Source organism: Alcaligenes sp. 13f (assembly GCF_020496585.1).
Lineage (GTDB): Bacteria > Pseudomonadota > Gammaproteobacteria > Burkholderiales > Burkholderiaceae_B > Alcaligenes > Alcaligenes phenolicus.
On the sequence record NZ_JAHKKC010000026.1, the window covers coordinates 1 to 52,192 of the forward strand.

Genomic DNA, 52,192 nt, shown 5'->3' on the forward strand with positions numbered 1-52,192 from the left:
TTCACGCGCCTGCGAGCTTGCCCCCGGCCCGCAAACGGCCTGATGGTGTGATCTGAGGCCTGATCGACCGAAAACCGTAGAATCGTGAGCGACACCTCATCGCCTGGGCGGGAGAACAAAAAAATAAACCCCAGGGCGCAAAACCAGGGGTTTATCAGCAGTCTGACCGCGCCATTTACGGCGCGGTTTTCAATTCAACAGGCTTGTTTAGCGAATTTCCAGCTTCTTGGCCCCTGTTCCACTCTTTTTCTTGGGCAGGATCAGCTCCAGTACGCCGTTCTCACATTTGGCGCTGGCCCGGGACTCGTCAATATCCTGCGCCAGGCTGAAGCGACGGGTCTGCACCCCGTAATAGCGCTCGCTGCGCAAGACCGTATCCCCGTCTTTCTCTTCCTGAGTACGACGGCTTTCCACGCGGATAGAAACGATATTGCCCTCCACGCTGACGTGGACGTCTTCTTTGTTGATGCCAGGCACTTCTGCGCTGACTTGATAGGCCTCTTCGTTCTCGTTGACATCCAGGCGGATGCTGGGCGGTGTATTTCCGGCCAGAGAGCCAACAACGGGGACGCGACGGAAGATGTCTTCAATATCTCGCCACGTGTCCAGACCTGCCAGATCCCCAAACGGATTAAAACGTGTCAAATTGCTTGCCATGCTTGATCTCCATTTTTCCTTTGCTGAGCCCTGCTGCAATGGAAGGCGTGGGCTCGGTCGCCTACGTAAGAGGAGATGAGGTTAGTCCCTGAGATTTCAAGTGCTTAGATTAAAAAAACCGCCTTGCTCTCTGGAGAGACAAGGCGGCTAAAGGTACGACCTTATGTTCTTTTAGCAGCGTCTTTATGGTTTCAGGTGCTGCTTAAACCCGGTTTTGTGTGCAGCACAGCAGGCTGCTCGGGTGCCGGGTGTTCATCCGCAATAATCGGGATTTCCTTGCCGTCCTTGTCCATGATCTTGCCGTTTTCAACGTAGTCACCCTCGTTCAGGTTTGCCACGTCCGAGACCCGCAGATAGCGACCCCCACCGGCAGCAAAGACAGAGGGCTGATCGGGATTGCCCAAGGTGAAGTGGTTGAACAAGAGGTTCAGCACAATCGCCACCAGGGCGGCCGAGCTGATGCCGGAGTGGAAAATCGTCGCAAACCAGACTGGGAAGTGCTCGTAAAACTTGGGAGCCACGATCGGAATCATGCCGGCACCGATAGCCGTGGCCACGATGATCAGATTCATATTGTTTTCGTAGTTCACCTTGGCCAGCGTACGGATGCCGCTGGCAGCGACGGTGCCAAACAGAACCATGCCCGCGCCACCCAATACGGCAGGGGGAACAGCGGCAACCAGCCGGCCCATGATGGGCAGCAGGCCCAGCGCGATCAGAATCAAGCCACCAAAGGCCACGACGTAGCGGCTTTTCACGCCGGTTACCGCCACCAGACCGACGTTCTGGGCAAAGGCGCTTTGTGTGAAGGAGCCAAATACAGGGGCAATCAGGCTGGAGAGCATATCGGCGCGCAGCCCATCGCCCAGACGACGAGCATCGACTTTGGTGTCGATAATGTCACCCACGGCCAGAATATCAGCCGAGGTTTCCACCAGCGTAACGATGATCACAATGAACATGGAGATGATCGCGGCAGTCTGGAAGGTAGGCATGCCAAAGTGGAACAGGCTGGGCAAGGCAAAGACTTCACCTTCGCTAACGGCGGAGAAATCCGCATGGCCCATGGCAACCGCAATAACAGTACCGATGATAATGGCCAGCAAGATGGACAGGCGGGAGATGGTGGCGCTGCCCAGCTTGCTTAACAGCAGCACGATCACCAAAGTCATGGCGGCCAGGGAGATATTGCCTACGCTGCCAAAATCCGGTGCCGAAGGGTTGCCACCCATGGCCCAGAATGCAGCCACCGGCATCAAGGTCAGGCCGATGGTTGTAATCACGCAGCCTGTCACCAGGGGCGGAAAGAATCGGATCACCCTGGAAAATACGGGCGTAATCAGCAGCCCTATCAGGGAGGCGACAATGACCGCGCCAAATACGGCTGGCAAACCGCCGCCCGTACCCAAAATGGCGATCATGGTGGCGACGCCAGAAAACGACACCCCTTGAACCAGCGGCAAGCGGCAACCAAAAAACGGCACGCCCAATGTTTGCAGCAAGGTGGCCAGACCACCCATGAACAAGCAGGCGGTAATCAGCAAACCTGTTTCACTGGCAGGCAGACCAGCAGCCTCGCCAATAATCAGGGGCACGGCAATAATGCCGCCGTACATGGTCAATACGTGTTGAAAGCCATAGGCCAGATTCGCGCCCAGGCCAAGATTCTCGTCTTCGGGGCGTTGCGCAGTCGCTGCACCCGTCGCCCTTGTCGGTGTTGTCATTGTTTGTCTCCGAAAATAAATAGGCAGGGCTCTAGAGGCCCTGTCACTACTGAACTCATGCTGTCGCTACGGTATCCAGTACCTTGTCACGCAAACGACGCGCAGCGGCTTGATGGCGTTGCATCAGGTCTTGCAAATCAATGCCGCAGGGTTGGCCGTCAATTACGCGCCATTGACCAGCGACCATTACGCGGTCGGCTCGGTCCGCGCCGCAAAGCAGCAAGGCGGCCACGGGATTTTCTGCGCCGGAAAAGCGCAACTCATCCAGGTTGAACAAGGCCAGGTCGGCTTGCTGCCCGACGTTCAGGCCGCCAATGTCCTCGCGCCCCAAACAGCGGGCCGAGCCTTGAGTCGCCCAACGGATAACGGCTTGATGGGTGACTTGGCCCGGCTCGTAGCGCAGGCGGCCCAGCAAGAGTGCCTGTCGCATCTCTTGAGCCAGATTGGAGTGATCATTGGAAGCCGAGCCGTCCACGGCCAGACCGACGGGGGCACCGGCGGCTTCCAGCTCGATGGTGCGGCATAGGCCGCTGCCCAGCACCATATTGGACGAGGGGCAATGGGCAATGCCCGTGCCTGCGCGGCCCAGGCGCTGGATTTCTTCGTCGTTAAAGTGAATGCCGTGCGCCAGCCAGGTGCGATTGCTTAGCCAGCCCTGCTGATCCAGATAGTCAAGTGGACGCATGCCAAAGAGGCGTTCGCAGTAGGCGGTTTCATCGTCGGTTTCAGCCAGGTGCGTGTGCAGGCGTACGTCTTCGCGTTCAGCCAGCTTGGCGCTTTCGCTCATCAGCTCGCGGCTGACGGAGAAAGGCGAACACGGGGCCAGGGCCAGCGTAATCATCGCCCCATCCTCGCGCTGGTGATATTGGCGAATCAGGCGCAGGCTGTCGTCCAGAATGGTTTGTTCGTCCTGTACGACGTTTTGCGGGGGCAAGCCACCCTGATCACGGCCTACGCTCATGGAACCACGCGTCAATGCGGCACGTACGCCCAGACGTTGAGCCGTCTCTGCCTGACAATCAATGGCATGTTGCAAGGCGCCCGAAAACACATAGTGGTGATCGGCCACCGTTGTACAGCCCGATTGCAGCAGTTCCACCATGGCCAGCTCGCTGGCCACCTGCATTTGCTCGTCATCCAGACCGGCCCAGACGTTATACAAGGTGGTGAGCCAGGGGAACAAGGGTTTGTTCAGCGCTGGGGTATAGGCCCGTGTCAGGGTTTGGTAAAAGTGATGATGCGTATTCACCAAACCGGGCAGCAAAACGTGCCGGGAAGCATCCCAGCTCTGGTCGTAAGCCTGCTTGGGCTGCTGACTGGCGGCTACTTTTTCGATGATGCGACTGTCTTGCACCAGGACGCCACCGGCAGCTTGCGCATCTGAACAGGCCAGTGGATCGCGAATCCACAGGATCGGGGAACGACTAGTCATTATTGAGTCTCCTGCGTTTTATTTGCTTTTTATTGTTGTCAGTTCGACTTGCCGACTTATATACCCGCTGTGATAAGGGTTATTTGGGGCCGAACCATAGCCATGCCCTTTTCCGCTCCAAGCCTTGAGTCTTGCTGGGCCATTCAGGAACTCTTATGTCTTCTATAAGGATTCTTATATAGAGAGCTGCCGTTTTTTTTACGGCATGTCGCGACATAAAAAACTTGCTCAAAATCAGGATTTATCCTCTGGACAAAAACCGGGGATTATTGTCCTTTAATCACTTAAAGCCTAAATCATTGACTCGCTTAAGAATTTATTTATTGGCATAAAAAAACATATAAACCCGCATATCCACACATTTTGACCGTGCCTGTTCAGTCATGTTAATGATGTCGCCAAGCGCACTAAAAGCGCTGTTGTGCGGACCTCGCACACATTATTCGGAGAACACATGCAGCATATAAAAATCAAACCCGGCGCCCCCCTGGCCGAGCAAGCTGAAATCGGGCACAACCGATGGCACCCGGACATTCCAGACCTGACCAGCGTGAAGCCTGGCGAAGAAATGATTCTGGAATGCATGGACTTTCTGGACGCCCAGATCAAAAACACGGACAGCGCCAACGACGTACGTGATGTTGATCTGACCCGCGCTCACCCTCTGACCGGCCCTATCCATGTAGAAGGCGCTGAGCCAGGCGACATTCTGGTGGTGGATCTGCTGGATATTCGCGCCATTACTCCTGTAGGTTTCTCGGGCATTTTTGCCAAGGAAAATGGCGGTGGCTTTTTGGCCGAGCATTTCCCCGAAGCCGACAAGGCCATTTGGGACCTGCATGGTGTTTACGCCACTTCGCGTCACATCCCTGGCGTACGCATTGCGGCCATGATGCACCCCGGCCTGATCGGCACCCTGCCTTCGCACGAACTGCTGCGCGAATGGAATCGCCGTGAAGCCCTGCTGGTGCCAAAGGGTCACGCCAACCCGCCCGATGCCAAAACAGCCGTATTACGCGGTGTGAAAGGCGCGGAATTTGACCGCATGGCGGCAGAAGCTGCCCGTACCGTGCCGCCACGTGAGCACGGCGGCAACCTGGACATCAAGAACCTGACCATTGGCTCGCGGATTTACTTCCCCGTCTATGTGAAGGGTGCAGGCCTGTCCATGGGTGACTTGCACTTCTCCCAGGGCGATGGCGAAATCTCCTTCTGTGGCGCCATTGAAATGGACGGTGCAGCCCACCTTGGCTTTGATCTGATCAAAGGCGGTATGGCCAAATACAATCTGACCGCGCCTATCTATGTTCCAGGCCGTCACGATCCCAAGTACGATCAGTGGATGCACTTCACCGGCATCAGTGTGGAAGAAGGCGTCAACTACTACCTGGATTCCACGGTTGCTTACCGTCAAGCCTGTCTGGCTGCGATCGATTACATCAGCCGCACGACTGACCTGTCGCGCGCACAGGCGTACATGCTGCTGACAGCGGCTCCAGTTGAAGGCCGTTACGGTGGCGTGGTGGATCTGCCCAACAGCTCTGCTTCCCTGGCATTGCCTACCGGTATTTTTGATACCGATATCCTGCCTAAAGGTGCCTTGAATGATGCGGCCCGTTTCGGCCGACCTGGTACACGCTGTAACCTGACCTGATCGGTCTCCGGCCCTGGCTTCTTTTAGAGGCCAGGGCTCGCTTTACTCGGATTCGCCATGCCTTTGTACGACTACCTTTGTAATCATTGCCTGCAACGCAGCAGCCATTTGCGCAGCATTGCCACCCGCAATGATCCCCAGACCTGCCCTGCTTGTGAAAAAGGCAGCCTCTTGCTGCAATTGAGCGCACCACGACGCTTGTTCAGTAAAGCCAGCCCCACACGTGGCCTGACGCCCCAGCAAGCCCTGGCAGGCAATAATGTGACCGGGCCCGGCACACGTTCCAGCACCCGAAATTCCGTGATTCACACCTGTATGGGCCCTGGCTGCAGCGTTTGCGCCTAAATACAAGCTGCTTTCTTCTTGCGCAAGCTGTCAGCCTTGACAGGCCGCTGCTTTGACTGCGGCGGACCTGGCCAAGCATGAATTTGTGCAGTTAGATGTGTTGGTTTTACGAGATTAACGCCTTGTAACATGGCTTGCCCTGCTTATAATCGGGAATCAATCTCATTATCACTGGGTGTTCATTATGTCGGTGTCCTCGTCTTTCGCCGCTAAGCGCCACGTGCCTAGCGGCGTATCTTTTATGCCTTTAAGCAGTCTGGCCGTAGCTTTATTGTTGGCATTTCCCTATCAGACGCAAGCGCAAGAGGTCGAGGAGCTGGACCGCATTGTGGTCAAGGCCGAGCAGGAGCTCAAGCAAACCTTGGGTTCGTCCATCATCACTGCTGAGGACATCCAGAAATCCCCTCCCGCCAACGATATTTCCGAAGTTTTGCGCACCATGCCGGGTGTGAACCTGACCGGCAACTCGGCCAGCGGCCAGCGCGGCAATAATCGCCAGATCGATATCCGTGGCATGGGCCCGGAAAACACCATGATCCTGATTGACGGCAAACCCGTCAGTTCACGCTCGGCCGTGCGGTTTGGCTGGCGTGGCGAGCGTGATTCGCGTGGTGAAACTAACTGGGTGCCTGCCGAACAGATCGAACGAGTGGAAGTGTTGCGCGGCCCGGCAGCGGCCCGTTACGGAAACGGTGCTGCGGGTGGTGTGGTCAACATCATCACCAAACCGACAACAGACACCTTCCAGGGCACTTACTCCCTGTACGGCAACCTGCCCGAGCATAGCGATGAAGGCGCCACGCGTCGCATGAGCTTTGGTTTGAGCGGCCCGATCAGCGAATCCCTGTCCTTCCGTTTGTATGGAAACCTGAACAAGACAGATTCGGACGATCCGGAGATCAATAAAGGACATCAGACCGAGCGTGGTGGCACTAACGCGAACAGCCTGCCGGCTGGCCGTGAGGGCGTGCGTAACAAGGACATCAATGGTTTGCTGTCCTGGCGCCTGGATAGCCGCCAAACCGTGGATCTGGAGGCTTCTTATAGCCGCCAGGGCAATATCTACACGGGTGATACCCAGAACACGAATACCAATGACGAGGTGAAACGTCAGCTGGGCGACGAGACCAACAAGATGTATCGCCAAAGCTACTCGCTGACGCATCGTGGTGACTGGAATGACAAGACGAATACACTGAGTTATTTCCAATACGAAAAGACGCGTAACTACCGTATTTTGGAAGGTTTGGCCGGTGGCACAGAAGGCGCTTTCAATGATCCTCTGCGCGTGAAAGATGGTGGTTTTGGGACTATTGATCTGACCACGATGACGGCGCATACCGAATTGAGCCATCAGTTCAAAACAGGCAGTATTGAGCAGTACGCCACATTTGGTTTCGAGTGGGTCGGACAGGAGTTGAACGATAAATCTTCTGAGTTGGCCGCACGCAATCCAGAAAAGGTTCCAAATAGCCCTAGAAGTTATAAACCCAAGGCACGTGCAAATATTTATTCTGTCTTTGTCGAGGACAATATTTATGCCACAGACAAGACAACCGTGACCCCAGGGCTGCGTTTTGACTACCACGATATACATGGTAGTAATTGGAGTCCTTCCTTGAACTTGTCACATGCAGTGACCGATAACTGGCTGCTCAAGGCAGGTATCGCACGTGCTTACAAAGCCCCCAACTTATATCAAAGTAACGATGGCTACACTTTGTACAGTGCGGGCAATGGTTGTTGGGGAAATACAGGTGCAGCTAATGTTGTAGAGGCTGGGTGTTTTCTCCAGGGTAATTCGAACCTGAAAGCAGAAACCAGCCTTAATAAAGAGCTTGGTGTTGAGTACGTGGGCGATGATGGTTTGGGAGCTAGCCTGACTTACTTCCACAACGATTACCGCAACAAAGTGGAAGCGGGTCGTTTTGCACAGTCCAGTTTCTGGGATATGAACAGAGACCAATTGGTCCTGCAATGGGAGAACATTCCCAAAGCCGTGGTATCCGGTCTGGAAGGTAATCTGACATTGCCATTAGACGAGAACTGGCTGTGGTCCACCAACTTTACCTACATGATCGAGTCCAAAAACAAGACCACAGGTGAAGCGCTGTCGACGATTCCCAAGTACACCATTAACACCACGCTGGACTGGAACGTGAACGCCGATTGGTCCCTGCGCGCCAAGGCAACCTTCTATGGTGAGCAAAAACCGCCTAAATATGACTTCTACGGTCAGCCTTTGACGGGTTCTGCAACCGACAAGGTCTCCCCTTACGCCTTGTTTGGTCTTAGCACGCAGTACAAGATCAACAAGCATTTCCGGATCAATGCGGGGGTTGATAACCTCTTTGATAAACGCCTGTTCCGTCGTGGAAATGCCATCGGTGTGAACTTGACAAACGCCAACTATATTTACGGTGCCGGGGCCCAAACATTCAACCAGCCTGGTCGCACTTTCTTCCTGGGATTGAGCGGGACGTTCTAAGCGTTTTCATCTGCAGGCAAGATACCTGTCGCCCCTCCCCAGAACGGAGGGGCGTTTTTTTATGCCTGTCAAATACAGCCGTGCGTCAACATTTCAACCTTTAAATGTTCTTTTTGACCTTCATCAAGACTGGAACTTTGTATTCTTCATATGCTTATAACTACAAATAATGTAAATGGGTTTAACCCAAGCATAAAAAGGAAAACACATGATTCCAAGCGCCGAGCCCAAAAAGGGCAAGCGACGTTTTCTTAAGGAATTGCTGGGCCTGAGTGCCGGGGCCACGATTATTCCTATTCAGCCTGTTCAGGCCGCAATGAACAGCCAACCTCCACGACGTAGCGGTGGAAAAGATGGGGCCCGCTACGGCATGGTGGTTGATCTAAGAAAATGTATCGGTTGCCAGGCCTGTACGGTCAGTTGTTCTATCGAAAATGCACCGCCTATCGGGCAGTTCCGTACCACGGTTCTGCAATACGAGGTGCTCGATGAACAGCAGCAGGCGGCCATGCTGAGCCTGCCACGCCTCTGTAACCACTGCGACAACCCGCCCTGTGTGCCGGTCTGTCCTGTACAGGCGACGTTCCAGCGCGAAGATGGTGTGGTGCTGGTCGACAACGAGCGCTGTGTCGGCTGTGCCTACTGTGTTCAAGCCTGTCCTTACGATGCCCGTTTCATTAACCATGAAACACAAACCGCCGACAAATGCACCTTTTGCGAGCACCGCCTGGAAGTGGGCCTGTTGCCCGCCTGTGTGGAAAGCTGTGTTGGTGGCGCGCGCGTCATTGGCGATATGAACGATGAAACCAGCACGATTTCCCAGTTGCTCAAAGAGCACAAAGAGGAAATCCGCGTACTCAAACCCGGCATGAATACCAGCCCGCATGTGTTCTACATCGGTTTGCCCGACGAGTTCGTCGATGGTGTGGATGGCCAGGCCAGTGTGCGTCTGACCAATCAGTTCTAAGGGGCCACTATGTCTATTATCGAAATTCTGACCCCCGCCTATGAAGTTGCCTGGTTACCTTGGGCGGTCCAATATTTTTTCCTGGTCGGTATGGCCGCCACCAGCACTGTATGGGTGTGGCGTTGCGCCTGGTCCAGCGATAGCGCCTTGCGTCGTCTGGAGCCCGCTCTGATGATTGTGCTGCTGTGCAGCAGCATTGCCGCTCCTGTGTCCTTGCTGGCTGACTTGCACCAACCCGGCCGCTTCTGGCATTTCTACGCCCATTTCACTCCCTGGTCGTGGATGTCGCTGGGTGCCGTACTGCTGCCCCTGTTCGTCGGCCTGTCCATGGTCAACGTGCTGGCCTGGTGGTTGAACAAACGTGTCCTGTGGCGCTGGTTGAGCCTGGCTCTGCTGGTTTCGGCCTTGTCGATTCTGGTTTACAGCGGTTTTGAAGTGATGGTGCTGCGTTCACGTCCCTTGTGGAATACCGCATTCCTGCCCATCAACTTTGCCTTGACGGCTGCTCTGGCCAGTTTGGGTGCCATTCTGCTGGTGGCTCGCCTCTTGCCCGGTGGCGTGGCTAATTTGCCACTGGAATACGTACGCCGCTGGTCTCTGGGTGTGGTCCTGACCCTGATTGTGGTTGCCCTGTTCTGGGTTGGTTCGGGTCTGTTGGGCTATAGCCATTCCTTCGGCGCGGCCTGGGAACTGTTCCAGAGCTACCCGGTATGGCGTTTGGGCTTTCTGGGCTCTTCCGCGTTTGGCCTGCTGTTGCTGTATATGCTCAGCCGTCCAATCAGCACCTTGCAAGGCAATCTTTACAGCTTGTTCTGTGCAGCTTTCATGCTCGGCTCCGCCTGGGTGTTTCGCTGGATTATTTTCATGGCGGTACAGGGTGTGCCCAAATACGGTGCCGGTTTGTACCTCTACACCATGCCCTTAGGCAGCGATGGTCTGCTGGGGATGCTGGGTGTGCTGGGCTTGTGTATTGCCTTGCTCGCCGTCAGCACCACCCTGCTCTCTCTGTTCCCGGCCCGCCGTTCGTCTTTGACAGCCTAGGCCCACAGACTCACTAGCTTTCAGGTACTTATCGTCATGAGCAAGAAAAAAGAAACCCCTAACCTGTCGCGTCGACAGGTATTGACCCGCGGCGGCGCCGCTGTGGGTGGCCTGGCTGCTTTTGCGGCAGGTTATAGCGACACCGTGGTCAAGGCGGTGCAAGGTCTGGGCCAAGGTACCGCCGGTGTGCCGACGGCACACGCCACCCGTGGCAACTCCTTGCAAGCCGAATTCCGCATTGACCCGATTACGGGTTTGCTGGATACACAGCCCGGTCAAATCGTGAGCCCTTCCAGCTGTCTGGGCTGCTGGACACAGTGTGGCGTGCGTGTGCGCATTGATACGGAGAACAACAAGATTCTGCGTATTGCCGGCAACCCTTACCATCCTCTGGCAACCACGCAGTCCGCTCCTATGGAGCAGCCCGTACGCGAGGTTTACGCCATGCTGGGCGGTGAAAACGGCCTGGAAGGTCGTGCCAGCGCCTGTGCCCGTGGTGCTTCCATGCTGGAGCAGCACAGCAGCCCTTATCGTGTTCTGTCGCCTCTGAAGCGCGTTGGCCCCCGTGGTTCGGGTCAATGGGAACGCATCAGCTTTGAGCAGCTGATTGAAGAAGTCTGCGAAGGCGGCGACCTGTTCAAGGAAGGTCATGTCGACGGTTTGCGTGCTATTTGGGATCACGAAACCCTGATTGATCCGCAAAACCCCGAGTTTGGTCCGCTGGCCAACCAGTTGCTGTTCACGGATGCCGCTAACGAAGGCCGTACACCGCTGGTCAAACGCTTTGCCGAGCAAGCTTTTGGCACGATCAACGTCAGCAACCACGGTTCTTACTGTGGCCAAAGTTTCCGTGTCGGTACGGGTGCGGCCATGGGCGATATCAAAGGCATGCCACACGGCAAGCCTGACTGGAAAAACGCCCGATTTGGTCTGTTTATTGGTGCTGCACCGGCTCAATCCGGTAACCCTTTCCAGCGCCAAGGTCGTGAATTGGCAGAAGCCCGCTCGCGTCCTGAAAACACCTTTAAATACGTGGTGGTTTCCCCGATTCTGCCAACCTCGTCCAGCCTGGCTTCGGGCAGTGGCAACCGTTGGCAGCCTGTTCTGCCCGGCACTGACCTGTCGTTGGTCATGGGCATGTTGCGCTGGATTCTTGAACAAGAGCGATTTGATGCAGAGCACCTGTCCCTGCCCCACGCACCTGCCGAGCAGGACGAAAACACCGCTTCCTGGACTAACGCCAGCCATTTGCTGATCGCTGACCCTGAACACCCTGGCTTTGGCCGCTATTTGCGCGGTACAGACCTGGGTTGGGAAGTGGCCGAAGGCACTGAATCGCCCTTTATCGTCCAGGACGAACAAGGTGAACTGCGCGCCCACACCGATCTGGATCGCGCCACGCTATTTGTTGACCGTAGCGTTGAGCTGGAAGGCAAGGATGTGCGCGTTTGTACTGCGTTGAACATGCTGCGCGAGCGCAGTCAGGAAAAATCCATTGCCGAATACGCCAAGGGCTGCGGCATGGACGAAGAAACCCTGATCGAGCTGGCCCGTGAATTCACCAGCTACGGCCGCCAAGCTGTAGCCGATGCGCACGGCGGCACCATGAACGGTTCCGGCTTCTACACGGCTTACGCCATTGCCATGTTGAATACGCTGGTGGGCAACCTGAACCTGAAAGGTGGTTTGGTGCTGGACGCCGGCCCATTTGGTCCATTTGGTCCCGGCCCACGCTACAACTTCGCTCAATTCCCCGGCAAAGTGACGGCCAAAGGCGTGTCCTTGTCGCGTCATCGCTTCGCTTACGAAAAATCCAGCGAATTCAAGCGTCGTCAGGCGAATGGTGAAGCCTTGTATCCGGCTCCTGCTCCCTGGTACCCCGCCGTGGGTGCCTTGAGCAGCGAAATGATTGCATCGGGCCTGAACGGCTACCCCTACACCAGCAAAGTGTGGATCAACCACATGAGCAACCCGGTCTACGCCATTGCAGGCTTTAAAAATGCCTTGCTGCACAAGCTGAAAGACCCTGCTGTGCTGCCTTTGTCGATTTCGGTCAACCCGTTCATCAACGAAACCAACGCCTACGCAGACTACATCGTGCCAGACACGGTAACTTACGAAAGCTGGGGTGTTTCAGCACCCTGGGCCGATGTGATCGCCAAGTCCTCGACTCTGCGTTGGCCTGTGGTACAGCCGCGTGTGGATCGCACGGCTGATGGTCAGCCCATCAATCTGGAAAGTTTCCTGTTTGCCGTAGCCTTGCGTCTGGAATTGCCAGGTTTTGGTAAAGGCGTTCTGAAAGACAAGGCGGGCAATGCCCATGATTTGCTGCGTGCCGAGGATTTTTATCTGCGTGGCATGGCCAATATCGCCTTTGGTGCTGGCCGCCCGGTTGGCGACGCATCCGACGACGATATGCGCATGACTGGCGTGGATCGCCTCTTCCCGGATCTGCAGTCGCGCCTGCATCCTGAAGAGCAGCGCAAAGTGGCGATGTTGCTGACTCGTGGCGGCCGGTTCGACCGCATTGAGAACGCCTGGAAAGGTAATCAGCTGAAGAACCGTTACGACAACGCTTTGCAGATCTGGAACGAGGACTTGGCCAAGATGCGTCACACCATGACGGGTGAGCGTCTGAGTGGCTGCCCAACCTGGTACCCTACCCGTCTGGCCGACGGCAGCCCAATGCGCGAGCATTTCTCGGAACAAGAGTGGCCATTGCTGATGAGCTCCTACAAATCCAATTTGATGAGTTCCATGTCTATCGGTATGTCCCGTCTGCGTCAGGTGCACCCGCACAACCCGATTTCCTTGAATCTGGAGGATGCGAAAAACAGGGGTATTCGTAACGGCGACCGTATTCGTGTCAGCACACCCGGCGGCGCGGTTGAAGGCGTTGCATTGGTGCGTGGCGGTATCATGCGCGGTGCCATCGCTATTGAGCACGGTTTTGGACATACCGAGTTGGGTGCGCGTTCGCACCAGATTGACGGTGAAGCGATGCCTCACCTGACGGATCTGGCAGCAGGCGTAAACCTGAACGAACTGGGTTTTGCTGACCCAACCCGTGGTGATGGTCAGGACAACGTCTGGATTGATTGGGTGTCTGGCGCTGCCGTGCGACAGGGTCTACCAGCCAGAGTGGAGAAGTTGTCGACTTAAAAAAAACCACACCTGCATCAAACCGTTGTTAAAGGATAAGGGCGCCGATTATTCCTTGGGATAATCGGCCCCTTCCATTAACGGCCCAAGTTTGAGTGGCCCGATTGGCAAAGGTCAGGCTTCAAGGCGATGCTCTCCACCTAAAGAACCTATTTCATGAACTGAATAGCTTGTGCTTTCAAAAGTGCGGCCGCACACGTAGCCGCACTCGCACATTCAGCTTCATGGATACAGGGACTGTTACTCCCCTTTTAGTCCACGCTCTTGAATGGTCTGTCGCCACTGAGCTGACTCCTGTTCCATGAACTGGGTTAATTCAGCACGGCTTGTTGGCTGAGGAGTTAAGCCATAGTCCAGCAAGGACTGACGTACTTCAGGATCGTTCAATACTTTGACCAGCTCCTGATTCCAACGCTCCTGAATGTCCTCTGGCATCGTGCCCGGCCCTAAGAATGCATACCAATTTAGTGCAATAAAACCAGGGTAGCCAGCCTCTGCTACCGTTGGAATCGTTGGCATATCAGCAGAGCGCTCCAAACCGGTTGTCGCTAATGGAATCAAGGTACCGACCTTAATGTGCGGGGCTGCTGTCGGTGGAGCCGCAAAGTATGAAGACACACGTTCCCCGATAAGATCTTGCAAAGCTTGACCGCCGCCACGATAAGGGACGTGCACCATTTCAACTCCAGCGCGCTGGTTGAGTAGTTCTCCGGCCAAGTGTGAGGCAGAGCCTGATCCGGACGAAGCAAAGTCGATAAGACCAGGCTCACTCTTGGCAAGCTCAATAAACTCACTCAAGGTTTTTGCACCTACACCTTTATGCACAACCAGTACGTTGGGAAAATGTACACCTCCCGACAACGGAGCCAGGTCTTTGAACGGATCGTAAGGCACTTTCATCAGGTGTGGAGAAATAGTCATTGGTCCCACGGAACCCAAGAGCAACACCGAGCCATCATTGTCAGCATTAGCCACTTGCTGATGCGCCAAAATACCGCCAGCGCCTGCTTTGTTCTGTACGACAACAGTCTGACCGATGTTGTCTCCCAGTTTTTTTGCAATCATGCGGGCAGCGGCATCGGCTGCGCCACCGGCTGCGAAGCCGACAACCAAAGAAATCGACTTTTTGGGTGGAAATGTCTGTGCTTGCACCGATGAGGCAAGCAAACCGATTGATAAGGCGGCACTGGCAAAACAGGAAAAGGGACGAAAACGCATGATGCTCCTCTTGGGTCGTTATAAGTATGGTTGCGATGAACAAAGGAGGCTTCAAACCCGACAGGGTCAGTCGCCACCGGCACGAATGGGGTTTGGCTGCCGCTTCTCTATGGCATGGCGCAATAGCGATGCGCTGCGGAAAATACCGTGTGCAAACTTGCCATAAGGCAAGGTGGCAAAGAGCGCCATAACTGCTCCAAGATGCAAGCACAACAACACACCCATCGCAGGTGTGGCACGGGCCAGCCATAGAGCCAATCCGCTGACACTAATCAAAAACAGCAAGGCAATAAAACCCAGATCCATCGGCTTTTGCTGCTGATCGCCCTGTGCCGGGTCGCGACGCACGTTCAGATAGCCCAAGCCGGCCGTGCCGATGCATAGACTCACCCCTCCCACCGATCCCAGCAGTTTGGGCAGACTGGGGAAATCGTAGGGGGCTACGATATCGAACAGATAGTGGTAGATTGTGCCCAGGCTGGTTGCAGCAAAGCACAGCATGAAGCCATAAAAGGTCAGGTGATGAAATCGGCGGCGCGACAAGGTGTAGGCGTCATCCTCGTTATGGCATCCCTTCCCATGCCCCCCATCCAGATATGTGAGCTTGAGCACTGAATGGGTCGCCTCGGCAGCAGCCGTCCTGCTGACAGGTGCGCCACTGGTGGCCGGAGTGATTTCTGCCCAAAAACCATGCACCCCTTTGCCTAACGCAAAGACCGCAAACAGGAACACGGGCGCAAACATGCCTACCAGCAGGTTGTGCGGGAACAGATTGTAAAAATCTCCAGCCAATGCTGCGTCCCAGAGCGTACCGTTGAGCGCCAACGCCAAAATCAGGAACAAAGCCAATCCCAAGGTCAACGCAATCGACATCACCAAGCCGTTGCGCTCATAGAGCTTGCCCAGCCTCTTTGGCCAGGCATACTGGGTATAGGTCTGGGCACGAACCTTGGCCATCGCTTGCGGAACATTTACCGCAAATTCGTGAGGTGGTGCGTATTGGCAAGCATGCAGGCACGCCCCGCAGTTATGGCATAAATTTGCCAGGTAATGCACGTCCGCTGGCTCAAACATCAAACGGCGTGTCATCGCGGGAAAGACCGCGCAAAAGCCCTCACAGTAACGACAGGCATTACAGATCGTCATGATGCGATCGACTTCCTGTTCATTGCTTGTGTGGCGCACCGAGGGACTAGGCGAGTGTGCGTGCAACTCGATGTTGCATGCATCATTTATTAGTGCTTGAAGTGATTTCATGGGAGTCTCGGGATCAGGGCGCAACAGCGTCTTCATTGTCTGGCCGCCTTCGCAGCCTGTGTGCCTGCAATGCAGCCAAAGGTTGTGCCAATCGACATTCCCACCCCTGCTGTATAGCCTTGCCCCAGCACATTGCCCGCCATCATCTCGCCGGCAACAAACAGATTGCGGCTAGGCTTGTTGTCAAAACGTACGGCAGCTGTTTCGTCGGTGTGCAGGCTCAGGTAGGTAAATGTCACGCCTGGGCGCAAGGCATAGCCATAAAATGGGGGGGTATCAATAGGCAAAGCCCAGTGTGTTTTGGCAGGCACAATACCTTGGGTGTGACAGTCGTCCAGCGATGTGTGATCAAACTTCCCGACCTGGCAGGCCTTGTTGTAATCATTCAAGGTTTTCTGGAACTCCACCTCGTCCAGGCCCAGTTTGCGGGCCAGCTCGGGCAATGTTTCAGCCTTTTGGCCAGGAAAAACCGGGGGCATGAATCGACCAATAGCCTTACTGTCTATGATCGAGTACGCAATTTGGCCCGCTTGTTGGGCGACCAAACGTCCCCAAATCGCGTAACGTTTGGGCCAGAAATCTTCACCCTCGTCATAGAATCGCTTGGCTTGACGGTTAACCACGACCCCTAGGGATACGCAGTCAATACGGGTGCAGATACCCCCGTCATACAACGGGGCTCGTGCGTCAATTGCCACCATATGCGCCTGGGTTGGGTCGCCAATATGGTCTGCTTTGTGATCGTCAATCATATGGCGCAGTAACACGCCTTGGTTAAAGCGTGTGCCACGAATCAGGAAGTTATCCGAAGGCCACTCTCCAAGTTCGTTTTCTCCCCAAGCCTCCCGTAACCATTGACGGTTGGATTCAAAGCCGCCCGCCGCTAAGACGCAGACTCGTGCCTGGATACGTTGTTCGCCGCACCACGCTGCTACAAATTGACCGTCCTTTATTTCCAGCCGGTCAACAGGCGCGTTATAGCGAATGTCCACCCCCATGGCTTGAGCACTGCGGTAATAGGCATTTATCAGGGCTTTACCGCCACCCATAAAAAAAGCATTGGTGCGCGCTACATGCAAGGCGCCTGAGAGCGGAGGCTGAAAGTTGACACCGTGCTTGCGCATCCAGGTGCGACAGGTACTTGTCGTGCGAATGACCAAGCGGGCCAGATGTTCATTCGTTTTTCCGGCTGTCACTTTGAGCAAGTCTTGCCAGAACTCCTCCTCTGGATAAGCATCGACTAGAACATCTTGCGGCGCATCATGCATACAACGCAGATTACGAGTGTGTTGTGAGTTGCCTCCTCGCCATTCACGAGGAGAGGCTTCCAGCAAAAGAACACTTGCCCCCCCCTCTCGGGCTGAGAGGGCGGCGCACAATGCGGCGTTGCCGCCTCCAATAACAAGTACATCAACCATTGTTGTCCGTTTCCTGTGTGCTATTCGTGGCTTAAGCGTTTCGCCACGATATGGAACGGGATCTACTTTAGGGGTGTGGTCTTGTCGACGCCAGTATGACCAAGGCTATAGGTGTTCACCAAAAGTGAAGACTCACACACAGGACGACCTTGTTTATTAAGACGCGACAGCACGCTCCAGCGTAAAAGGGCATGAGCATAGCTAAAACGGGTGAGCAAGAAACCGGGCGAAGGGCTATCGATGTATGAGGAAGCGTATCTGTTTCAGAGTAGCGTGGCTCCTGGCCAACGTGATTGCTGTACCAGTGAGCGCATGACATCGGCCAGCACGATCCGGGCCGCAAGCCCCGCTGGTGCTAATTCTTCGTCGGATAAGCTAGCGATCAGGTTGCGGCGTTTGAGGGTTTCATGAGCTAAAGGCAAACTGACCAAACGTTGATTGTGATTACGGACTACTGCCGCGCCAGGTTGAACCGTTGCGGCGTAGCCAGAGCACACCACATCCATTAACAAGGCCAAGCCGTCAATCTCCACCACAACATTGGCCTCAGTGCCTTCGCGGAAAAATTCGGCATTGAGCAAAGCACGCAAGCCGTGGGAGGCACTGGGCATGACAAGTGGCAGATTGGCAATATCACCCAGCGTCAACGAGTGCTCCACAGGCAACAAGTGGCGTTGATTGGGGTGGATGATAAGGAACAGGCGTTCATCCAAAATAGCTTGCGCACTCCAGGAGTGATGCCCTGCCGTATGGAACACCACCCCTAAGTCAATCTGGCGTCGATTGAGCATTTGAGAGAGATTGCCCGATAAGCTTTCAATCAGATGCACCCGCACATCGGGGTAGCGCTGCTTCATGGCTGTGAGAAAAGGGACCGCCAGGACCGAACCGGTGGTCGGAGCCAGACCTACCGTGACCTGCCCTGACAGCCGGGCGGCCTGCGCCGCCAAGACGGCATTATCGGTGTGTCTCAAGGCCAATTGAGCTTCTTGACGAAAAGCCAAGCCGGCGGCGGTAGGGACCACACCTGTCGATGTGCGCTGTAACAGGCGTACCGATAACTCCCCTTCCAGGCGGCTGATTTGCTGGCTGAGCGCCGAAGTGACAATACCCAGATCCTGGGCGGCCTTACCCATGCTGCCCAACTCCACTACACGCAAGAAATACCGCAGCTGACGCAGCTCCATGATAGAACGCCATAAAAAAGTAGGACGAAAGCTTTGATCATAGATCAATCAGACAAACAGCTGCTTATCCTGACAATGAAAGGCCCTATCGGCACAAACGGGAACTTGGAGAGAAAGACATTAAGACGCTGACAAACCATACTTACGGATCTTATCGTGCAGCGTACTTTTGGCGATGCCCAACTCCTGTCCAGCACGGGTCAAATTATGTTGATGCCGTCTCAGGGCCTCGACGATCAAGGCACGCTCGACCGCTTCCACCTTTTGGACCAGGGAGCTCGGTACCGTTTCTGGGGCAGCTTGTTGAGCGGGCAACGCGCTGTTAACTCCCAGCACGCAGCGGTCCGCAAAATTACGCAGCTCGCGCACATTGCCTGGCCAATGCCAGGCCAGCATGGCCTGCAGACGCTCGGAGTCTGGCTCCAGCGCCGGGCGGCCATGCCGGGCCGCCGCTAACAAAGCAAAATGTTCAAACAACAAGCCAATGTCCTCGCGCCGTTCACGCAAGGGGGGCAAGGGCAAGGTGGCCATATTCAGGCGGTAATACAAGTCGTGACGGAACTGGCCTTGATCAGCCTGCGCCAGCAAATCGACTTTCGTGGCCGCAATCACCCGGCAATTGATGGCGATGGATTGATTCGACCCCAGTCGCTCCAGCGTTCGTTCCTGCAAGACGCGCAATAGTTTGACCTGCATGGCCATCGGCATGCTCTCTATTTCATCCAGAAACAGCGTACCCTGATGTGCATGTTCGATTTTGCCAATTACCCGCTTGCCAGCGCCCGTAAAAGCGCCTGCTTCATGACCGAACATTTGACTGTCAAACAGGCTGTCGGACAGTGCGCCGCAGTTGACGGCCACAAAATTGCCCTCACTGGTGTGCCCCACCTCGTGAAGGCAGCGCGCCACCAGCTCTTTTCCGGTGCCGGTTTCGCCAAAAATGAGTACATCGGCGGCACTATTGCCCAGATTGCAGATCAGTTCACGCACCTTGGACATGACTGAAGAGTTGCCTAGTACGCGGGCTTCAATGGATTGCTTGTCTTGCAATTGACACTGCAACGCTTTGATTTCAAAGCTCATTTGGCGTTTATCCAAGGCTCGCGATACGACTTGGACAAAATGTTCCGGCGAAAAGGGCTTTTCGATGAAATCATAGGCCCCCATTTTCATGGCCTGAACGGCCATTGATACATCGCCATGGCCAGTAATCAGCACCACAGGCAAATCGCTGTCCAGCTGTTGCAGTTGCTGCAGCAAGCTCATGCCGTCGGCACCCGGCAAACGTACATCGGACACAACAATGCCTGGCCAGCCATTGTGCAGGAGGCGCAAGGCCTGTTCTGCGCTCTCGGCCTCCTCCACCCGAATGCCTTCAAGCTGCAAGGTTTGACTACAACCCAGACGTACATTGACATCGTCTTCAACGATGAGAACTGTTAGCCCTTCGTACATTTTTCTGCTCCAGGAAAGGGAAGCACAATGGTGAACACGGCGCCACCACCTGGTAAGTTATCGGCTGTCAGACTGCCTTCGCAATGTTGAATAATACTCATCGAAATAGCCAAACCCAGCCCCAGTCCTGTACCACTTTCTTTAGTAGTGAAAAATGGCTCGAATAGATGCAGCCGAGCATCCTCGCTTAATCCTGGGCCATTGTCCTGAACCCGTACCGCCACCTGCTGACCTTGCCGCTGGCTGCTGAGCTGAACAACAGGGTGCGTGTTTCGTGAAGCGCCGGCATCAATCGCATTACTCAGTAAATTAACGATGACCTGTTCAAGACGGTTGGGATTGCACTGCACTACCCCTGCATCATCTGCCAATTGAATCTGAATTGTTGCACGATGTTGGCGAATCGCGGGCTCGAGAATCAACAGCGCCTGATCGATAATCGCGCTCAAATCTGTCAGTTCTGAATGGCCCGGCGACTTGCGGGCAAATTGCTTGAGCTGAGAGGTCAGCGCGCCCATGCTGTCGACCAGATCATTGATGCGCTTCAAATTGGCACGCACGGTATCCAGATCACCGCGCTCCATGAAGCGGATGGTATTTCCTGACAAGGTACGCAAGGCAGTCAGGGGCTGGTTCAGTTCGTGGGCCAGGCCAGTAGACAATTGCCCGATGACCGCCAGTTTGCCAGCGTGAATCAGGCCCGCCTGGGTTTCTTCCAGCGAACGCGTACGTTCTTCTACTTTGCGTTCAAGCTGAGCATGTGCGCGCTCAAGCTGAACGCGAGCCAAGGCACGGTCACGCTGTTGCTGCCGGCGCAAATACCAGCTGACCAGCATCACAAACAGGCATACAAGCCCCAAAGCGGCCAACACGGCGTACAGCCGTGCCATGGAATAGACCAGATCGGTGGGTAAAAACAGGGTCAAGGTCCAGCCGTTAGCACCAAACGGAATCGTCTGGGCCAGCAGGAGTCCGCGGGTGTCATCCTCGGCTCCCGACGCCCTGCCATCAGGAGGCAAGGACACCAGCTGCGCATCCTGGCTCAACACCTTCTGGGTCAGCAAATTCAGGGGAATAATGGGCAAACCGTTGTACTGGCGGGTCTGGCGCAGATGCAACTGTACATCTTCGGTCAGGGGCTGATTGGCAGTAAATTTCCAGGCGGGCACGGAAGACAGAATCGCCACACCATAGTGATCGGACACTATCGCTGGCGCTTGAGCGAGGGTCCAGGAATCCTGCAGGCGATCCAGATCCACCTTGATGACGGCCACACCGATCACCTGCCCTGCCTGGGTGATGGGTGAGGAAATGTAATAGCCGGCCTCACCCCGTGTAGTTCCAACTCCAAAAAAGAATCCGGGCCGTCCTTCACGCGCTTCGGTGAAATAATGGCGGTAGGAAAGATCTTCCCCCAGATAGCTATCGGCCTCTTGCCAGTTGCTGGTCGCCAGAACCTGACCCTGACGGCCGAGGATATAAATCACGCGGGTCCGGGCGCGCTCGTTCAAGCGCTCCAGATGACGGCTGACCTCGCGCGAGGACCGGGTGCCCCGCTCCAATAGCCCCACCACTTCTTGATCCAGCTCCAGCATCTTGGGCAGATACTCATACTTCTCGACTTCGTGGCGTAGTGTCAACGCATACAAATCCAGACGTTGCCGCCCCGACTCCTGCAAGCTGGACAGTCCGAATGATTCGCCAGCTCGGTAAGCCATCACGCCCGCCAAGGCTGACAGTGACGCAATCAATACCAGCAACAACAGGACTTTATGAAGACGAATAAATCGGGGCAGATGCATAAAACGTAGCGGCCACTTACGCAGAATATTTAGTAGACAGCCGCTATATCGACACGGAAGACGTCAGGCGACAGCGGGTGCTGAGTCTGGGCCTGCCTGCTCGGGCTGGGGCTGGGGCTGTGGTGAGCCTGTCGCCTTGCTGTCCGCCTGGTCAGGCGCATCGATGGCACCTTCCCATTTAGCGACAACGGCTGTGGCAATGCCGTTACCCAATACATTTGTCGCAGTGCGGCCCATGTCCAGAAAGTGATCAATGCCCATGATCAATAATACACCAGCCTCAGGCAGCCCAAACATAGGCAAAACTGCTGCCACGACGACCAGCGCTGAGCGTGGTACGCCGGCAATACCTTTACTGGAAATCATCAACACCAACAGCATGATAATTTGCTGTTGCATGGTGAGCGGCACGTCATATGCCTGAGAGATAAACAGCGCCGCAAAAGCGGTATAGATCATGGAGCCATCCAGGTTAAAGGAATAACCCAGCGGGAGGACAAAACCGATAACACGCTTGCGTACACCGAACACTTCCAGTTTTTCCATCAAACGAGGATAGGCGGCTTCGCTGGAGGCCGTAGAAAAGCCCAGTAACATCGGTTGGCGGATTTCTTTGAACAGGGTGAATACCCGGCCCTTGAGCACCAAAAATCCCGCGGCAAGCAAAATCGCCCACAGCACCACCAAGGTGGCATAAAAGCTGCCCAGAAACTTGCCATAGACGGCCAAAATACCCAGCCCTTCGGTCGTGATGATATTGGCAACAGCGGCAAACACGCCCAGTGGTGCAAAGTACATGACGTAGTTGGTGACGGTCAGCATCACTGGCACTGCGCCCTCAATCGTTTGCGCCAGGATGTTGGCCTGAGGATTGCCACGCACTTTGCCCAAGGCCAGTCCAAAAAATACCGAGAACACCAGGATCTGCAAAATCTCGTTCTTGGACATGGATTCAAAAAAGTTACGTGGCACAACATGCGTCAGAAACGTTTTCAGATTCAGCGCCGAGGTATCCACCCCCAAATGAGCCGATTCGGCAGGCAAGGGAATGCCAACATTCGCACCAGGTTGGAAAATATTGGCAAAAATCAGCCCTACCGTCAGCGATACCAGCGAGGCCAGCAAAAACCAACCCACAGCACGGCCCCCGATACGACCAACAGTTGCTGCATCATCCATGCTGGCCATACCAGCAACCAGCGTGGCGAAAATCAACGGAGCAATGATCATCTTGATCAAGCGCAGGAACATATCCGTCACCATGCCAAAGTAGCTGGCAATGGCATGCGCCTGTTCAGGGGTGTCGGCCATCTTGTGGCAGATATAACCCACTACCACGCCCAGTACCATGGCAATCAGAATCCATGTGGTTTGCTTATTCAGCTTCATGCGTTCATCTCCCGTATCGGCCCGTGCGCGGGCCTGTCGGTTTTTAATTAAAGAGTTTGTTCAGTGGTTTTGGAGGCGCGCGGCGCGATCAGTTGCTCAGGCTGTAAGGCCTGAGTCAGCTCGTCCGCGCTTAACAAACCTTGCTCCAGAATCAGCTCAGCCACCCCTTTACCGGTTTCATGCGCCTGCTTGGCAATAGCGGTGGCCGCGGTGTAGCCGATCAGCGGATTAAGCGCCGTGACCAAGCCGATGGAGTTGCTGACACTGTCTGCCAGACGCTGGGGATTGGCGGTAATCGCGTCCACGCAGTAGTCGGCCAAAATCATGCATCCACGTTGCAGATGACGCAGGCTCTTGTAGAGACTGTGGGCGATAATGGGCTCAAACGCGTTAAGTTGAAGCTGACCGGCTTCGGCCGCAAAGGAGACAGTCACATCATTACCAAAGACTTCAAAGGCAATCTGACTGACGGCCTCTGGGATAACAGGATTGACTTTACCGGGCATGATGGAAGAGCCAGCCTGGCGAGGAGGCAAATTGATCTCACCAATGCCTGCACGTGGACCACTTGAGAGCAGACGCAAGTCGTTGCAAGTCTTGGACAAGGTGACGGCAATGCGTTTCAAGGCACCGGACAACTGTACGAACGCGCTGCAGTCCTGCGTGGCCAGAATCAGATCCGATGCGCTACGCAGACTGATACCCGTGTTCGAGGACAACTGGCGCGTAACCAGTTCGGCATAGCGTGGCTCCGTATTGATCCCCGTCCCGATCGCCGTCGCGCCTAGATTGATTTCACACAGCTCTTGCATGGCCTCGGTCAGACACAGGCGATCTTTGGCAATCATGCCGGCGTAAACCGCAAACTCTTGCCCTAGGGTCATGGGGACTGCTTCCTGCAACTGCGTGCGCCCCATTTTCAACAAATCTTTGAAAGCGTGAGCTTTGCGATCAAAGGCTTGCTGCAAATACTCCAAGGCAGTCAGTAAACGGGTCGCACCCTGATAGGCAGCCAGTTTCAAGGCGGTGGGGTAGACATCATTGGTAGATTGCCCCAGGTTTACATCCTCATTAGGGTGAAGGAACGCGTACTGCCCGCGTTGGTGACCCAGAATTTCCAGAGCACGGTTAGCGATCACTTCATTCGCATTCATATTGGTAGAAGTTCCTGCACCTCCCTGAATCACATCCACCACAAAATGGTCGTGATGCTGGCCAGCCTCAATTTCCCGGCACGCCTGCACAATCGCTTCTTTCTTGGCGGCATTCAGCGCCCCCAGCGCATGGTTGGCCTGTGCGGCGGACGCTTTAATCTGTGCCAAGGCTCGAATCAAATCGGGGTAGTTGGCGATAGTTGTCGCTGTAATCCTGAAGTTTTCGACGGCTCGCAAGGTATGTACGCCAAAATACACCGAGTCAGGTACGGGGCGCGTACCCAGCAGGTCTTTCTCCAGACGAGTGTTAGCCGTTGCGGCGCAATCAGTCATGTCATCTCTCCGTTTTTATTAAGGGCCCCAATACTGGGGTTCTTGTACGGAGTTAAAAGCAACAACTGTGCCAAAACTCTTTACTGACATTAGACTATTGAAAAACAAGTCATTTTTTGTGTACTGATTGTATTAGCGCCAACAATACGCCCCCTTTCTGTTCGAATATCCGAACAGAACAAACTCTAAAAAGACGGAAATCCGAACAGAATGCATCAGACTGTACACGTGTGCCCATGCGTTGATCGGTAGCGAGCCGCGTCACCCTGCAGCTTCGTCACCAAAACCGCCCTCATTTTGTTGAAGACGTTTTTTTCAATGCTTATATTTCTTTTCCGTTAATTGCATTTTTTTATTTATGAAAGATCTCTACCTACCAGCGCGTTAGGAAGTTATGTACTCTAGGCCAGGCATTTCACCATTTCCCGCCCCAGCCTTAAAATAAAGCCGCCTCCTTCCCTCCGGTCTTAGTTTCGGAGCGCAGCGCATCGTCGCCAAGCCTTTATCCTCTGTCAATCTGGATTTCTTTATGTCTACATTTGTCCTCATCTCCGGCTGCTCCGGCGGCGGCAAATCTACTCTGTTATCCGAGCTGCAAAATCGTGGCTATACGGTTATCCAGGAGCCTGGACGGCGTATCGTTCAGGAGCAGGTGGCCAATGGTGGCTCTGCCCTCCCCTGGCAGGATATGGAGGCATTCCTGAAAGAAGCGATAAAGGTCGCGCAGACTGACTACTCAAACGCGCCCAAAGATGACCCTTGGGTATTTTTTGATCGAGGATTGATTGATGCGGCAGCTGCTTTAGAGGAATTAACAGGCACCCCACTGCTGGACGAACTCAACAAGACTCACCCTTATCATTCACAGGTGTTCTTAACGCCTCCCTGGCCGGAAATATACAAAGCTGATCCAGAACGCCGTCACGATATGGACGCCGCTTTGCATGAGTATGAGCGTCTGGAGCGTGTCTATCCCCTGTTGGAATACCAAGTACACCTGCTGCCAAAAACAAGCGTAGAAAACCGCGCTGATTTTGTCTTGGAAACACTGAATCAATAGCGGATCAAGTCTTGGTGCGCAGCGCATCAGACTATTGGAAAATGGCTGATCGTCACTAGAGTGGCTATGTTCTCAAGCACCTGTACTGCATTTCATCCCGAGCTTTATGTGCGCCTAAAAAGCACCGACACACAAAAAAGGGCCGCCAGTTTTAGAACTAGCGGCCCTTTTCACTTCATTCAAAAGGCTAATCAGCCTTTCAAACCAGGCATCACGCGCGACAAGGTTCCTGCCACCGTACGCTCCAGCACATCGACCAGAACAACCGTCTGCTGATCCACTTCGATATTGAGCCTATCGCCCGCCTTGTAACGAGAAAATGTTGTCTGGCGCAATGTTTCGGGAATCAGATTGATGGTCACAACGCCATCTTCCACGTCCGCCACGGTCAGGCTGCAGCCATTAACACCAAGAAAACCACGCGGGAACACATATTTCGCCCAGTCTTCCGGCATCTGAAACCGCAGACGGTTACCGGCCTCGGTAATGCTCAATTCCAGCACTTCAGCAGTCGTTGCGATATGGCCAGCCATCACATGACCACCAATTTCCTCGTTCAGCTTGGCCGATCGTTCGATATTGACCAGATCACCCGTCTTGAGCGTGCCCAGGTTCGTCCGCTCCAGCGTGACGGGAATCGCATCAAAAGTGACTTTGGGGCCGGAAATACTGGTCACGCTCAGGCATGTGCCTTCCACGCTGACACTGGCGCCCAGTTGCAGATCCACCAGCAATTCGTCGGTGAACTCAATTTCAAACTCGGTACGGCCCAGCTCGGCCTTGACCGCAGTAAGAGGACGAACCGCTTTAACAATTCCGGTATACATCAGCACGCTCCTTCGCAGAATTCATGCAAAAGACCAACGGCTAATGCAGGGGAGATTTTCAGATTTTTCATTTGAACGCATCCTTGATTAAACAATGCGTCCTCCGGGCAGCAATAAAACACGTCGCTGCCTTGATCACACGGCAGCGATGCTTCATCTTCTTTCATCCGGACTCTCACCGTCGGCCCAGGTTTCTCACCTGATCTGCTGACCTTTCCCAAGGGGAAAGCGCTCGCGGGCTGGGGAATGGCTCCCTTACCGCCGGTGGGGAATTTCACCCCGCCCTGAAGACGTTTGCAGTGTAAGACCGGAGCCCAAGTCTAATCAAGCCAGACCAGGGCCAGTCACCAAGCTTAAGCCTTGCGATGCACGCTCAAGCCTGCAAAGCTTTGCGCCACAGGCATCAACTCGATGTAGTTGACGTTCATATGGGCAGGCGCATTCATGATCCAGGCAATGGTGTTGGCGATATCCTCGGGCGTCAACGCATCCACGTTCTGGTAAAGCGCAGCGGCTTTATCTTTATCGCCCAGACGAACGGTAGAGAAGTCCGTGCCGGAACAGAGGCCAGGAGCCACGGTAGACACACGAACTGCTGTGCCCGACAGGTCGGCGCGCAGATTCATGCCCAGATGATGAACAAAAGCCTTGGTAGCGCCGTACACATTGCCACCCGCGTAAGCGTATTCGCCCGCGGTCGAGCCCAGATTGATGATGTGGCCCTTGTTCTGCTTGACCATACCTGGCAGCAAGGCGTGCGTAATGTGCAGCAACGCGCTGATATTGGTGGCCACCATGGTGTCCCACTGATCCATCCTGGCGTCTTGCGCCTTGTCCACGCCCAGCGCCAAGCCGGCGTTATTGATCAGTACGTCGATTTGGGGGTAACGAGCTGTCAGATCGGTCAAAACCGCCTCGGCACGCGCGCGATCAGTCAAATCCACGCTGACCGGTACAAAACGCTCGCCCAGCTCGGCCGCCAGAGCATCCAGCTTGTCCTGACGACGCGCCAGACCCAGCACAGTATGTCCTTCAGATACCAATTTACGGGCAAGCGCAGCCCCAAACCCTGAGGAGGCCCCGGTGACAACGGCGGTTTTCATAGTGCGATCCCTATACAGCTCGCTGCTCGTTAAGCAGGCGACAATTAAAGCATTAAGGATAGCAAACTTCAGGAACTTCGTAGCCCCTTCCCCCTAGGGAAAAAGCGGACAAATCCGTCCATGGAAATGTCCGCTATTTTCTGATCCGGGCATCAAGCCGCGGGACGCTCCAGGCCAAGATGGCCACGCAAGGTGGCGTGCTCGTATTCCTGGCGGAACAGACCGCGTTTTTGCAGAACCGGAATCACCTGCTCAACAAAATCACGAATGCCATTGGGCAAGGAAGGTGGCATCAGATTAAAACCATCCGCGCCTTCATTGCGCCACCATTGCTCAATCTGATCGGCAATGGATTCCGGCGTACCGACCATGGTGCAATGACCACCACCGGCAGCGATCCGTCCCAGCAATTGACGTACTGTCGGTTTTTCCATCTCCACAATACGCAGCATGGTGGCATAGCGTCCTTTGGGACCTTTGAAGCTTTCCAAAGGCGGTAGCGGTGGCACAGGCGCATCCAGCTCCCAGTTCATGCAGTCCTGGCCGACAAACATGCCCAGCTGACGCAAGGAAGTCTCGGCTGGCAAAAGCTCATCCAGTTCCTGCTGCTTGCGGCGTGCCTCTTCCATGGTGGAACCCACATAAGTCACCAGACCTGGCATTACGGGCACATCCACGCCTCGACCCGTTTCACGCACGCGTCGTTTGATATCGCGGTAATAGGATTGAGCCGAAGGCAAGTCATACGCCACGGCATAAATAGCCTCGGCTTTGCGTGCAGCCAAATCCCGGCCTTGTTCAGAGGCACCCGCTTGAAACAACACAGGCTGGCCTTGCGGCGAGCGCGGCAAGGTCAAGGGGCCATCAACCAAAAAGTGATCGCCCTTGTGCAGGATCTGGCGCACCTGATCCACTTTGGCGTAATCACCCTTTCGGTCCATGACCAAGGCGCTGTCGCTCCAGGAGTCGAACAGTTTCAGGGCCGTATCCACAAATTCTTCAGCCCGCGCGTAGCGCCAGGCATGGTCAGGCATGGCTTCGTAACCGTGATTACGTGCCTCCGAATCGAACATGGACGTGACCACATTCCAGCCCATGCGTCCTTTGGACACGTGATCCAACGAACACAACATGCGCGCTGCCACAAAGGGCGTGTAAAAAGTGCTGGAAACGGTGCTGATCAGGCCGATACGCTCGGTGGCTCGCGCCAGCGCGGCCATCATGGTCAAGGGTTCCAGAAACCAGCGTGGGCCATCAGATACGTTATCGCTGGACTGGCCATCGGCGAAAAAAATGGCGTCCAGCTTGCCGCGTTCCGCGATCTGCGTCAGTTCTTCATAGAACCGCACATCGCCTAAACGCTCGACCTGCGAATCCGGGTGACGCCAGGCTGCTTTGTGATGCCCGCAGCCCATGATGAACAAATTGAAATGCAGCTGTCTCATCCGTTTTTCACCAATCCACCGTCAACAACCAGATTCTGTCCTGTTACGGCACGAGCCCACGGACCGGCAAAGAACAAGGCCGCATCGGCAAATTCTTCGGGTGTGGTCACGCGACGCAGCGGTGTGCTTGCCGCAATCAAATCAAACACCGCTTCAGGCGTGGCCGCAGACGCATCCGTTGTGCGCAGCAAGCCACCGGAAATCATGTTCACGGTAATCTGATCCGGTCCCAGATCGTGTGACAGGGTGCGTGTCATGGACAACAAGGCAGCCTTGGCGGCGGTGTAGTCGTGATAAGGCACCACGGGGTTCTGGAACAGGTTCGTACCAATATTGATGATGCGACCAAAGCCCGCTTGCTTCATACCGGGCAAAGCCGCTTGTGTGGTGTTCAAGGCACCGCCCACAATGCCTTCCAGCTGCTGGTTCAGTTGCGACCACTTCAGGGTATCCGCATGAGGACGGGCATCGCCGTTAAAGGAAAATTCAGGCAAGGCGTTATTGACGACCGTAGTGATGGCTTGGCCAAAATGCGCCTGGGCCTTGGCAAACAAGGCTTGCACAGAAGCGGCGTCCGTTACATCGGCCTGCACAGCCAGACATTGCTGCGGAAACTCGGCCGCCAGCGCTTGGGCGGCTGCTTCACTTTTCAGGTAGTTGATGACAACCTTGGCGCCCTGACGTGCAAACGCACGTACCAGACAAGCCCCCAGGCCGCGTGCGCCGCCGGTGACCAGAACAAGTTGTTGGGAGAGTTCCGAGACGTGTTCCACAGACATGACATTCCTTGCAAAAATTCGGCGAGGATGTCGGCCCGGTTCGGACGCAGGGCTATGGCTTCGGACATCCCTTCGCCAGTATGAGCTGGATCAGGTTCGACGGGTTTTATCTCAGCCCTTTCCAAGAAGGACACCCCGTGCCGCAGGCAGACCATAGCATAAATTGGCCTCAACCGTATTATTGACATTTGAAAGAAGCTCTCCTACTCTTTCAGCCTGTTCCTGGGGGAGTCCTTAACGGGCTGAGAGTCCGCATTCAAGCGGTAACCCTTAGAACCTGATCCGGATCATGCCGGCGAAGGGAAAGGAAACGCGGCCTGGCAGCCTGCCCGCTCTTGTCTGTGCGGCGCATTCACAAGCTCACACGCCCCATTTCAATCCCTCCATTTTTCTGCGCCCTGCTCTGGCATCCCGCCAGCTTGGCCGGTTTGTGCCTGTTCAATCAGGCTTTTGGGGAGATCTCATGCTGGACCAAACTGCCACCCTCCTGTGGCTGATCGTTTTTTCTGCTGCTTTTGCCCTGGCCGGAGTGCTGTACGCCCGCCACTATAAAAACTCGCTTGAAGACTTTGTGGTGGCCCGCAATAGCCAAAGCTCCGTCGCCACCATTCTGACTTTACTGGCCTCCTCGCTGGGCGCGTGGATTCTGTTCTCGCCCGCGCAGGCTGCTACCTGGGGAGGTCTGAGCGCTGTCATCGGCTATGCCATCGGTTCCATGTCGCCCCGTCTGGCCATGATTCCGCTGGGCAAACGCATGCGTGAACTGCTGCCACGCGGCCACAGCCTGAGCGAATTTGTGATTGCCCGCTACGGTCGCCCCATGTATGCGCTGACCTTGGTCATCATGCTGTTTTACATGTTCATCTCCATGACGGCTGAAATCACCGCCATGTCCAAGATGATCACCCTGATTGCCCCGATTCCTTTGTGGGTCACAGCCAGCATTGTGCTGCTGGCCACACTAATCTACACCTCTTACGGCGGGCTGCGTGCGTCCATCTTCACCGACAAGGTGCAGATGTTTGTCATCCTGCCCATGCTGTTCCTGATCGTGATGTTTGGCTGGCAAGCCGTAGGCGGCCCGGTACAGCTGTTTGACAGCGTCAAGCTGGAAGCTCCGCGCCTGATCGAGCTCAGCGACCCGGTCGGTATCAAAGCCGGGCTGACCTTCTTTGTCGCCATCTTGTTAACCGGCCTGTTTCACCAGGGCAATTGGCAACGCATTTATGCTGCCAAAGATACCCAGTCCATGCGTCGCGGCTTTTTGCTGGGTGGCCTGTTTGTGGCTCCCTTCATTTTCCTGATGGGTTTGTTTGGCCTGGCTTTTGTCGGCCTGGGTTCATCCGGTGACAGCTCCGTGGCCTTGTTCAACGTTATTTTGCCGCATGTGCCGGTCTGGTTCCTGGTGTTGCTGATTCCTTTGGGCCTGTCTCTGGTGATGAGCAGTGCCGATACGGCCATCAGTGCTGTCTCCAGCCTGATTGCGGTGGACCTGGGCCGCATCATGCCCCATCGCAATACCGCGCAAATGATGAGTCTGGCTCGCTCCCTGATCTGGGTTTGCTCCATCCCGGTGCTGTACGCTTCTTCGCAAGGTTTCAGCGTGCTGTACCTGTTCCTGCTGGCAGACTTGCTGTGCTCGGCAGCGGCGTTCCCTGTGTTCTTTGGTTTGTATAGCCGCCGCTACGATGGCTTTACCGCCACCATCAGCACCCTGGGCGGTCTGGTTGCCGGTCTGGCCGTGTTCCCGCGCCCTGATGGGCCAATGGATTACTTGCTGGAGTCCTTCTTGCTGGCCGCCATCGTGCCGGTACTGATCAGCGTTCTGATCATGCCCTTGCGTCGTCATCTGCCCAAGTTTGATTTGGGAACCTTGGCGTCCTCCACACGCGTACTGGACTGACGTCGAACGCGTTGAACGCAAGGCTCAAAACAACAACCCCGGTTTGTATGTCGCAAACCGGGGTTTTGTTTTAAAGGCTTATTGCACGGGGGTTTCAGCTTGTGGCTGAGGGGTCTGCACAATGATTTCAACCCGTCGATTCGTCGCGCGTCCTTGCTGCGTGGCATTGTCACCTAAAGGACGGGTATCGGCATAACCGACCGCGCTCAGGCGTTGGCTGCCTATGCCATTGGCTTCCATATAACGCACCACGCTGCCTGCACGTGCACCGGACAGCTCCCAGTTGGAAGGATAGCGATAGCTGCGAATAGGCACCGAGTCCGTATGGCCTTCAATCACAATCGGATGGGTGGATTTTTGTAATACAGCCGCCAATTGACGCAAAACCGTCAAGCCTTCCAGCCCCAGATCCGCACCGCCCGAGTTGAACAGGATCTCGCTATTGATGCGAAAGCTCACGGACTGATCATTCATGACCACGTCAATATTGTCGCCCAGGCCATCCAGATCCAGACCATGATTACCCCTGCCTTGACCTTCACCCAGGCCGGCATCAGGAAACAGACCCGCGCCTGCAGGCAGCACACCGGCTCCATCCTTGCCCGCTTGTGCAACAACCGTCGCCCCGCCCTGGCCTTGCCCTTGCGCAGCCGTTTGTGCCCGCTTGCCCGCAAAGGACAGCATCACAATCATCAAGACCAGCAACAAGGTCATCATGTCCAGGTAGGTGGTCAGCCAGGCCTCTTCCTCCTCGGGTACGGCCAGCCCCGGATCATTCCAGGGGCGGCTGCGACGGCGGCTGCCCAGATTGCTGGCCAGTTGCTGTTCAATTTTGGCTCCTCGGGCTTGCTCCAGTTCCTTTTGTACGGCTTTCTGGCGGTCAGCCAGTTCACCCAGGGTCAGGTCCTGCTCCATGTTTCCCATGGGATCAACCTCGCTCCGGAGCCGGGTCCGCGTCATCGTCGCGGCCACCCCGGTCATTGATCTCGTCCTGATACTGGGCCATGAAAGAGTTGAGTGTTTCGCGCATCAAGGCCGGGCCACGACGCTGGCTCATCATGGACACACCTTGCATGATCATGTTCATCAAAACCACGCGCTGCTCGGTACGGCGCTCCAGCTTCACGGCCACAGGCTTGAACACCAGATTGGAGAGCAGCACACCGTAGAACGTCGTCATCAAGGCCAGCGCCATTTGCTGACCAATCGAGGTAATGTCACCATCGCCCAGCAAGAACATCAGGTTGACCAAGCCAATCAGCGTGCCGACCATGCCGAAGGCGGGCGCAAAGCTGGCCATCAAACGAAACAGTTGCGCTTCTGCGTGTTCACGAGCACGCAAACGGCTGATGCGCCATTGCAGAAGATCTTCAATATCTTCCTGGGGAGCCCGGTCAATCACCAACTGAACGCCGGTTTTCAGAAACGGGTTGGCCACTTTTTCCAGTGCCTCTTCCACTGCACGGATATCCCCCATCATCCACAGTCGGGAGATATTGATCAGCTCATCCATGTCCTGCTGGGTGTACAAGCGCTCGTTGCGCAGCACGGTTCCGATCAGTCCAAAGATACGGACCACTTCGCTTAAGGGATAGCTGATAAACGTGGCGGCCAAGGTGCCCACCAGCACCACGGCCAGACTGGGCAGGTCCACAAACAAGGCGGGGTTTTCTGCCGTAAAAAACAAGATCACGGCAAACAGCAGCACGCTGGCGACGATGCCGATCAAAGTAGAGGGGTTCATGCACAAGTCCTGGTTATGGCCCGATGGGCATCAGGACTACATATCGGCAGTAGCGCAGGTTTCTTTAGGCTTGTACTTTGAGGTGGATCAAATACAAGCAGAATTAAATCGTTTATGCAGAAACGGTCTCCGCATGTCGGGCTATCGCTGGTAATTCACCCGGATCGATGCCCGCACCCGAACCGCCTCGGTGCTTCCTGCCCAACTCCAGACTTCATGCTCCAGCACAAAGCCATGACGTGCATCCTGGCCGGCAAAGGCCCGCGTGCTTAATACCGAACCGTTCATGTCCACGCAAGAACCGCCTTGCAAGCACAGACGGCTTTTCAGCACGGCTCGGCCGTTATGGTCATAGCTGACCTCCACCTTCCCCAGTGTGCTCGCCTGCGAGCGTATCGCCTCTGGCGGCATGAAGCTTTGTTGCGTGCGAGGAGAGCTTGTGGTGATGGCATTGCTGAGCTGTTCGCCATCCCAGGCCAAGGATGCACTGTGCCCTATTGCAGGGACACTTCCCAATGCCATAAAAACAAATAAGGGATTTAAAAAACTGTTTATAAAAACAGGGTTTGTATAATTCCGGGATTTCAATAAAGGCATAAGCTGTGTTTTTATACAGATAAAAATAAGTTTCATGATGATACGGTACAAATATCTTAAATTTTTTTTAACTTTGAGCCGTAAGATACTAATATAAAGAGGATTTTTTCTGGTAGCATAAGCGCATAAATTCTATCCGCCCTTCTGTTTCTCGCCTACCGGGAACTGAAAAATGCCTCAGACCAGAACAAACAAATTCATTCGACGCGCGCTATGTGTTTTATTTCTAGCGCCTTTTTCGATTTCGTCCTTTGCGCAGACACTGGCGCTGGCCGAGCCATCCACACTGGATGAAGCCACAGCCGCCATCAGCTACAACGTGCCGCATCTGGTTTTTGAAAAAAACCTGCAGCCCATCAGCTACAGCGAAAACGACAGCCGCCGCGCTCTTAATGCCCTCAAGCACGACGCCCTGATCCAGCATGCAGCCCTGCGTTCGGAAATTGCCTTTGTGCAGGATCTGGAATCGTCCACCGTGCTGTACCAGAAAAACAGCGACGCTGTGCGCCCCATTGCCTCCATCTCCAAGCTGATGACCGCCCTGGTCGTGGCCGAATCCGGCCTGCCCATGGATGAAATGCTGGAGATCATCGACGAAGATGTGGATCGCGTCAAACACTCCAGCTCGCGTCTTAGCGTTGGCTCCAAGCTGAGCCGTGCCGACATGATGCACCTGGCATTGATGTCCTCGGAAAACCGGGCTGCCCATGCACTGGGCCGCAGCTACCCTGGTGGCCTGCCTGCGTTTGTGCGCGCCATGAATGACAAGGCTCGCGCCTTGGGCATGCGCAATACGCGTTTTGTGGAACCCACCGGCTTGTCCAGTGACAACGTGGCCAGTCCACGTGATCTGGTCAAGCTGCTGACTGCCACCAGTCAGCATGCCCGTATCCAGCAATACACCACGAACGATCAGTATTCGGTACAGCCTGTACGGGGTCGTCAGCTGGTGTTCAACAACACCAATCGTTTGGTGAAGAACGCCAACTGGGATATTCAGGTTTCCAAAACCGGCTTCATCAACGAGGCAGGCGAATGCCTGGTCATGCTGACCAAGATCGAAGATCGTGAAGTGGCGATTGTGCTGCTGAACTCTTCAGGCCGCTACTCGCGTATTGGTGACGCCGTACGCATCCGCGATCTAGTTGAGAAATCCAACGGTCTGGCCATGCTTTAAGACGTCTATCACGCCTGAATACCACCACCTCAAATTCAGCAGTCCCTAACGCCCCAAATCCTGGCTATTCAGCCAGTTTTGGGGCGTTTTTATCGGGCTTTGTTATTGTTCCCTCTTTACCCCTTGCCTGGGGTGTTGACCTGCCTTCCCTCTTGTAAGGAGCGCCCCTTTCGTGTCCCAGCTCAAATTGCTTGAAGACTTTGTGACCCTGGCTCGTGCGGGCAGTTTTGTCCGGGCGGCAGAACAGCGCCATGTCACGCATCCGGCATTTGGGCGCCGCAAGAACGGTACGCCTTTATATGAGCTCAATGCCGATAGTGGGCGCAGCATCCCTTTGATCTCTTATTCGGGTGGTTTGGCCATGGCCCGTATTCTGGGCGACAAGCTGCACCACTTTCCTTACCCGCTGGTCAGCACGGTGCGTTGCGACTCGCTGGATACCGCAATGGGTTCGGTACTGAAAGGCATGGGCGTCGCCTGGTTACCCCTGTCCATGATTGCCAATGAATGTCGCCGTGGCACCTTGGTGCAACTGGGCGGCAAAGGCGATGAAATTGCCTTTGAGGTGCGCTTGTACCGCTCCCGGGCTCCACTCTCTGATCTGGCTGAGTCTGTCTGGGCGTTCACCCAGCAGGGTCGTTAACTTCACCCCATCCGAAAAAGCACGGTCATGTGCTGCAACGGCACATTCAGACCCGTTGCAACGGACACAATACCCTTTCATAACTAAGGATATACAGGCCCGCAGCGCCAACCCTGGCCGCTGGTCGGAGACCTATCCATCGAACGGGGAGCACATCATGTCTTTTTCCTTCTCCAAGCGCAGCTTGGTTCTTGGCATTCTGGGCGCCTGTAGCCTGCTGCAAGCCTCGGTCAGCCACGCCGACACGTATCCCTCGCGCCCCCTGACTCTGGTCGTGGGCTACCCTGCTGGCGGCAGTGTGGACCTGACAGCGCGTTTGCTGGCTGAAGAGCTGAGCAGCCGTTTAGGCCAGAGCGTCGTGGTCGAAAATGCAGGCGGCGCCGGTGGCACCATTGGTGCTCAACGTGTACAGCGTGCCGCCGCCGACGGCTATACCCTGCTGCTGGGCTCCACCAACGAAATGATCATCGCCGGCATGATCAACAAAGCCGTGCGCTACGACGGGCAAAAAGACTTCACGCCCGTTGGCATGATTGCGTCCCAACCCTTGCTGCTGGCCGCCTCCAAAGAATCCGGCATTCGCTCTGCTGCAGACTATGCTCAAAAGCTGCGTGCTGCCGAACCGGAAGCCTTCAGCTTTGGTTCCTCGGGCGTCGGCACAACGCTGCACCTGGCCGGTGAAATGGTAAATGCCTCTACCGGCACCACCGCCATGCACGTGCCCTACCGCGGCGTGCCGCCTTTAGTCTCGGACTTGATGAGCGGACAACTGGATACGGCTTATCTTGTCCTGTCCTCTGGCCTGTCACAAGCGCGCGCCGGTGCGATTGTGCCTTTGGGTATTACCGAAACCAAGGCTTCTCCTGCCGCTCCGGAAATCCCGCCGCTGGCCGATACCCCCGGCTTTGAGAAGGTCGACATCAACGTCTGGTTTGGTTTGTATGGTCCCAAGGATTTGCCTGAGTCCGTCACCAACACCTTGCGCCAGGCTCTGGACAGCAGCCTGCAGTCCGCCACCCTGCAAGAGAAGATGCAATCCAATGGGGCCACGCTTTACGCCCCTGGCATGAACGCGGCAGAGTTCCAGGCCAAAGAGGTCGACAAATACGCCCGTCTGGTCGAGCTGGCCAAGCTGCAAGCCGAATAAAACACATGCGCCCCGATTGACTGCCGGAGCGCTGGAGTCTTCACCATGCAATTTTCTCTTTCTTTCCCTGACATTCACGAAGAGCGTCGGGGCAATACCGGTGTTCCTGGCCTGTGGTGTCTGGATTCGGGTAAAGCAGGCCGTACCGTCATGATCAGCGCCCTGAACCATGGCAACGAGCTGTGCGGCGCCTGGGCCTTGAAAGCGGTACTCGCCAGCGGCTTGCAGCCCCGTCGCGGCAAACTGATTCTGGCCTTTTGCAATCTGGACGCCTTTGATCGCTTTGACCCTGCGCAGCACGACGCCAGCCGCTATGTGGACGAAGACATGAACCGTGTCTGGAGCGATCAAAAGCTGTCGCAAACACAGACACAAGAACAACGACGCGCACGGGCCATCTTGCCTTGGCTGGAACAAGCCGACTGGTTGCTGGATCTGCACTCCATGCATGAACCCAGCGCCCCCTTGCTATTGACCGGCACCTTGGCGCGCAATATCGAACTGGCGCAAGCCTTGGCCGCCCCCGAGCATGTCATTGTGGATACGGGCCACAAGGATGGCGTACGCATGCGCGATTACGGTCGCTTTTCTGACCCGAATGCCCATGAGACTCGCTCCCTGTTGCTGGAGTGCGGCTTTCATGGCGATCCGGATACGCCAGCTATTGCACTGGACCTGATTGCCCGCTTTCTGCTCGCGGCCGACATTATCGACAAAGAAGACTTACCCGCGGACTGGCGCCGAGCCTCGCCTGATCAGCAGCGCATTTTGCAAGTTACCCATGCGATTGTTGCCCCTTCCATGCAAGTCAGTTTCAGCCAGAACTGGCAAGGTCTGGAAACCTTGACCAAGGCAGGCACATCGATTGGGCAAGCCGATGGCCAGCCCTTGCTGACGCCTTACGATAATTGCACCTTGGTGATGCCTTCACTGCGCCAGCTACGCCCTGGTGTCACCATCGTTCGTCTGGCACAAAACTACGCCGCGCCCTGAGGCCCGTTCAAAGACCGTTTCACGCTGGCGTTCAAACCCTGAACGCCAAGCCCAAAGCGGCATTCTCAATACCGAGAAAAAAAGCAAAACTTGGCGGTACTTTGGCTACCAAAGCCTGCATAGCCATCCTACAATCGGCACATGTGCATCGCTTATATCGCCGTCGGAGTTAATGCAGATTGGCCGCTGATTATTGCCGCCAATCGCGACGAATATCATGCTCGCCCCAGCCAGCCGGCTCAGCCCTGGCAGGACGAACCCCAGATTCTGGCGGGTCGGGACCTGCAGGCCGGAGGCACGTGGTTGGGCCTGACACAACGCCGTGGACGGCTGGCCCTGCTGACCAATTACCGCGAAGCGCCCAGCAGCAAAAACAGCAAGCAGCGCTCACGCGGCGAGCTGATCCCTCAGTTCCTGGTCGATAAGCGCAGTCCCGCCGAGTATCTTGAACAGTTGGCCAAAGAAGGGGCCGACTACGCAGGCTTCAATCTCTTTGTTCTGGAGTGGCCTGACACGCAACAGCCTGTGCGTCTGGGCTATTACAGCAATCGCCACCCCAGCGGCCGCCCGCAAAAACTGGAACCGGGCGTGCATATTCTGAGCAATGCCTGGCTTAACACGCCTTGGCCCAAAAGCCTGTTCCTGAAAGAAACCTTGCAGGCACAACGGTTTGACGGCTCGCCACAAGCGGTAGAAGGCTTGTTCCAGGGATTGCGCAATCAGGAAGTTGCTGCCGATGCCGACTTGCCTCAGACCGGACTGAGCCTTGAGCACGAACGCTTGTTAAGCAGCCCATTTATTGTCAGCCCCGATTACGGCACCCGCTGCACCACCGTTATTACCATTAATCAGCATGGGCACGGAATGCTGCGTGAACGCAGCTTCAATCCCCAGGCGGAACCCGTTCGTCAGCATGACTGGCCTCTTTTGTGGCCCAGCTTTCATCCTGACAGCCCGCTCCCCCCCTCTCATAACAGCAACAGGGCCACTGATGGCCCGCTTAGCCACCCTACTTCAAGCAAGGAAACCTCATGAGACCTCATCTTTCTTTGATCGGCATTGCCATGTCGCTGGCCTTATTGAGCAGTCCCGTCGTGCACTCTCAGGAGTTGCCGCCCAGTCAGTACTACGGTTCAACCGAATACATTAGCGGCGGGATAGGCAGTGATGAAGCCCAACTGTTTCGCATGGTGCGCAACACCTTTCCCTTGTCCGTCAATTTTTCAGCCAACCAGGGCGAGCGCGTCGGCTATATCTCCGATGTGCAACTGGTTATCCGTAATAGTGGCGACCAAACTGTGCTGAACAGCCTGATCGATGGTCCCTACTGCCTGATTCGTCTTGCACCCGGCAATTACAAGGTGTTTGCGACTTACCAGGGCCAAACCCAGGAACGCCAGGCCAGTATTGTTGAAGGTCAGCCCCGCGAGCTGAACTTCACCTGGAAGTAGGATAGTTACGTTCATAGGTTTCCAGGCCCATGGCCTGGATCTGCTCTTCGATCAAATGCTCGAAGGGCCATAACAAAGGGCTGAAATCCCGCTTCGGCTCCATAATCTGCATCAGCCGGACAATTGCTTCCAAGGTAGATACGGCCTGAGGGTCGGGCGCTTTACGCAGTCGGTAGCGCGACGCCTCTCCTTCAGGCAGCACCCAATACGGCAGGGTGTGCAAGACCGGATTGCTGTGCAGGATCAAACGTGCCTTGCGCCAGGTGCCATCTGGCACCACAATCAAATCCGGTTTCTCTTCCAGGGCTGTTGAACCTGCCACCTTGGCCTGCGGCCCCGGAAACAGCAAGACAGGGCGATGCGCCCGTGCCAAGCGGGCCTCCAGTTCATCAAACTGCTCTCCCACCCATAGCTCCGTCCCCCTCAATCCCAAATACGCCAGACGTGCGGTATTCAACGCATGCCGGGCTTCAGAATGATGCTGCAAGATCAGCACAGGACACGCCGCGTCTATTGAAGGAATCAAGGGACACAAGCAACGAGCCAAAGGCCGCTGGCATTGAGCGCAACGGCCTGGACGGGAGGAAGCGGAAGAATTCATGCGAGAGCGCCAAACAGAAGGCCACAGTATATAAAAGTTCTGCTTTGAAACAGATGCCTGGTTTGCTGACAAACAGTTTTACTGTATATTTATACAGCAATAAGGAGCACACCTATGGCAAGCGCACTTCGTTCCCTTTTAGACCTTCATCCCTCCTTTTGGACGGGCAAGCATTATGCGCATGCCGCAGGCGCGTGTCTGCCCAGCGGGTTTGACGCTCTGGATGCCGAATTACCGGGAGGCGGCTGGCCTGTAGGCAGCCTGGTCGAACTGCATGCACCGCAGGACAGCAGCGCCCTATCTTTATTGCTGCCAGCCCTGAACGCTCTGCAAGCAGAGCGCTTGCGGGTTTTGGTTGCCCCGCCCTATCAACCCATGCAACAGCTGTGGCACGGCACCCCTGCGACGACTGGGCAAAGCTCTTCTTCAGAAAACGCCTTGCTCGCCCGGATGATCTGGATACGCAGCCAACACCTGAACGACACCTTGTGGGCCAGTGCCCAGGCCCTGCGTCACGGCCATTGCGCTGCCGTGCTGAGCTGGTTGCCTGCCTATGTGCCTTTAGCGGCCTTGCGTCAGTTGCAGCTATTAGCCAGCCAAAGCGACAGCCTGTTTTTTTGTTTGCGTCCGGCGCACAGCCAGGCCAATAGCCCGGCCCTGCTACGCCTGGAACTTCAGACTCGGCAAGACCAGCAAGGACAGCCTTGGCTGGATGTTCATATCCGTAAACGACGTGGGCCACCTTGCAAGAACAGCATTGCTTTAGCGCCCCATCACACCTTGATGCCGCCAGCGGCCATTCCGTCCCATGTACCTGTGCCTGCGACTGCCCCAGAGCCTGCTTACGCCTGAGGCCAGCCCCAAGCAGCAGGACGATGTTCAAGCAATTTTGCTGCGCTACAGTCCCCAACTGGCCCAGGTTCAAGCGGATTTATGGGTACTGAATATCAGTGCCAGTATTCGGCTGTTTGGTGGTTTGCGCCGTCTGTATCACCAGGTTCAGGCTGATTTGCAGACTCTTGTTCCCCAGCCCTGTCTGGCCCTGGCCCCAACGGCACGCGCCGCCTGCTTGCTGGCTTTATCCAAACGCAAACAGCGCCGTTGCGTCCGTCGTTTGCAAGCCTGCTTGAACCCGCTTCCTGTCCACTTGCTGGCCCCACCCGCCGACCAGTTGCAGTGGCTGCATAGTCTGGGCTGCCATACCCTGGGCCAGTTACATCAACTGCCCCGTGATGGTTTATCCCAGCGTGGATTGCGCGGTCTTTTAGTGCAATTGGATCAGGCCTACGGCACACAAAGCTGGACGCTGGAATGGGTGCATGCCGCCCCGCAATTTACGCGCAGGCTGGAAATGGATACCCCGTCCAATAACAAACCCACCGTCTTGCGGGCCTTGAACCGCCTGTTGATCCTGCTGGAGGCCTGGCTGAATCAATATCAACTGGCTTGTGGACGCCTGGAACTGATGCTTCACACGGAACGGTACAAGGACTATCCCATCGCCACCCGCCTGGAGTTGCAGATGGCCCGGTCCTGCTGGCGCAGCCAGGACTTTCTGCCTGTATGGCAAGAACAGTTCCAGCAGCTGCAATTACATGCCGCCGTACAAAGCATGGTGCTGCAAGCCCAACAGCTGCACCCGCGCCAAACCCATGCCAGCAGCCTGTTTCCCGATGCGCGTCATTGGCAAGAGCAAGATCAACAGCTTCTGGAACGCTTGCAGGCCAGACTAGGGGCTGAACAGATATTGACGCCTGCCGCCCAGGCCAGCTATTTACCGGAACAAGCGAATCAATGGCTGCCCCTGTCCAGCAGCCAGCCTAGCGCTCCTAGCAATGCCAGCAGCCCGGCCTTGCAACGTCCCTGCTGGATGCTGGACCCGGCTCAGCCTTTACACCACGATCAGCAATCTCCGCTGCTGGATAATCAGCGCCTGCGCCTGGTTCAAGGCCCGGAACGGGTACAGACAGGCTGGTGGAGCGGTGCCGGGCATCAACAGCGGGACTACTTTATTGGCCTGTGTCCGCAAGGACGCTTGTACTGGGTTTACCGGGACCTGAGCCAGGAACACGCCTGGTATCTGCACGGAGTCTTTGGATGAAGCCCCACATAGACCTCCTGTATTCCGAGCTGGACTGCCTGTCCAACTACAGCTTTCTGAATGGTGCGTCCCACCCCGAGGAGCTGATCAGCCGCGCCGCCGAGCTGGGCTACAAGGCGCTGGCCTTATGTGATTACGCTTCCATGGCCGGTGTGGTACGCGCCTATGCGCAGGCCAAGCTGCATCCGGAGATCCGCCTGCTGGTCGGAAGCCGATTCCGCTTTACGGGCGCGTGGGACAGTCCAAACCCACAAGGCACCAACCCCGAAGCCAGAGCCAGCAACGATACTCAGGCTCATGAGCTGCTGATTTTGCCGCGCAACAAGGAGGGCTACGGCAATCTCTGCCAATTCATCTCGCACCTACATCAATCGCTGGACTTGAAGCAGGAGGCCTCCATAGACTGGTCTTTTTTGCAGCAAGCCCGCCAAGGTGCCCAACAGCAGGTTTTGCCGGACTGCCTGCTCATCTACAAGCCTGCGTATGGCCTGGATAGCGAGCACATCCAGCGTCAAACACAAAATCTGCTGGACTTGTTTGCAGGCCGCCTGTTTTTAGGGGTCAGTCTGCACAGGCGTGATCAGGATATGCAGCACTTACGTGCTGTCAGGCAGGCGGCGCAAACGTGTGGCGTGCGCTGTGCCGCTTTGGGAGGTGTTCATATGCATGTGCGCTCTCGCCAGCCCTTGCACGATACGTTGACCGCCATACGCCTGAAAACGCCCGTGCAAGAATGCGGTTGGTCCCTGGCCAGCAATGCCGAGCATCACTTGCGCACTCGCTTTCAGCTGGCCAATCTCTACCCCGCCGAGCTGCGCGAAACCACCGAGTACATCCAGGAGCTGTGCCAGTTTTGTTTAAGCGAAATCAAGTATGAGTACCCGGTCGAGATTGTTCCACCCGGTCTCAGTGGCATTGAATATCTACGGCAGGAAACCGAGCGCGGCGCGCAGAGGCGCTACCCCAAAGGAATCAGCGACAGCTTGCGTACTCGCCTGGAAGAGGAACTGAGCCTGATTGCGGACCTGGGCTACGAGTCCTACTTCCTGACCTTGCACGACATCGTCGGCTACGCGCGCAGTCAAGGGATTTTGTGCCAGGGTCGGGGCTCCGCCGCCAATTCGGCGGTGTGTTATTGCCTGGGTATTACCGAAGTTGACCCTGCCAGCAGCCACACCTTGTTTGCACGCTTCATCAGCCGGGCACGGGCGGAACCACCCGATATTGATGTGGACTTCGAACACCAGCGCCGCGAGGAAGTCATCCAATACATTTACCGCAAATATGGCCGCCAGCGAGCGGCCTTAACGGCGGTGATCACCACCTATAGACGCCGTAGTGCCTTGCGAGATACGGGTAAGGCACTGAGCATTCCTCAAGCTTTGATCGAGGCCTTGATTCAATGCGATCGAGCCTGGCTGAAAGACACCCACATTCAGGATGAAGTCCTGGCGCGTTTTCCTGAATGTCCGCCCGAGCAAGCGCATCAATGGCTGTCCTTGACCCGTCAGCTAATGGGCTTCCCTCGCCATCTGTCTCAGCATCCTGGCGGTTTTGTGATTTCACAAACGCCCTTGCACAGGCTGGTGCCCATTCAGAACGCCGCCATGCCGGGGCGCAGCGTTGTGCAATGGGACAAGGATGATCTGGATGTGCTGGGCCTGTTGAAGGTCGACATTCTGGCTTTGGGCATGTTGAGTGCCTTGCGCCGTTGTCTGGACAGTATCAGCCAGCAAAAAGGAAAACCGTTTCGCTTACAGGACATTCCTTTGCAAAGCGCCAAAACCTTTCGCATGATACGGCGGGCCGACACCATAGGCGTGTTCCAGATCGAATCCCGCGCCCAGATGAGCATGTTGCCGCGCCTGCGCCCCCAATGCTTTTATGACTTGGTGGTGCAAGTGGCCATTGTGCGCCCCGGCCCCATTCAAGGAGGCATGGTGCATCCTTATCTGGAACGTCGTCGCGACCACAGCAAAGTCGACTACCCCGCCCCCGAAATCCGCCATGTACTGGAACGCACCTTGGGCGTACCGATTTTTCAGGAACAGGCCATGGAGCTGGCCATGGAAGCAGCGGGGTTTTCAGCCGACAAAGCAGATGCCTTGCGGCGAGCCATGGCCGCCTGGCGTCGTCGTGGTGGTTTGGGGCCTTTTGAGCAGGAACTGCTGGACGGCATGGATGCCAGAGGCTATGCCCCCGAATTTGCTCAGCGCCTGTTCGATCAGATCAGCGGTTTTGGGGAATACGGTTTTCCTGAAAGCCACTCGGCCAGCTTCGCCAAACTAGCCTGGTTCAGCGCTTATCTGAAGGCACGTTATCCGGAGCACTTTCTGGCGGCCTTGCTGAACTCTCAACCCATGGGTTTTTACGGCCCCAGCCAACTGGTTCAGGATGCACGCCGGCATGGCGTTCAGGTCTTGCCCGTTGATGTGCAATACAGCCTGTACGACAGTCATGTGTGTTCCGCGCCAGGCAGTTCGCGTCAGGTACGGCTGGGCCTGCACATGGTCAAAGGCTTGAGCGAACAAGGGGCACAGGCCATCGTCAATTACCGGCAAAATCACCCGGAACGTATGCTGAATCTGGCCTGCCTGCGCCAGGAGCTGGCCCTGTCGGCCCACGATCAACAAGCGCTGGCCCAGGCCCATGCCCTGCGCAGTGCTTATAGCCAGCGCCGCCACAGTGTCTGGGATGCCCGCCGCCCCAGTCAGACAGGTTTGCTTAGCCATGCGGAAACGCCGGACCACACTCCAGATCTGCCGCGGGCCAGTGTGGGGCTGGAGGTATTAAGCGACTACCAGGCCGTGGGCCTGAGCCTGGATCGTCACCCCTTGTCCTTGTTACGCACACAGTTGGCCCCCTTGCGATTTTCAACAGCAGAGCAGTTGAACCAAGCCTGCCCGGATCGGCGTCTGGCACGGGCTTGCGGGCTGGTGACTACCCGTCAACGCCCCGGCACGGCAAAAGGCACTGTCTTTGTGACGCTGGAAGATGAAACCGGCAGTGTGAATGTGATCGTGCGTGAAGAGCTGGCACAGGCGCAATCCCAGGCCTTGCTTCAATCTCGCCTGCTGGGTGTCTATGGTGTCTGGCAACGTGATGGCAGCGTATGTCATTTGATTGCCCGCCGCCTGGTGCCCATGAATCATCTGATTGGTGATCTGGCCGCACGCAGCCGAGATTTTCAATAATCGGATTTTTCCCTACCCCGCCCTGCGTTAAACTAGGGCTTTGCCCGTTCAACCAGGAACCACCATGAGTCAAACACTCAAAACCCGTTTAGCTGACGATATCAAAACGGCGATGCGCGCTCGCGATAGCGGACGCCTGGAGACCTTGCGTTTTCTGCAAGCCGCGATCAAACAACGCGAAGTGGATGAACGTACCGAGCTGGGCGATGCTGAAGTAACCAGCATCATTGAAAAGCAAGTCAAGCAACGCCGCGAATCCATTCAGGCTTTTGAGTCTGCTGGTCGTACCGAAAGCGCCGAGAAAGAAAAATCCGAATTGCTGATTCTGCAGGAATATCTGCCTCAGCAAGCCGACAGCGCTGAAATTGATGCCGCCATTGCCGAGGCGATTACCCAGGCTCAGGCTGAAGGCGCTCAAGGCCCCGCTCTGATGGGCAAGGTCATGGGTTTGGTCAAAGCCAAGCTGGCCGGCCGTGCGGATATGTCCCAGGTTTCCGCTCAAGTGAAACAAAAGCTGAACCCATGAAGCATTTGCAGGCCGAACTGGCGCAGCCCAAACAGGATTTTTTCGGCACTCATATCCCCCTGATGCAGCACCTGGGCCTGCAAACTGTCAGCAGCACCGAGCAGGAAGTTATCACTTTTCTGCCCTGGCAAGCCTGTAATGCCAACTCCCGTGCCGATGTACACGGGGGCACCTTGATGGCGATTCTGGACTTTACCCTTAGCGCGGCTGCACGAGCTCAACGCCCCGGCTCGGGCATGGCCACCATAGACATGAACTCTCAGTTCCTGCTGCCTGCGCGTGGCGATGTCTGGTTCAAGGCCCAATGTCTGTACCTGGAAGGCGATACCGCTTACTGCGAAGGGGGCGGGTACGATGAGAAAGAACGCTTGCTGGTTAAAGCAGCAGCCACATTTCGGGTAGTACGCGGCAGCTAAACGCCAAGGGCAATACGGCTTGGCATGAATGGGCCGCCACGAGCTTTCTTCACGTAAAGCACTCAGCCATCCACAGACACAGCCATCCAGGGCCAGCAGCGTGTTTCCAAGCGGCTATCGGATTGAAAAGAAGCGCATTAAAAAAGCCCGTTTGATACGGGCTTTTTTATTTCCGGCTACTTCACCGCAGACAGGATCAATGCGTCTGCAAATCCTCACCCACAGGCTGATCCCATTCAGGGCTGGACTTCAAGAAGGGATAATCCGTGTAGCCTTTGGGTCCCTGGGTATAGAAGGAGCTTTGATCCCAGGCATTCAAGGGAGCACGCAATTGCAAACGCAAGGGCAAGTCCGGATTGGACAAAAAAGCCTTACCGAACGACACGGCATCTGCCATGCCTTTGGATAAAGTGGTCTGTGCCGTGGGCAAATCAAAATGTTCGTTGGCGATAATTGCACCACCAAACTGACATTTGATCATGGGCAACAAGCTGTCCGAAGCCGGGCTTTCACGCAGGAACAAGAAGGCAATATCACGTCGATCCAGCTCACAAGCCACATAAGAGAACAAACGGGCAGGATCGGAATCCTTCATCCCATGCAAACCACCGCGCGGGGATAAATGCACGCCGACTCGGCCAGCCCCCCAAATGGCCACACAGGCATCCACAATCTCCAACAGGAAACGCGCCCGGTTTTCAATCGAACCGCCATACGCATCCGTGCGGGTATTGGAGCCATCATGCAGGAACTGGTCGATCAAATAACCATTGGCTCCATGGATCTCCACCCCGTCAAAACCGGCGCTGAGTGCATTTTGAGCCGCAACGGAAAAATCATCCACAATATCGGCAATTTCTTCGCTACGTAAGGCACGCGGCACCACAAAAGGACGCTCGGGGCTTAAATGGCTGACCATGCCCTCACAGGCAATTGCGCTGGGCGCCACCGGAATTTGACCATTCAGAAACTCCGGATCAGAGACACGCCCCACATGCCACAACTGCAGCACAATACGGCCACCCTTGGCGTGTACAGCCTCGGTAATTGTGCGCCACGCATCCACTTGAGCACTACTCCAGATGCCCGGCGTGTGAGCATAGCCCACACCTTGCGGCGATACCGAAGTGGCTTCGGCTACAATCAGCCCCGCACTGGCCCGCTGACAATAGTACATACGCATCAAATCATTGGGCATACGGCCCTCCGAGGCGCGCGCGCGTGTCATGGGCGCCATGATGATGCGGTTCATGAGTTCAATATCACCCAGTTTGATTGGATCAAACAAACTAACCATTGTTTTACACTGTCCACTATTGATGTTTCCGCCAGGGCTTGAACGACACGCGCCCAAGGGAATACCCGATAAGGGTTTTTACCAGATATGTCTTTATACCATCAACGCTTAATTTGGCTTGAAATTGTTTCAAGCATCAAACGGATCAAATAAGCTATGGCACAGTTCGCCGTCATAGGATTAGGCCGCTTCGGTTCGGCCTGCGCCCTGGAACTCATGAAAATGGGCCACTCCATACTGGGAGTGGATACCAATCCCAAATTGGTCAACAAATATGCGGACCAATTAAACCGTGCCGTCATTGCCGATGTCACTGACCGCCAGGCTTTGGAAGAGCTGGGGCTGGACAATTATGACGTAGTTCTGGTTGCAATTGGGGCTGATATTGAGGCTTGCCTGGTTTGCGTGGTTCACCTGAAAAGTTTCGGGGTTCCCACCATCTGGGCCAAAGCCATTTCCCACGCCCAGCATTTGATCCTGGCCAAAATCGGCGTAAACCGGATTATTCACCCCGAAGAAGAAATGGGCATACGAGTCGCCCAAATGCTGAGCTACCCCATGGTCAACGACTACATCACCCTGGGTAATGGCGATTACATTGTGGAAGTAACGGCCAGCGACAATATGAATGGCCAGACCATCAAAGACGTGTTGCGCGAGCAGATGGACGATGTACAAGTGCTGCTGGTCAAGCGGCGTGGTCAAACCACCATCCAGCCCGATGCCGATTTTGCCCTGCATGCCAAAGACTTGCTGATTCTGCTTGGACAGTTGCAAGCACTTCGTACCGCCGCCCCCAAACTGGTTTGATGTATGCGCAACTGGCTGCCCAATAGTCTTACCCGCCGTCTTGAGGTCAATCCTCACGCCCGCACCCTGAGTGCCAGCCCACCGCTGGTGCTGGCCCTGGGCTTTATGGCTCTGATTATCCTGGGCGCTATTTTGCTCAGCCTGCCGCAAGCGGCCGAACACCGCCTGGGTATTTTCCAGGCCTTGTTCATGGCCACCTCGGCCGTCACCGTCACGGGTCTGGCGGTGATTGACCCCGCCACAGATTTAACCCACTTTGGGCAAATTGTTCTGGCATTGCTGGTGCAAATTGGCGGCATGGGCTTTGTGACCTTTGCCGTGATCGCCGCCATCACCATGCACAAGCGCATCAGTGTCAGCCAACAAGCGCTGGCACTGGAAGCCTTTAATCAAACCAGTGTGTCCCGCATTCGCAGCACGGCTTTTCAGGTATTCAAGATTGCCGCCCTGATTGAACTGACCGCCGCTGCGATTTTATTTCTGCGCTGGACGATTGATTTGCCCTGGACCACGGCTTTGTATCGGGCCCTGTTCCATGCGGTGACCGCCTTCAATAACGCGGGCTTTTCCTTGTTCCATGACTCCCTGATCCCTATTTCCGGCGATTTTGTTTCGGTCATGACCTTATCGGGCCTGATTATTCTGGGTGGTATCGGTTTTACCGTTCTGGCCGATGTAGGACAAAAAAAGCGCTGGCAAACCCTGTTGCCCTATACCAAGCTGATTTTGCTGGGCACCCTGATTCTGAACCTGATCGGTTTTTTCAGCCTTTGGGCACTGGAATTCACTAACCCCAACACCCTGGGCATGCTCGGCGTGGGCGACCAGGCACTGGCGGCCTGGATGCAAAACGCCGCCACGCGTACCGCCGGCTTTACCACCATGGACATTGCCAGCCTGCGCGACAGCACCCAACTGACGCTGATCGTGCTGATGCTGATTGGCGGCGGCTCGCTCAGTACCGCCAGCGGTATCAAAATCGGCACCTTGATTGTTTTGCTGGCTGCCGTACGCTCTTACATCCGTCAGCGAGAAGAAGTGGTCCTGATGGAGCGCAGCGTCGCCCCTGAAACCGTCCAGAAAGCCCTGGCCCTGTTTTTGATTACCGGCGCCCTGTATTTCATCAGCGTCCTGCTCTTGACGCTATTCGAGGACATGCCCATCACCAGCCTGCTGTTTGAAGCCGCCTCGGCCTTGAGCACCACCGGCATGAGCCACGGTATTACTCACAAACTGTCCACGCCCAGCCAGATCCTGATCATGGTGCTGATGTTCGCTGGCCGACTTGGCCCTCTGACCCTGATTTACTCGCTGGCCACACGCAAGCGCAGCCGTATTCGCTACCCGGAAGGCAACTTCCAGGTCGGCTAAGCCCTTCGCTAAACCACAGATATACAAGAAGTTTTAAGAAAAACGACTATTGTCATCGATTTTTGGTATGGTTAACGGATGTAAACATCGAACAACTACTGATCAGGACGCAGGCTTATGGATCACAGGAAGATGGCTACCTTAACCAAGCGCGCTGGAACCGGTCTTAGCGCGCTTTGTCGAGAACTGACCAGTCGTGGTATCAGTTACCACCCCTTGGTCGAGATGTATCAGAGTCAAATGGCCGTCATTGGTTTGCTCAGTGACGAAGTTGTCGCTCTGCGCAAAGAGCTGGACGATCTGAAAAAAGTAGTTAAGAAAAACGGCTCTTGAGCCGTTTATTTTTTGCCTGCCACTGTCGCATCTCCTCCCCCCAACCACACTCATTGAAGCGGCTCTGTTCAACCCCATGATTCTCACCCTGCCCCGTTTCTGGCTGTGCACCGCTTTAGCCTTGTGTTCTGCCACTGCCTACAGTCAAAACGATCGGGTGCTGTCTACTCAACAGCCAGCAGGCACCCCGCGCAGCATCCCACCTATCCCACCTGCCGCGCCCGTTCTGAATTACGGAACCGTCCTGTTCACGCCCGACTATCAGGGTGTACGCCTGCACACTTACCTGGATCAATGGCACAGCCAGACCCAGCTGGACTCCGGGGAGCTGGCCACGCCAGCGCGACAGGACAATCTGTTTATCGTCTTGCACTACCGCTATACCAACACGAGTCCACGTCCTCTGAACCCGCAGATCCACCGACCGCGCCTGTTTCTGATAGATCCTTCTGGACAGAAAATAGCCCCCAATCAGCGAGCCACGCAGGACTATCGCTACGCTCACGATCTGGATACTGTTGGGTCAGACAAGATCAATCCATTGGTCAGCGTCTCCGATGTCGCGGTATTTGAAATCAACCCCGCCTTATTTGACTCAAGCCGTTGGGGTTTTGTGATCCAGGAAGGCCAGCTCATCCGCATTCCTTTGAGCGTTGTTCCTGAAAAGTCGCCCGAAAACGCTGATTAAGCCTCTCCGAACCCCCTCTATTCCGATAAATCATTAAACTCTGCGCACAGACAAACCCGTCTTATGGGCAGGCATGGAATAATACGGGGCCATATAAGCGAAATTAATCAATAAAGCTCTCGCTTCGCCTGTCGTTCAGAGCAAGGAACCCAGATTGCGTCATACCCCCGTCCGGATCAGCGCCACCCTTATCGTTGCCAGCGTCCTGCTCTTGCTGGTCCTGAGATCGCTCCCCACGCGCCCCGAACCCGGCCCTGAAATGATTCCGGTAGAAGGCGGCTCTTTTATGGCCGGAAACTTCCAGGTCCCCATGCGCGTGCCCGGCGACGAACACTCCGTGCAATGGGTAGCGCAAGCCGATCAAGGCGCTCTGGACCCGTATCCGGTGGAAGTCAGCGCGTTTTCCATCATGAAAAAAGAAGCGAATAACGCCCTGTATGACCGCTTTCTGAAGCAAACCAAGCGCCCCGCCCGCTGGGAGCCGGTAAAAGGTGACGGCGAACAAGCCGCCAATATGCCCTACGACGAAGCCGAAGCCTTTTGTGCCTGGTTAGGGCAAAGCAATAGCCTGGACATGCGCTTGCCCACTGAAGCGGAATGGGAATACGCCGCCCGCAGCCGTGGCCAGCTCTTTCCCTGGGCCACCGATAATGGACAATGGCAAGCAGGCCGTAATCTTCCCGAACAAGGTCGCGAAGCAGATCAAAACAAGACGAGAGCCTTTCCGTCCAATCAGCTGGGCATCCAGGATATGGCTAACGGCCTGCATGAATGGGTCATCTCCGATCCGACCCGTGACCCGGCGCATGTGCGCATTTTTAAAGGCGGCAGCAATGAGGATGCCAGTTCACGCAACACCATCCCCACACGCGGTATCGTCTTTCCCTTGTCGGAAGCGGCTATTGAGGCCAAACCCGAACTGGCCCGCTTGAAAGGCCGCCCCGTCGGCACTGTGTATTTTCAGAACGCCACTGCGCGTTGTGTCGCACCCTTGAAGTCCAACGGCACACCACCCGTATCGGCCACACAAAACACCATCCTGCCGCCGATTTTTGATGATGTGACGGACAAGCCCTGACTGAAGGCTCCATAAGCCATTAAAGAAATCGAGTACAAAAGACACCCGAGCGCTCAAGAAGTAGTAGCACCATAAAAAAAAGCCCCTTCTAAAAGGGGCTCAGACTGCTGACAAACCCTCCCATAAAACAGCAGGCTTGTTCATAATACGTTCATGCTTAAGACCCCGACTGCTTATCAACATGAATGGGAAATGGTCACGCTGGACTCCTTGGTTCCGGGCGAC

At 55.6% G+C, this 52,192-nt stretch carries 45 protein-coding genes and 3 riboswitches; of the genes, 24 read left to right on the forward strand and 21 right to left on the reverse strand.

Annotated features, from left to right (window positions below; genetic code table 11):
* Positions 1 to 207: 207 nt before the first annotated feature.
* The 3 genes from KOE80_RS17290 to KOE80_RS17300 form a co-directional block, all read right to left on the reverse strand.
* A complete protein-coding gene (locus tag KOE80_RS17290) occupies positions 208 to 657 on the reverse strand; it encodes an Hsp20/alpha crystallin family protein (protein ID WP_026482609.1) in 450 nt (149 codons plus the stop codon).
* Between the two features lie 191 nt (positions 658 to 848).
* Positions 849 to 2,381 carry a nucleobase:cation symporter-2 family protein gene (locus KOE80_RS17295; RefSeq protein WP_125304487.1) on the reverse strand — a complete coding sequence of 511 codons (1,533 nt, stop codon included), beginning with the start codon at positions 2,379 to 2,381 and terminating at the stop codon, positions 849 to 851.
* A 55-nt stretch (positions 2,382 to 2,436) separates the two neighbouring features.
* Complete coding sequence (locus KOE80_RS17300) at positions 2,437 to 3,813, reverse strand: 8-oxoguanine deaminase (RefSeq protein ID WP_226349591.1); 1,377 nt, start codon at positions 3,811 to 3,813, stop codon at positions 2,437 to 2,439.
* A 454-nt stretch (positions 3,814 to 4,267) separates the two neighbouring features.
* Here KOE80_RS17300 and fmdA point away from each other — a divergent pair, with 454 nt between their 5' ends.
* The 6 genes from fmdA to KOE80_RS17330 all read left to right on the forward strand — a co-directional run bounded on the left by fmdA (position 4,268) and on the right by KOE80_RS17330 (position 13,470).
* Positions 4,268 to 5,467, forward strand: coding sequence for a formamidase (fmdA, locus tag KOE80_RS17305; protein ID WP_021446607.1), 1,200 nt, complete (start codon positions 4,268 to 4,270; stop codon positions 5,465 to 5,467).
* Between the two features lie 57 nt (positions 5,468 to 5,524).
* Positions 5,525 to 5,812, forward strand: coding sequence for an FmdB family zinc ribbon protein (locus tag KOE80_RS17310; protein ID WP_009453884.1), 288 nt, complete (start codon positions 5,525 to 5,527; stop codon positions 5,810 to 5,812).
* A gap of 241 nt (positions 5,813 to 6,053) precedes the next feature.
* On the forward strand, positions 6,054 to 8,300 hold the full coding sequence (locus tag KOE80_RS17315) for a TonB-dependent siderophore receptor (RefSeq protein ID WP_319002433.1): 2,247 nt from the start codon (positions 6,054 to 6,056) through the stop codon (positions 8,298 to 8,300).
* 208 nt (positions 8,301 to 8,508) lie between these two features.
* A complete protein-coding gene (dsrO, locus tag KOE80_RS17320; protein WP_045931371.1) occupies positions 8,509 to 9,267 on the forward strand; it encodes a sulfate reduction electron transfer complex DsrMKJOP subunit DsrO in 759 nt (252 codons plus the stop codon).
* A 9-nt stretch (positions 9,268 to 9,276) separates the two neighbouring features.
* Positions 9,277 to 10,308 (forward strand): NrfD/PsrC family molybdoenzyme membrane anchor subunit, encoded by a 1,032-nt coding sequence (gene nrfD, locus KOE80_RS17325; protein WP_226349593.1) that lies wholly within the window; start codon positions 9,277 to 9,279, stop codon positions 10,306 to 10,308.
* 36 nt (positions 10,309 to 10,344) lie between these two features.
* Positions 10,345 to 13,470 (forward strand): tetrathionate reductase subunit A, encoded by a 3,126-nt coding sequence (locus KOE80_RS17330; protein WP_226349594.1) that lies wholly within the window; start codon positions 10,345 to 10,347, stop codon positions 13,468 to 13,470.
* 240 nt (positions 13,471 to 13,710) lie between these two features.
* On the opposite strand, the gene KOE80_RS17335 is transcribed toward KOE80_RS17330, so the two are convergent.
* From KOE80_RS17335 to KOE80_RS17370, 8 genes are all read right to left on the reverse strand, one after another.
* Entirely contained in the window at positions 13,711 to 14,688 is a 978-nt protein-coding gene (locus tag KOE80_RS17335; protein WP_109088583.1) for a Bug family tripartite tricarboxylate transporter substrate binding protein, read from the reverse strand.
* Between the two features lie 66 nt (positions 14,689 to 14,754).
* A complete protein-coding gene (gene tcuB, locus KOE80_RS17340) occupies positions 14,755 to 15,945 on the reverse strand; it encodes a tricarballylate utilization 4Fe-4S protein TcuB (RefSeq protein ID WP_226349611.1) in 1,191 nt (396 codons plus the stop codon).
* Positions 15,946 to 15,977: 32 nt separating this feature from the next.
* A complete protein-coding gene (tcuA, locus tag KOE80_RS17345) occupies positions 15,978 to 17,363 on the reverse strand; it encodes an FAD-dependent tricarballylate dehydrogenase TcuA (RefSeq protein ID WP_226349595.1) in 1,386 nt (461 codons plus the stop codon).
* 263 nt (positions 17,364 to 17,626) lie between these two features.
* Complete coding sequence (locus tag KOE80_RS17350; RefSeq protein ID WP_109088584.1) at positions 17,627 to 18,550, reverse strand: LysR family transcriptional regulator; 924 nt, start codon at positions 18,548 to 18,550, stop codon at positions 17,627 to 17,629.
* A gap of 120 nt (positions 18,551 to 18,670) precedes the next feature.
* Positions 18,671 to 20,005: a sigma-54-dependent transcriptional regulator gene (locus tag KOE80_RS17355; protein WP_086060502.1), complete on the reverse strand. Its 1,335-nt coding sequence runs from the start codon at positions 20,003 to 20,005 to the stop codon at positions 18,671 to 18,673.
* Positions 19,990 to 21,723, reverse strand: coding sequence for a sensor histidine kinase (locus KOE80_RS17360; RefSeq protein WP_226349596.1), 1,734 nt, complete (start codon positions 21,721 to 21,723; stop codon positions 19,990 to 19,992). The genes KOE80_RS17355 and KOE80_RS17360 overlap by 16 nt, the downstream gene beginning before the upstream one ends.
* A gap of 147 nt (positions 21,724 to 21,870) precedes the next feature.
* Positions 21,871 to 23,196 (reverse strand): dicarboxylate/amino acid:cation symporter, encoded by a 1,326-nt coding sequence (locus KOE80_RS17365; protein ID WP_226349597.1) that lies wholly within the window; start codon positions 23,194 to 23,196, stop codon positions 21,871 to 21,873.
* A 47-nt stretch (positions 23,197 to 23,243) separates the two neighbouring features.
* Complete coding sequence (locus tag KOE80_RS17370; protein ID WP_042480490.1) at positions 23,244 to 24,683, reverse strand: aspartate ammonia-lyase; 1,440 nt, start codon at positions 24,681 to 24,683, stop codon at positions 23,244 to 23,246.
* A gap of 529 nt (positions 24,684 to 25,212) precedes the next feature.
* Between KOE80_RS17370 and KOE80_RS17375 the strand changes: the two genes are divergently transcribed.
* Positions 25,213 to 25,743, forward strand: a complete 531-nt coding sequence (locus tag KOE80_RS17375; protein ID WP_226349598.1) for an AAA family ATPase — start codon at positions 25,213 to 25,215, stop codon at positions 25,741 to 25,743.
* A gap of 191 nt (positions 25,744 to 25,934) precedes the next feature.
* Here KOE80_RS17375 and KOE80_RS17380 read toward each other — a convergent pair whose 3' ends face one another.
* From KOE80_RS17380 to KOE80_RS17400, 5 genes are all read right to left on the reverse strand, one after another.
* Positions 25,935 to 26,570 carry a riboflavin synthase subunit alpha gene (locus KOE80_RS17380; protein WP_226349599.1) on the reverse strand — a complete coding sequence of 212 codons (636 nt, stop codon included), beginning with the start codon at positions 26,568 to 26,570 and terminating at the stop codon, positions 25,935 to 25,937.
* On the reverse strand, positions 26,570 to 26,737 hold the full coding sequence (locus KOE80_RS17385) for a hypothetical protein (protein ID WP_157664295.1): 168 nt from the start codon (positions 26,735 to 26,737) through the stop codon (positions 26,570 to 26,572). The genes KOE80_RS17380 and KOE80_RS17385 overlap by 1 nt, the downstream gene beginning before the upstream one ends.
* Positions 26,722 to 26,866: riboswitch (FMN riboswitch) on the reverse strand. (Overlaps the previous gene by 16 nt.)
* Positions 26,867 to 26,923: 57 nt before the next feature.
* Positions 26,924 to 27,673, reverse strand: a complete 750-nt coding sequence (locus KOE80_RS17390) for an SDR family NAD(P)-dependent oxidoreductase (RefSeq protein ID WP_042480482.1) — start codon at positions 27,671 to 27,673, stop codon at positions 26,924 to 26,926.
* 152 nt (positions 27,674 to 27,825) lie between these two features.
* Positions 27,826 to 29,118 (reverse strand): LLM class flavin-dependent oxidoreductase, encoded by a 1,293-nt coding sequence (locus tag KOE80_RS17395; RefSeq protein ID WP_109088588.1) that lies wholly within the window; start codon positions 29,116 to 29,118, stop codon positions 27,826 to 27,828.
* Positions 29,115 to 29,897: a 3-oxoacyl-ACP reductase gene (locus KOE80_RS17400; RefSeq protein WP_042480475.1), complete on the reverse strand. Its 783-nt coding sequence runs from the start codon at positions 29,895 to 29,897 to the stop codon at positions 29,115 to 29,117. Before KOE80_RS17400 ends, KOE80_RS17395 begins: the two co-directional genes overlap by 4 nt.
* A gap of 50 nt (positions 29,898 to 29,947) precedes the next feature.
* A riboswitch (TPP riboswitch) is annotated at positions 29,948 to 30,045 on the reverse strand.
* A gap of 66 nt (positions 30,046 to 30,111) precedes the next feature.
* Positions 30,112 to 30,219: riboswitch (TPP riboswitch) on the forward strand.
* A 141-nt stretch (positions 30,220 to 30,360) separates the two neighbouring features.
* On the opposite strand from KOE80_RS17400, the gene KOE80_RS17405 reads away from it, so the two are divergent.
* On the forward strand, positions 30,361 to 31,800 hold the full coding sequence (locus KOE80_RS17405; RefSeq protein WP_063693815.1) for a sodium:solute symporter family protein: 1,440 nt from the start codon (positions 30,361 to 30,363) through the stop codon (positions 31,798 to 31,800).
* 78 nt (positions 31,801 to 31,878) lie between these two features.
* Here the strand turns inward: KOE80_RS17405 and KOE80_RS17410 are convergent, their stop codons facing one another.
* The 3 genes from KOE80_RS17410 to KOE80_RS17420 form a co-directional block, all read right to left on the reverse strand.
* Complete coding sequence (locus KOE80_RS17410) at positions 31,879 to 32,724, reverse strand: flagellar motor protein MotB (protein ID WP_223254033.1); 846 nt, start codon at positions 32,722 to 32,724, stop codon at positions 31,879 to 31,881.
* A 4-nt stretch (positions 32,725 to 32,728) separates the two neighbouring features.
* Entirely contained in the window at positions 32,729 to 33,544 is an 816-nt protein-coding gene (locus KOE80_RS17415) for a motility protein A (protein WP_009454185.1), read from the reverse strand.
* Between the two features lie 141 nt (positions 33,545 to 33,685).
* Positions 33,686 to 34,066: a flagellar protein FlhE gene (locus KOE80_RS17420; protein WP_042480468.1), complete on the reverse strand. Its 381-nt coding sequence runs from the start codon at positions 34,064 to 34,066 to the stop codon at positions 33,686 to 33,688.
* Positions 34,067 to 34,313: 247 nt separating this feature from the next.
* Here KOE80_RS17420 and pbpG point away from each other — a divergent pair, with 247 nt between their 5' ends.
* The 6 genes from pbpG (at position 34,314) to KOE80_RS17450 (ending at position 39,552) form a co-directional block, all read left to right on the forward strand.
* On the forward strand, positions 34,314 to 35,318 hold the full coding sequence (gene pbpG, locus KOE80_RS17425; protein WP_086060509.1) for a D-alanyl-D-alanine endopeptidase: 1,005 nt from the start codon (positions 34,314 to 34,316) through the stop codon (positions 35,316 to 35,318).
* A 172-nt stretch (positions 35,319 to 35,490) separates the two neighbouring features.
* Positions 35,491 to 35,961 carry a LysR substrate-binding domain-containing protein gene (locus tag KOE80_RS17430; RefSeq protein WP_226349600.1) on the forward strand — a complete coding sequence of 157 codons (471 nt, stop codon included), beginning with the start codon at positions 35,491 to 35,493 and terminating at the stop codon, positions 35,959 to 35,961.
* A gap of 157 nt (positions 35,962 to 36,118) precedes the next feature.
* Positions 36,119 to 37,108, forward strand: a complete 990-nt coding sequence (locus tag KOE80_RS17435; RefSeq protein WP_045931380.1) for a Bug family tripartite tricarboxylate transporter substrate binding protein — start codon at positions 36,119 to 36,121, stop codon at positions 37,106 to 37,108.
* 45 nt (positions 37,109 to 37,153) lie between these two features.
* Positions 37,154 to 38,101, forward strand: a complete 948-nt coding sequence (locus tag KOE80_RS17440; protein WP_226349601.1) for a succinylglutamate desuccinylase/aspartoacylase family protein — start codon at positions 37,154 to 37,156, stop codon at positions 38,099 to 38,101.
* A gap of 141 nt (positions 38,102 to 38,242) precedes the next feature.
* Complete coding sequence (locus KOE80_RS17445; protein ID WP_226349602.1) at positions 38,243 to 39,136, forward strand: NRDE family protein; 894 nt, start codon at positions 38,243 to 38,245, stop codon at positions 39,134 to 39,136.
* On the forward strand, positions 39,133 to 39,552 hold the full coding sequence (locus tag KOE80_RS17450) for a carboxypeptidase-like regulatory domain-containing protein (protein ID WP_042480454.1): 420 nt from the start codon (positions 39,133 to 39,135) through the stop codon (positions 39,550 to 39,552). The genes KOE80_RS17445 and KOE80_RS17450 overlap by 4 nt, the downstream gene beginning before the upstream one ends.
* Here the strand turns inward: KOE80_RS17450 and KOE80_RS17455 are convergent.
* The gene (locus KOE80_RS17455) at positions 39,539 to 40,153 is read right to left on the reverse strand and encodes a tRNA-uridine aminocarboxypropyltransferase (protein ID WP_226349603.1); all 615 of its coding nucleotides are present in this window, start codon (positions 40,151 to 40,153) and stop codon (positions 39,539 to 39,541) included. The genes KOE80_RS17450 and KOE80_RS17455 overlap by 14 nt on opposite strands.
* 114 nt (positions 40,154 to 40,267) lie before the next feature.
* Between KOE80_RS17455 and imuA the strand changes: the two genes are divergently transcribed.
* From imuA to KOE80_RS17480, 5 genes are all read left to right on the forward strand, one after another.
* The gene (gene imuA / locus KOE80_RS17460; protein ID WP_226349604.1) at positions 40,268 to 41,005 is read left to right on the forward strand and encodes a translesion DNA synthesis-associated protein ImuA; all 738 of its coding nucleotides are present in this window, start codon (positions 40,268 to 40,270) and stop codon (positions 41,003 to 41,005) included.
* A complete protein-coding gene (locus KOE80_RS17465) occupies positions 40,962 to 42,254 on the forward strand; it encodes a Y-family DNA polymerase (protein WP_226349605.1) in 1,293 nt (430 codons plus the stop codon). Before imuA ends, KOE80_RS17465 begins: the two co-directional genes overlap by 44 nt.
* A complete protein-coding gene (locus KOE80_RS17470; RefSeq protein WP_226349606.1) occupies positions 42,251 to 45,448 on the forward strand; it encodes an error-prone DNA polymerase in 3,198 nt (1,065 codons plus the stop codon). The genes KOE80_RS17465 and KOE80_RS17470 overlap by 4 nt, the downstream gene beginning before the upstream one ends.
* A 64-nt stretch (positions 45,449 to 45,512) precedes the next feature.
* Positions 45,513 to 45,974, forward strand: a complete 462-nt coding sequence (locus KOE80_RS17475; protein ID WP_226349607.1) for a GatB/YqeY domain-containing protein — start codon at positions 45,513 to 45,515, stop codon at positions 45,972 to 45,974.
* Positions 45,971 to 46,390, forward strand: coding sequence for a PaaI family thioesterase (locus KOE80_RS17480; RefSeq protein ID WP_009454207.1), 420 nt, complete (start codon positions 45,971 to 45,973; stop codon positions 46,388 to 46,390). The genes KOE80_RS17475 and KOE80_RS17480 overlap by 4 nt, the downstream gene beginning before the upstream one ends.
* A gap of 196 nt (positions 46,391 to 46,586) precedes the next feature.
* Here the strand turns inward: KOE80_RS17480 and KOE80_RS17485 are convergent, their stop codons facing one another.
* Positions 46,587 to 47,687, reverse strand: coding sequence for an alkene reductase (locus tag KOE80_RS17485; protein ID WP_045931389.1), 1,101 nt, complete (start codon positions 47,685 to 47,687; stop codon positions 46,587 to 46,589).
* 156 nt (positions 47,688 to 47,843) lie between these two features.
* Between KOE80_RS17485 and KOE80_RS17490 the strand changes: the two genes are divergently transcribed.
* From KOE80_RS17490 to KOE80_RS17510, 5 genes are all read left to right on the forward strand, one after another.
* Positions 47,844 to 48,497, forward strand: coding sequence for a potassium channel family protein (locus KOE80_RS17490; protein WP_226349608.1), 654 nt, complete (start codon positions 47,844 to 47,846; stop codon positions 48,495 to 48,497).
* Between the two features lie 3 nt (positions 48,498 to 48,500).
* Positions 48,501 to 49,868: a TrkH family potassium uptake protein gene (locus tag KOE80_RS17495; protein WP_086060517.1), complete on the forward strand. Its 1,368-nt coding sequence runs from the start codon at positions 48,501 to 48,503 to the stop codon at positions 49,866 to 49,868.
* A 132-nt stretch (positions 49,869 to 50,000) separates the two neighbouring features.
* Positions 50,001 to 50,201, forward strand: coding sequence for a hypothetical protein (locus tag KOE80_RS17500; RefSeq protein WP_223254031.1), 201 nt, complete (start codon positions 50,001 to 50,003; stop codon positions 50,199 to 50,201).
* A gap of 76 nt (positions 50,202 to 50,277) precedes the next feature.
* Complete coding sequence (locus tag KOE80_RS17505) at positions 50,278 to 50,889, forward strand: hypothetical protein (protein ID WP_226349609.1); 612 nt, start codon at positions 50,278 to 50,280, stop codon at positions 50,887 to 50,889.
* A 154-nt stretch (positions 50,890 to 51,043) separates the two neighbouring features.
* Entirely contained in the window at positions 51,044 to 51,967 is a 924-nt protein-coding gene (locus tag KOE80_RS17510; RefSeq protein WP_226349610.1) for a formylglycine-generating enzyme family protein, read from the forward strand.
* The last annotated feature ends 225 nt before the right edge of the window (positions 51,968 to 52,192 follow it).

Excerpts from the sequence above, each read along its gene's own strand:
- KOE80_RS17475 (WP_226349607.1), top strand. The coding sequence starts at position 45,513 with ATGAGTCAAACACTCAAAACCCGTTTAGCTGACGATATCAAAACGGCG.
- KOE80_RS17490 (WP_226349608.1), top strand. The coding sequence starts at position 47,844 with ATGGCACAGTTCGCCGTCATAGGATTAGGCCGCTTCGGTTCGGCCTGC.
- fmdA (WP_021446607.1), top strand. The coding sequence starts at position 4,268 with ATGCAGCATATAAAAATCAAACCCGGCGCCCCCCTGGCCGAGCAAGCT.
- tcuA (WP_226349595.1), bottom strand. The coding sequence starts at position 17,363 with ATGGTTGATGTACTTGTTATTGGAGGCGGCAACGCCGCATTGTGCGCC.
- KOE80_RS17445 (WP_226349602.1), top strand. The coding sequence starts at position 38,243 with ATGTGCATCGCTTATATCGCCGTCGGAGTTAATGCAGATTGGCCGCTG.
- KOE80_RS17500 (WP_223254031.1), top strand. The coding sequence starts at position 50,001 with ATGGCTACCTTAACCAAGCGCGCTGGAACCGGTCTTAGCGCGCTTTGT.
- KOE80_RS17385 (WP_157664295.1), bottom strand. The coding sequence starts at position 26,737 with ATGAAAGAAGATGAAGCATCGCTGCCGTGTGATCAAGGCAGCGACGTG.
- KOE80_RS17440 (WP_226349601.1), top strand. The coding sequence starts at position 37,154 with ATGCAATTTTCTCTTTCTTTCCCTGACATTCACGAAGAGCGTCGGGGC.
- KOE80_RS17435 (WP_045931380.1), top strand. The coding sequence starts at position 36,119 with ATGTCTTTTTCCTTCTCCAAGCGCAGCTTGGTTCTTGGCATTCTGGGC.
- KOE80_RS17470 (WP_226349606.1), top strand. The coding sequence starts at position 42,251 with ATGAAGCCCCACATAGACCTCCTGTATTCCGAGCTGGACTGCCTGTCC.
- tcuB (WP_226349611.1), bottom strand. The coding sequence starts at position 15,945 with ATGAAATCACTTCAAGCACTAATAAATGATGCATGCAACATCGAGTTG.
- pbpG (WP_086060509.1), top strand. The coding sequence starts at position 34,314 with ATGCCTCAGACCAGAACAAACAAATTCATTCGACGCGCGCTATGTGTT.
- KOE80_RS17410 (WP_223254033.1), bottom strand. The coding sequence starts at position 32,724 with ATGGGAAACATGGAGCAGGACCTGACCCTGGGTGAACTGGCTGACCGC.
- KOE80_RS17400 (WP_042480475.1), bottom strand. The coding sequence starts at position 29,897 with ATGTCTGTGGAACACGTCTCGGAACTCTCCCAACAACTTGTTCTGGTC.
- KOE80_RS17405 (WP_063693815.1), top strand. The coding sequence starts at position 30,361 with ATGCTGGACCAAACTGCCACCCTCCTGTGGCTGATCGTTTTTTCTGCT.
- KOE80_RS17365 (WP_226349597.1), bottom strand. The coding sequence starts at position 23,196 with ATGAAGCTGAATAAGCAAACCACATGGATTCTGATTGCCATGGTACTG.
- KOE80_RS17370 (WP_042480490.1), bottom strand. The coding sequence starts at position 24,683 with ATGACTGATTGCGCCGCAACGGCTAACACTCGTCTGGAGAAAGACCTG.
- KOE80_RS17450 (WP_042480454.1), top strand. The coding sequence starts at position 39,133 with ATGAGACCTCATCTTTCTTTGATCGGCATTGCCATGTCGCTGGCCTTA.
- KOE80_RS17505 (WP_226349609.1), top strand. The coding sequence starts at position 50,278 with ATGATTCTCACCCTGCCCCGTTTCTGGCTGTGCACCGCTTTAGCCTTG.
- KOE80_RS17310 (WP_009453884.1), top strand. The coding sequence starts at position 5,525 with ATGCCTTTGTACGACTACCTTTGTAATCATTGCCTGCAACGCAGCAGC.
- KOE80_RS17415 (WP_009454185.1), bottom strand. The coding sequence starts at position 33,544 with ATGAACCCCTCTACTTTGATCGGCATCGTCGCCAGCGTGCTGCTGTTT.
- KOE80_RS17300 (WP_226349591.1), bottom strand. The coding sequence starts at position 3,813 with ATGACTAGTCGTTCCCCGATCCTGTGGATTCGCGATCCACTGGCCTGT.
- KOE80_RS17455 (WP_226349603.1), bottom strand. The coding sequence starts at position 40,153 with ATGAATTCTTCCGCTTCCTCCCGTCCAGGCCGTTGCGCTCAATGCCAG.
- nrfD (WP_226349593.1), top strand. The coding sequence starts at position 9,277 with ATGTCTATTATCGAAATTCTGACCCCCGCCTATGAAGTTGCCTGGTTA.
- KOE80_RS17315 (WP_319002433.1), top strand. The coding sequence starts at position 6,054 with ATGCCTTTAAGCAGTCTGGCCGTAGCTTTATTGTTGGCATTTCCCTAT.
- KOE80_RS17465 (WP_226349605.1), top strand. The coding sequence starts at position 40,962 with ATGTACCTGTGCCTGCGACTGCCCCAGAGCCTGCTTACGCCTGAGGCC.
- KOE80_RS17420 (WP_042480468.1), bottom strand. The coding sequence starts at position 34,066 with ATGGCATTGGGAAGTGTCCCTGCAATAGGGCACAGTGCATCCTTGGCC.
- KOE80_RS17295 (WP_125304487.1), bottom strand. The coding sequence starts at position 2,381 with ATGACAACACCGACAAGGGCGACGGGTGCAGCGACTGCGCAACGCCCC.
- dsrO (WP_045931371.1), top strand. The coding sequence starts at position 8,509 with ATGATTCCAAGCGCCGAGCCCAAAAAGGGCAAGCGACGTTTTCTTAAG.
- KOE80_RS17350 (WP_109088584.1), bottom strand. The coding sequence starts at position 18,550 with ATGGAGCTGCGTCAGCTGCGGTATTTCTTGCGTGTAGTGGAGTTGGGC.
- KOE80_RS17495 (WP_086060517.1), top strand. The coding sequence starts at position 48,501 with ATGCGCAACTGGCTGCCCAATAGTCTTACCCGCCGTCTTGAGGTCAAT.
- KOE80_RS17480 (WP_009454207.1), top strand. The coding sequence starts at position 45,971 with ATGAAGCATTTGCAGGCCGAACTGGCGCAGCCCAAACAGGATTTTTTC.
- KOE80_RS17395 (WP_109088588.1), bottom strand. The coding sequence starts at position 29,118 with ATGAGACAGCTGCATTTCAATTTGTTCATCATGGGCTGCGGGCATCAC.
- KOE80_RS17360 (WP_226349596.1), bottom strand. The coding sequence starts at position 21,723 with ATGGCTTACCGAGCTGGCGAATCATTCGGACTGTCCAGCTTGCAGGAG.
- KOE80_RS17290 (WP_026482609.1), bottom strand. The coding sequence starts at position 657 with ATGGCAAGCAATTTGACACGTTTTAATCCGTTTGGGGATCTGGCAGGT.
- KOE80_RS17390 (WP_042480482.1), bottom strand. The coding sequence starts at position 27,673 with ATGAAAACCGCCGTTGTCACCGGGGCCTCCTCAGGGTTTGGGGCTGCG.
- KOE80_RS17335 (WP_109088583.1), bottom strand. The coding sequence starts at position 14,688 with ATGCGTTTTCGTCCCTTTTCCTGTTTTGCCAGTGCCGCCTTATCAATC.
- KOE80_RS17375 (WP_226349598.1), top strand. The coding sequence starts at position 25,213 with ATGTCTACATTTGTCCTCATCTCCGGCTGCTCCGGCGGCGGCAAATCT.
- imuA (WP_226349604.1), top strand. The coding sequence starts at position 40,268 with ATGGCAAGCGCACTTCGTTCCCTTTTAGACCTTCATCCCTCCTTTTGG.
- KOE80_RS17380 (WP_226349599.1), bottom strand. The coding sequence starts at position 26,570 with ATGTATACCGGAATTGTTAAAGCGGTTCGTCCTCTTACTGCGGTCAAG.
- KOE80_RS17485 (WP_045931389.1), bottom strand. The coding sequence starts at position 47,687 with ATGGTTAGTTTGTTTGATCCAATCAAACTGGGTGATATTGAACTCATG.
- KOE80_RS17330 (WP_226349594.1), top strand. The coding sequence starts at position 10,345 with ATGAGCAAGAAAAAAGAAACCCCTAACCTGTCGCGTCGACAGGTATTG.
- KOE80_RS17355 (WP_086060502.1), bottom strand. The coding sequence starts at position 20,005 with ATGTACGAAGGGCTAACAGTTCTCATCGTTGAAGACGATGTCAATGTA.